This window comes from Neobacillus soli NBRC 102451 (assembly GCF_001591665.1).
GTDB lineage: Bacteria > Bacillota > Bacilli > Bacillales > Cytobacillaceae > Neobacillus > Neobacillus soli.
Genome location: NZ_BCVI01000042.1, coordinates 115,344 through 156,147 on the forward strand (window position 1 = coordinate 115,344; position 40,804 = coordinate 156,147).

35 protein-coding genes and 1 riboswitch (1 of these 36 running past the window's edge) are annotated in these 40,804 nt (G+C 40.8%); of the genes, 26 read left to right on the forward strand and 9 right to left on the reverse strand.

Annotation, left to right across the window (positions count from 1 at the left end; translation table 11 throughout):
• From BSO02S_RS15710 to ebgA, 18 genes are all read left to right on the forward strand, one after another.
• A protein-coding gene (locus BSO02S_RS15710) for a M20/M25/M40 family metallo-hydrolase (RefSeq protein WP_066069212.1) crosses the window boundary here: on the forward strand, positions 1-492 show its 3' end. It extends 1,212 nt beyond the left edge of the window; the window shows 492 of its 1,704 coding nt (coding positions 1,213-1,704); its start codon lies beyond the left edge, outside the window; it ends in the stop codon at positions 490-492.
• Between the two features lie 44 nt (positions 493-536).
• Positions 537-1,289, forward strand: a complete 753-nt coding sequence (locus BSO02S_RS15715; protein ID WP_066069215.1) for an SDR family NAD(P)-dependent oxidoreductase — start codon at positions 537-539, stop codon at positions 1,287-1,289.
• 56 nt (positions 1,290-1,345) lie between these two features.
• Entirely contained in the window at positions 1,346-2,128 is a 783-nt protein-coding gene (locus BSO02S_RS15720) for an SDR family NAD(P)-dependent oxidoreductase (RefSeq protein WP_066069216.1), read from the forward strand.
• Between the two features lie 24 nt (positions 2,129-2,152).
• Positions 2,153-3,553 (forward strand): aminomethyl-transferring glycine dehydrogenase subunit GcvPA, encoded by a 1,401-nt coding sequence (gene gcvPA, locus BSO02S_RS15725; RefSeq protein ID WP_066069219.1) that lies wholly within the window; start codon positions 2,153-2,155, stop codon positions 3,551-3,553.
• Positions 3,554-3,578: 25 nt separating this feature from the next.
• Positions 3,579-5,156, forward strand: coding sequence for an aminomethyl-transferring glycine dehydrogenase subunit GcvPB (gene gcvPB / locus BSO02S_RS15730; RefSeq protein WP_066069222.1), 1,578 nt, complete (start codon positions 3,579-3,581; stop codon positions 5,154-5,156).
• Positions 5,157-5,376: 220 nt separating this feature from the next.
• On the forward strand, positions 5,377-7,176 hold the full coding sequence (locus BSO02S_RS15735) for a sensor histidine kinase (RefSeq protein WP_142303762.1): 1,800 nt from the start codon (positions 5,377-5,379) through the stop codon (positions 7,174-7,176).
• Entirely contained in the window at positions 7,154-8,299 is a 1,146-nt protein-coding gene (locus BSO02S_RS15740; protein WP_084375044.1) for a response regulator, read from the forward strand. Before BSO02S_RS15735 ends, BSO02S_RS15740 begins: the two co-directional genes overlap by 23 nt.
• Before the next feature lie 131 nt (positions 8,300-8,430).
• Complete coding sequence (locus BSO02S_RS15745; RefSeq protein ID WP_066069241.1) at positions 8,431-9,687, forward strand: ABC transporter substrate-binding protein; 1,257 nt, start codon at positions 8,431-8,433, stop codon at positions 9,685-9,687.
• Positions 9,688-9,754: 67 nt separating this feature from the next.
• Positions 9,755-10,699 (forward strand): carbohydrate ABC transporter permease, encoded by a 945-nt coding sequence (locus BSO02S_RS15750; RefSeq protein WP_096190912.1) that lies wholly within the window; start codon positions 9,755-9,757, stop codon positions 10,697-10,699.
• A gap of 25 nt (positions 10,700-10,724) precedes the next feature.
• A complete protein-coding gene (locus tag BSO02S_RS15755; RefSeq protein WP_066069244.1) occupies positions 10,725-11,552 on the forward strand; it encodes a carbohydrate ABC transporter permease in 828 nt (275 codons plus the stop codon).
• Between the two features lie 35 nt (positions 11,553-11,587).
• Positions 11,588-13,297, forward strand: coding sequence for an amylo-alpha-1,6-glucosidase (locus tag BSO02S_RS15760; RefSeq protein ID WP_066069247.1), 1,710 nt, complete (start codon positions 11,588-11,590; stop codon positions 13,295-13,297).
• Positions 13,298-13,319: 22 nt separating this feature from the next.
• A complete protein-coding gene (locus BSO02S_RS15765; protein WP_066069250.1) occupies positions 13,320-14,099 on the forward strand; it encodes an SDR family NAD(P)-dependent oxidoreductase in 780 nt (259 codons plus the stop codon).
• Positions 14,100-14,144: 45 nt separating this feature from the next.
• The gene (gcvPA, locus tag BSO02S_RS15770) at positions 14,145-15,533 is read left to right on the forward strand and encodes an aminomethyl-transferring glycine dehydrogenase subunit GcvPA (RefSeq protein WP_066069256.1); all 1,389 of its coding nucleotides are present in this window, start codon (positions 14,145-14,147) and stop codon (positions 15,531-15,533) included.
• A 16-nt stretch (positions 15,534-15,549) separates the two neighbouring features.
• Complete coding sequence (gene gcvPB / locus BSO02S_RS15775; RefSeq protein WP_066069261.1) at positions 15,550-17,124, forward strand: aminomethyl-transferring glycine dehydrogenase subunit GcvPB; 1,575 nt, start codon at positions 15,550-15,552, stop codon at positions 17,122-17,124.
• A 273-nt stretch (positions 17,125-17,397) separates the two neighbouring features.
• Positions 17,398-18,690 carry an ABC transporter substrate-binding protein gene (locus BSO02S_RS15780; RefSeq protein ID WP_066069264.1) on the forward strand — a complete coding sequence of 431 codons (1,293 nt, stop codon included), beginning with the start codon at positions 17,398-17,400 and terminating at the stop codon, positions 18,688-18,690.
• A gap of 149 nt (positions 18,691-18,839) precedes the next feature.
• Positions 18,840-19,700, forward strand: a complete 861-nt coding sequence (locus BSO02S_RS15785; protein ID WP_066069334.1) for a carbohydrate ABC transporter permease — start codon at positions 18,840-18,842, stop codon at positions 19,698-19,700.
• Entirely contained in the window at positions 19,697-20,527 is an 831-nt protein-coding gene (locus BSO02S_RS15790; protein ID WP_066069269.1) for a carbohydrate ABC transporter permease, read from the forward strand. Before BSO02S_RS15785 ends, BSO02S_RS15790 begins: the two co-directional genes overlap by 4 nt.
• A gap of 194 nt (positions 20,528-20,721) precedes the next feature.
• Entirely contained in the window at positions 20,722-23,781 is a 3,060-nt protein-coding gene (gene ebgA, locus BSO02S_RS15795; protein ID WP_096190911.1) for a beta-galactosidase subunit alpha, read from the forward strand.
• Between the two features lie 170 nt (positions 23,782-23,951).
• On the opposite strand, the gene BSO02S_RS28490 is transcribed toward ebgA, so the two are convergent.
• Complete coding sequence (locus BSO02S_RS28490) at positions 23,952-24,098, reverse strand: anti-repressor SinI family protein (RefSeq protein WP_142303789.1); 147 nt, start codon at positions 24,096-24,098, stop codon at positions 23,952-23,954.
• 346 nt (positions 24,099-24,444) lie between these two features.
• Here BSO02S_RS28490 and BSO02S_RS15800 point away from each other — a divergent pair, with 346 nt between their 5' ends.
• From BSO02S_RS15800 to BSO02S_RS15815, 4 genes are all read left to right on the forward strand, one after another.
• On the forward strand, positions 24,445-25,776 hold the full coding sequence (locus tag BSO02S_RS15800; protein WP_066069272.1) for a S8 family peptidase: 1,332 nt from the start codon (positions 24,445-24,447) through the stop codon (positions 25,774-25,776).
• Positions 25,777-26,110: 334 nt separating this feature from the next.
• The gene (locus BSO02S_RS15805; RefSeq protein WP_066069277.1) at positions 26,111-27,001 is read left to right on the forward strand and encodes an acyl-ACP desaturase; all 891 of its coding nucleotides are present in this window, start codon (positions 26,111-26,113) and stop codon (positions 26,999-27,001) included.
• A 180-nt stretch (positions 27,002-27,181) separates the two neighbouring features.
• A riboswitch (PreQ1 riboswitch) is annotated at positions 27,182-27,228 on the forward strand.
• 124 nt (positions 27,229-27,352) lie between these two features.
• Entirely contained in the window at positions 27,353-27,853 is a 501-nt protein-coding gene (gene queF / locus BSO02S_RS15810; protein WP_066069280.1) for a preQ(1) synthase, read from the forward strand.
• A gap of 16 nt (positions 27,854-27,869) precedes the next feature.
• Positions 27,870-28,511 (forward strand): queuosine precursor transporter, encoded by a 642-nt coding sequence (locus tag BSO02S_RS15815; protein WP_066069284.1) that lies wholly within the window; start codon positions 27,870-27,872, stop codon positions 28,509-28,511.
• 211 nt (positions 28,512-28,722) lie between these two features.
• Here the strand turns inward: BSO02S_RS15815 and BSO02S_RS15820 are convergent, their stop codons facing one another.
• From BSO02S_RS15820 to BSO02S_RS15840, 5 genes are all read right to left on the reverse strand, one after another.
• On the reverse strand, positions 28,723-29,427 hold the full coding sequence (locus tag BSO02S_RS15820; protein WP_066069340.1) for a polysaccharide deacetylase family protein: 705 nt from the start codon (positions 29,425-29,427) through the stop codon (positions 28,723-28,725).
• Positions 29,428-29,544: 117 nt separating this feature from the next.
• On the reverse strand, positions 29,545-31,488 hold the full coding sequence (locus tag BSO02S_RS15825; protein ID WP_066069287.1) for an FtsX-like permease family protein: 1,944 nt from the start codon (positions 31,486-31,488) through the stop codon (positions 29,545-29,547).
• On the reverse strand, positions 31,478-32,239 hold the full coding sequence (locus tag BSO02S_RS15830; RefSeq protein WP_066069292.1) for an ABC transporter ATP-binding protein: 762 nt from the start codon (positions 32,237-32,239) through the stop codon (positions 31,478-31,480). The genes BSO02S_RS15825 and BSO02S_RS15830 overlap by 11 nt, the downstream gene beginning before the upstream one ends.
• A 101-nt stretch (positions 32,240-32,340) precedes the next feature.
• Positions 32,341-33,345: a sensor histidine kinase gene (locus BSO02S_RS15835; RefSeq protein WP_066069295.1), complete on the reverse strand. Its 1,005-nt coding sequence runs from the start codon at positions 33,343-33,345 to the stop codon at positions 32,341-32,343.
• Positions 33,338-34,033: a response regulator transcription factor gene (locus BSO02S_RS15840; RefSeq protein ID WP_066069298.1), complete on the reverse strand. Its 696-nt coding sequence runs from the start codon at positions 34,031-34,033 to the stop codon at positions 33,338-33,340. Before BSO02S_RS15840 ends, BSO02S_RS15835 begins: the two co-directional genes overlap by 8 nt.
• A gap of 192 nt (positions 34,034-34,225) precedes the next feature.
• Here BSO02S_RS15840 and BSO02S_RS15845 point away from each other — a divergent pair, with 192 nt between their 5' ends.
• Together BSO02S_RS15845 and BSO02S_RS15850 are read left to right on the forward strand one after the other, a co-directional pair.
• Complete coding sequence (locus BSO02S_RS15845; RefSeq protein ID WP_066069301.1) at positions 34,226-35,146, forward strand: SDR family oxidoreductase; 921 nt, start codon at positions 34,226-34,228, stop codon at positions 35,144-35,146.
• Between the two features lie 74 nt (positions 35,147-35,220).
• Complete coding sequence (locus tag BSO02S_RS15850) at positions 35,221-35,814, forward strand: TetR/AcrR family transcriptional regulator (RefSeq protein WP_066069302.1); 594 nt, start codon at positions 35,221-35,223, stop codon at positions 35,812-35,814.
• A 155-nt stretch (positions 35,815-35,969) separates the two neighbouring features.
• Here the strand turns inward: BSO02S_RS15850 and BSO02S_RS15855 are convergent, their stop codons facing one another.
• Together BSO02S_RS15855 and BSO02S_RS15860 are read right to left on the reverse strand one after the other, a co-directional pair.
• The gene (locus BSO02S_RS15855; protein ID WP_066069305.1) at positions 35,970-37,427 is read right to left on the reverse strand and encodes an IS1182 family transposase; all 1,458 of its coding nucleotides are present in this window, start codon (positions 37,425-37,427) and stop codon (positions 35,970-35,972) included.
• A 262-nt stretch (positions 37,428-37,689) separates the two neighbouring features.
• Entirely contained in the window at positions 37,690-38,460 is a 771-nt protein-coding gene (locus tag BSO02S_RS15860; protein WP_066069308.1) for a CPBP family intramembrane glutamic endopeptidase, read from the reverse strand.
• 195 nt (positions 38,461-38,655) lie between these two features.
• On the opposite strand from BSO02S_RS15860, the gene BSO02S_RS15865 reads away from it, so the two are divergent.
• Both BSO02S_RS15865 and BSO02S_RS15870 read left to right on the forward strand, forming a co-directional pair.
• On the forward strand, positions 38,656-39,864 hold the full coding sequence (locus tag BSO02S_RS15865; RefSeq protein ID WP_066069311.1) for a sensor histidine kinase: 1,209 nt from the start codon (positions 38,656-38,658) through the stop codon (positions 39,862-39,864).
• Positions 39,839-40,498, forward strand: a complete 660-nt coding sequence (locus BSO02S_RS15870; protein ID WP_235846927.1) for a response regulator transcription factor — start codon at positions 39,839-39,841, stop codon at positions 40,496-40,498. Before BSO02S_RS15865 ends, BSO02S_RS15870 begins: the two co-directional genes overlap by 26 nt.
• 93 nt (positions 40,499-40,591) lie before the next feature.
• On the opposite strand, the gene BSO02S_RS27755 is transcribed toward BSO02S_RS15870, so the two are convergent.
• Positions 40,592-40,804, reverse strand: a 213-nt coding sequence (locus BSO02S_RS27755; RefSeq protein ID WP_218010607.1) for a hypothetical protein, incomplete at its 5' end; no start/stop codon positions are given.

The window sequence follows — 40,804 nt, forward strand, 5'->3', positions numbered from 1 at the left end:
TGGAACTGGATGAAAGACAAGAGCCCGGCAATCATCCTGTTTTATTCATCCCTTTATTCACCCCGGATTGAAATGACTGGAAAAAATGAACGGGAACAAAATTTGCTGATGGCATTGGATGGTGCTGTTGAGGCGGTGCAGCCACACTACCCATATCCGATTGTAACAAGAAATTTCTTCCCATATGTTTGTGATATGAGTTGTATTGCATTAAGTGATAACGAAGAAGGGATTCGGGCAGTGACTGAAAACAATCCAGGCTGGGGTACAAAGCATTACGTGAATTATGAAGCAATCCGGGATATTAATGTGCCTGTTGTCAATATCGGCCCATATGGCTACGATGCCCATAATCGATATGAGCGAATGGAAATACAGTACTCTGCTGAGATGGTCCCAAATCTCACAAATGAAGTCATCCTTAGATTATTGGGGATAGGCGGAAGGCAAACGACCCAGCATGCAGCTGACGAAACCATTACAAAAAGTTAAGGTTGGATGGCCAACGTACTTAATGAAGGATAGGTGATGATAATTTGAACGCAGGAAAATATTCTGACAGTCTACAAGATAAGCGTGTAGTTATCACGGGAGGAGCAAGTGGAATCGGTCTCGCCACGGCTATCCGATTTGCGGAAGAAGGGTCTGTTGTCACTATATTGGATATTAATGAAGATCGACTCCACAGTACTCTCAAGGAGTATCCGAAAATTAATTATGGAATAGCAGCCGATGTCAGTAATGCGGATCAAGTTAAGGCTGCTTTCGAAACAATTGATTCTTTGATGAACGGAGTAGATATCCTGGTTGCAAACGCCGGGATAAGTGTAAGAGCTAAATTTATCGATATCACTCCGGAACAGTGGAGAAAAGTACTCGGAATTAATCTGGATGGAATTTTTTATACTGCCCAAGAAGCAGCTAAACGGATGCTGTCTCAAGGGGAGGGGGTTATTTTAATGACAGCTTCAACGAATGGACTGGTTGGACATCCGCATTATGCAGATTATAATGCATCGAAAGCGGGTGTCAATCTCTTAGCCAGAACTATGGCATTAGAGCTTGCACCGACGATACGGGTTAATACAGTTTGCCCAGGATATGTTTTAACACCAATGCAGATAGCAGAATATACCCCGGAGATGCTGGAACAGGTTAACGAAAAAATTCCTTTGAAAAGGCATGCTCTTCCTGAAGAAGTAGCCGGTCTATATGCCTTTTTAGCATCCCGGGAGGCTGCTTATATCACTGGTCAGCATATCCCGATTGATGGCGGAGAACTGGCGTAGGATTCATCAACTGGTAGCTGAATATCAACTGAAGAGATAAGGAGTGTTTCGGTCAAATGATGAACTACGAAGAATTAATGCAGTTAGCCGGAAAAGTAGCATTCATTACCGGTGGAGCATCTGGAATAGGATTGGCAACAGCTAAACTTTTGGGAGAGGCGAAGGTCCGTGTTGTTCTGCTTGATATAAATGAGGAGCAAGGGTTAAAAGCGGTAAAGGAAATTACTGAAAGTGGGTCAGAAGCAACTTTCTTTTGGTGTGATGTCACCTCAAATGACGATTGTAAAAATGCTGTTAAAAGGGCAGAGGATATGTTTGGTAGATTAGATATTCTGTTTAATAATGCAGGTGTCATTCGAAGAAAAAATGTAGTTGACCACCTTGAGGAAGAATGGGATTTAGTCTTGAATGTTTCCTTAAAGGGTGTGTTTTTATTATCAAAATATGCCATCCCATTGATGGCCAAAAATGGCGGGGGAAGTATTATTAATACCGGCTCTGGATGGGGCTTAAAGGGTGGAGATGGGGCGGCTTCCTACTGTGCAGCAAAAGCCGGAGTAGTCAATTTAACAAAAGCAATGGCTATTGATCACGGGACAGACAATATTCGTGTGAATTGTATTTGTCCTGGCGATACTGATACCCCCCTTCTAAGGGACGAAGCGAGACAATTACACTTGGAAGAGACCTCCTTTCTCCACTCATCTGGCGTCAATCGTCCGCTTGGGCGAATTGGCACGCCAAATGATATCGCAAAGGGAGTTATGTTTCTCGCAAGTGAAATGTCATCATGGGTAACAGGAACCGTTTTAACAGTTGATGGCGGCGGCTTAGCATAAGACACTAAAATGGAGGCGAATAAAATGCAAAAGCAAAAAACTATGGTACACCCCTATATCCCAAATATGGTGCCAGAAATTCAAGAAGAAATGTTACAAGAGATTGGTGTAAAAAGTATAGATGTCCTCTTTGATGGGATTCCACAAGAACTACATTACAGAGGAGAAATGAATATTCCAGATGGGCTTTCTGAATATGAATTGCGAAGACATATGGAAAATATTATGAATAAAAATATTAGCGCAGGTGACAATTTAAATTTTTTAGGTGCAGGCTGCTGGCAGCATTTTATTCCTGCAGTGTGTGATGAAATCAACCAGCGCGCTGAATTTTTAACTGCCTATGCTGGAGAACCTTATGAGGATCATGGGCGATTCCAAGCATTATATGAATATCAAAGTTTGGTTGCTGAGCTTGTTGATATGGATGTAGTTAATGTTCCAACATTTGACTGGGCCCAAGCAGCAGCTACCTCCATCCGCATGGCTACAAGAATAACAGGTCGTAATGAGGTGCTTTTACCTAAATTAATTTCACTAGATAAATTGAAAGTCATAAAAAATTATTGCTCGCCTCATATTACCTGTACATTAGTGGATTATGAGGATCAATCAGGGCAATTGAATCTTAAAGATTTGAAAGAGAAGATGTCTGAAAATATTGCCGCTGTCTATTTTGAAAATCCCTCCTTCTTAGGGTTTTTGGAAGAACATGGCGAGGAAATTTCGCAAATCGCGAAGGGACAGGGCGCAATTACGATTGTGGGTGTTGATCCGAGCTCATTAGGGGTAATAGAACCGCCGAGTCATTATGGAGCTGATATTGTATGTGGTGAATTACAGCCATTGGGACTACACATGAGTTTTGGCGGCGGTCTGGCCGGTTTTATTGCCACGCATGATGATATTAAATATGTGCAAGAATATCCATCTCGGCTATTTGGCATAGCTCCGACCGAGGTTGAGGGGGAGTATGGATTCGGAGATGTATATTATGATAGAACATCCTTTGCGGTTAGGGAAAAAGGGAAAGAATCTGTAGGAACACAAACGGCCTTATGGGGAATTACTGCCGGCGTATATCTTTCCTTATTAGGTCCAAAAGGCATGTATGAACTAGGTCAAACCGTCATTCAAAACGGTTTATATGCCAGAAAACAACTAGGGGAAATTAGTAACTTAAAGGCTTCACGATTTACTTCGAGTAGTTTCAAAGAGTTTGTTGTAGATTTCAACAAGACTGGAAGAACAGTAAGTGAAATTAACGAATACTTACTTCAAAATGGTATTTTTGGAGGGAAGGATCTTTCGACAGATTTTCCAGAGCTCGGACAATGTGCATTATTCTGTATAACAGAGATTCACTTAAAAGAAGATATCGACAAACTGGTTTCTACTATTCAAGCATGCATAGAAAATAAATGAATTGTTATTGAAGGGATGCGAAAAGATGAAAAAAATAAAAAGAGATAGAAGCGTTCGTGATTTTCATCAAGCAAAGTGGGATGAGCCTATTATCTTTGAACTTCATCAACCGGGAGAAAGAGGCGTGTCAATAACTGCCGCTAATCCTGTGATTGTAAAAGCTGTAGGAAACGGTGTATCCAATCTTCCTTCACATTTAATAAGAAAACAAGCTCCAAAGCTTCCTGAAATAGCTCAAAATCGGGTGTTGCGCCATTATTTAAGGCTATCTCAAGAAACACTTGGTGCAGATTTTAATGTAGAAATTGGTCAAGGTACATGTACAATGAAATACTCACCGAAAGTAAATGAGGAATTTGCGAAGTCTTCCAAAATGGCTTCTTTACATCCACTGCAAGACGATAGAACTGTTCAGGGGATGCTGGAGGTTATTTATCAATTAGATCTTTATATGAGAGAAATTTCAGGAATGGACTATTTTTCCTTCCAGCCGGGCAGTGGAACGCAGTCATTATTTGCGATGGCATCCATTGTAAGGGCCTATCATGAAGCAAATGGTGAAGCAGACCAGCGGGATGAGATGATTACGACGATTTTTTCTCATCCTTCTCAGGCAGCAACTGCGGCAGTAAAAGGGTATAAAATCATTACGCTTGATCCAGATGAAGATGGATTCCCGGACATAAACAAATTAAAAGCGGTTGTATCTGAAAGAACAGCAGGATTTGTTGTAGCGAACCCAGAAGATACGGGGATTTATAATCCGAAAATAAAAGAGTTTACAAAAATTGTCCGTGATGCAGGGGGGATTTGCTATTATGATCAAGCAAATGCTAATGGTCTTTTGGGGATAACGCGGGCAAAAGAAGCGGGTTTTGATATGTGCTTCTTTAACCTTCATAAAACATTTTCAACCCCGCACGCCTGTGGTGGTCCTGCGACAGGTGCCCTTGGCGTCGTAGAAAGGCTTAAACAATTCCTGCCAGGTCCTATCGTTCGGCATGATGCTGGATATTATTCATTAAATAATAATTTAACAAACAGTATTGGCAAGGTTCGATCCTTTCATGGTGTTCCCCAAACTGTAATACGTGCCTATGCATGGATCCGCACGTTGGGTGCAGAGGGCTTGAAAGCAGTTGCTGAGGTTGCTGTCTTAAACAACAACTACTTGTATCACAAAATATTAAAAATTAGAGGTGCGAGTGCTCCTTATATTAAAGGGAGTAGATTGGAACAAGTACGCTATAGTTGGGAACAACTAGCACGTGAAACCGGCGTGACGACAGAGGATGTACAGCGGAGGATGGCTGACTTTGCTCATCATTACTGGACGAGCCACCATCCATATGTTGTGCCAGAGCCATTTACACTTGAACCAACAGAATCATATTCTAAAGCTGATTTAGATGAATACATTGCTTCACTAACACAAATTTCAAATGAAGCATATAACAACCCAGAAAAAGTAAAAAGCGCTCCGCATAATAGCTCCATTCACAGAGTAGATGAACAAGATTACTTTGATCATCCCGAAAAGTGGGCAATAACGTGGAGGTCTTATCTGAAAAAGGCACAAAAGGAAGTAGAAGTGAAAAACTAGATCATAAAACGTAAAGAGCGTGTCCCAGGGCACCTCATTTTACGTAAAAAAGGGTGTCAAGTAACATGGTGGATAATTGTCCACGAGCCGTGACTGACACCTTTTTTCTATGCTATTTTTTTTTGTCATTTTTTTCGCCGAGTATTTGAATTTCTGGTGGTATCCGTGCACTTAATTGGTGCCTGACACCAGTTTTATTTTCTCACTAAGAGGTGGGCAAGTGCCTGTTGTAATAGAACCTCCCCTTATTCCACAAATTTCAGGTGGTGACAGGCATTGCCTTCATCGAGTATTGTTAGTATATATTGACGAGCTGACTTGGGGGAACACGATGTTTATGCTTAATCTTAGTACGCAAAAAAGACTGTTTATTATGTTTTTAGTGGTCGCGTTGATTCCGCTGTTAACATTGGGAGTTATCGCATATGATCAATCGTCTAAAGTGGTGAATGGAAAGCTGTCGAACTATAATCATTTCGCCGGAGAAAAGATTAAAACCCAGCTCGAGCAGATATTGGAGGATATGTATTATAGTGCTGCTGAAATAGAGCAGTATTTAGCAGATAATACATCGGTTAATTTGCAGCATCAACAGCCGCAAACATATGAGGACTTCAAAGTGGTAAACAATTTGGAGAGGCTCTTGCAGGCCCATAAAAAGGCGAACATTCGTGGGATTTATGTCATAACTTCTTCAGATTTTTACTACGGAGACTATGATTTTAATGTGGAACAATTGAAAAAACAGGATATTTGGAAGCGGACCATTTGGAGTGGCGATTCGGAGATCGGGATTTACCAACCGTCCTATTATAAAAACCATACATCCCATCATGTCCTTGGATTAATTGTTCCCTTGAAGTTCTCCTACGGCGTTTTAAACAATAGCTATCTATTAATTGAAACGGATATAGACGATTTATTTGACTTAATGACAGTATTGGAGAAGGACCTCCATTCTAGAATTACGATACGAAATGAACTAGGCCAACTGCTCTATCATTCGAAAAGTGCCGAGGAAAATCAGAAGGACGACATCATTTGGAAGGAACACACTAGAATCAATAATTGGGAATTTGAAATTCGCATACCACGGGATAAGTTTTATCAATCTTCTCAAGTGATTTTTAAAATAGTTTCAATCGGGATATTGATTGCATTAATACTTGCCCTCATCCTTTCTTATGTCTTTTCCAGTCGGTTTACAAAAAGAATTTTGAAGCTGAAATTTGCCATTGATGAAGTAAGTAAGGGAATCATTGATACAAAGCTGTCCGTCGATACAAAGGATGAAATTGGGAAACTTGGCTTACACTTTAATCGGATGGTTGAAAAAATAAGACAATTAATGGAGGAAGTACGGGAGAAAGAAGCAACCAAGCGCGAGGCGGAAATGAAGGCGATTCATTACCAAATTAACCCGCATCTTCTGTTTAACACGTTAAATACCATTCAGTGGAAAGCTCGAATAGATGGGAATGAAGAGATTGGGAAAATGCTTCTGCATTTAACGAAGGTTCTAGAAGGCAATTTAAATTTCAATATGGAACTGATTTCTATAAAAGAAGAGTTACTGGCGATTCGGCATTTCTTTGCCATTCAAGAGTTAAGGTACGGACCGAACTTTACTGTTTCTGTGAATATGAACGAGAATCTTAAACAAGGGTTGATTCCAAGGATGACTTTACAGCCCATGCTCGAAAATATTTTTTTCCATGCTTTTGAGGATGGTACAGGAAATATTAATCTGGAATTTACAGAGAACAATGGATATTTTCAACTTGTCGTCATGGATAATGGAAAAGGAATATCAGAGGAAAAGCTAAAAACATTATTTACAAAGCCAAATGAGAAAGTACGGGGTGGAATTGGGCTTTACAATGTATATCAGAAGTTTTATATCCATTATGGGAAGGACTTTTTAATCAATACTGATTCAGTGGTAGGTAAAGGGACAGCTATTACAATAACTTGGCCAATAAGGTGGGTGGAGGAATATGATGAACATGGCAGCCATTAAAGTCTTAATCGTCGATGATGATACGATTGTTCGCCGGGGGTTGAGGGCAACAATTGATTGGGATAAGTTCGGTATGACCGTTGTGGCGGATGCCCCGAATGGAAAACGTGGCTGGGAGGAATTTTTGAACCATCACCCTGATATTGTCATTACCGATATCGTCATGCCGGAGGAGAATGGACTAGAATTTTCTCGGAAAATAAAAGCCCATGCACCTGGTACGAAAATTCTCTTACTCAGTTGTCATCGGGATTTTGAGTATGCGCAGGAAGGGTTAAAGCTAGGCGCTTCCGGATATTTATTAAAAACGATATTTGATGATCAAGAACTAGAGCATTTTTTAACTGCTTTTCAAAAAGAAATTTTGGGAACACCGAAAAAAATGAATTCAGATTTTCCTGGATTCCAAGAACCCTTCCTATTATGGCTGAGCGGGTATAAAAATGACTTTGAACAAAGGTTGGACGAGCTGTTCAGGGATAAATGGAGCTGGATGAATGATTCCTATTTTGCCTATTTCGTTCAGAATATGCCTCCAACCGGTCAGGAGATGTTTACTCAATCACCGAAATTCGTCCCTTTGACCTTTGGAACAAATTTGAGCTATTTCTTTATTGATGAGTCTTTTCACCAGGAATTTTTAGCCTATTTAACAGAAACAAAGGTGGTGCGACCGGATTTGAATTGGATTCATGCAGGCCCGTTATCCGGGAAGGAAGAATGGATGAAATCCGTGAGGGGGTTCCATCATGCCGAGCGTGAGGACGGGCACTTGCATCGTTATCCAATGGTGATTTTACATGCGGTGGAGTATATCGTAAGAAATTTGTCAAACCCTATGACAGTATCAGACATTGCTGAGGAAGTGGGCATGAGCAGGAGTCACTTAAGCACCTTATTTAAGAAAAAAATGGGCGGGAGTATCCATTCCTTCATTGAAAAGAAACGACTCCAGCTTTCTAAACAGTTATTAAAAGAATCCACTGTGAACATTCAGGAGATTGGTGAGCAGATTGGAATTCAAGATGCTAAGTATTTTAGTAAGTGGTTTAAACGGTGTACTGGTTTTCCCCCATCTTATTATCGAATCCAACAAAAAGACGATGAGAAGCTAACAAAATGACGATAAAGAGAAAGAATAGTCCAAAAATACACGAATTTCAAAACAAATAGATGTGTTTAACCGCTTTCAGACAAGATAAAATGAAAGCGGTTATATTTTTAATAATTAGAAAAAATGAAAAGAGGGGTCCTATGAAGAAAAAGAATATGTGGTTTTCGCTGATTTTAGCAGTAGTTGTCCTTGTCATGAGTGCATGCAGTTCAAACAATGCATCTGTTGATGGGAAAAAGGATGGAAAAACTGTTCTACGCTTTGCGACTTGGGATACAGGGGACACATTGAAAATTCAACAGGATATTGCTAAAGCCTTTGAAAAAGAAAATAAAGATGTAAAAGTGCAGGTAGAGGCTTACGGAGATGGGTTTGATCAAAAAATCGCCGCTTCGTTTGGAGCAAAAAATCCCCCGGATGTTATGTATATGTGGGATTTCACTACTTATCATCAATCACTTGAACCACTTGACTCATTTGCACAGAAAGATCCCGATATTAAAATGGACGATTTTTACGAAGGATTGTTTAACTATTCTAAAGTAGACGACAAGCTGTATGGAATGCCTGCCGGTTTCTCGACAATGGTTGTCTATTACAATAAAAAACTATTTGATGAGTACCAGATTTCTTATCCAAAAGAAGGCTGGACATGGGATGAATTTAGAGAGATTGCGAAAAAGTTAACAGATAAAAGCAAAAAACAATATGGGTTTGCCGTATCATCTGAGCCAGATACGTATGATCTGCAAGGATTGGTTTGGAGTAATGGCGGCAGCTTTATTAGCGAAGACGGAAAGAAAATTGATGGGGCAATGAATAGCCCGGAAACAGTTGAAGCACTGCAACTGTATGGTGATATGGTGAAAGACGGCATCGCTGTTTCAACCGGTGGGAAAAACCAACAAAGCGCAAGTGATATTTTCAAAGCAGGCAAGCTTGGGATGTTAATAAACGGAATTTGGCCGATTCAAGGATACAAAGATGCAAAAATTGATTTCGGAACAGCAATGACTCCATCATTCGGTTCTAAGCCGGTAAAAGGGTTAATCGCCTCCTCTTCGATTTCCATTGCGAAGGATTCAAAGCAAAAGGACTTAGCATGGAAGTTTGTGAAATTCTTTTCTTCTGAACAAGCAATTAAGATGAGAACAGCTGATTTACCTGTTCGTAAAAGTGTTGTTGAGGTAACAAAAGTTAACGAAGATCCATTATATAAGCCGTTTTATACGATGTTAGAACAAGCAACAAACACACCTGCATTTTTACTAAATAAAAATTGGAATGAAGTAAACCGTAACCTGTCTGCTGCCATTAATGCGGCTATGCTTGGACAAGATGCGAAGCCATTGCTTGATAAAGCAGTGAAAGAATCGGAGAAATATATCGCGAAATAAAAAGTATGGGGGCTCTACATTCTAAAGCGGTGTAGAGCTTTTTAGAAAAAAGGAGAGGGAGGTATTTATGAAATCAGACTTAAGTGTTAACATCACACCTTCGTCAATCCAACTAAAGAGGAGAAATAAATGGACAAAACTCATTCCGTATCTTTTTATTGCCCCCTGGATCATTGGTTTTGTCGTTTTCACGCTAGGGCCATTATTGTTTTCGTTTGTGATTAGTTTTTTTGATTGGCCGATTGTCGGCGAAAGGAAATTTATCGGATTCTCAAACTATATCACTATGTTTACGGATGATCCGCTGTTTTGGCACTCTTTATGGGTCACAGTGAAGTTTGCGCTGTTTTTTGTTCCAATAAATATTATTCTGGCATTATTACTTGCAATTTTATTAAACCAAAAGGTAAAGGGAAGCTCCTTGTTTCGCACGTTTTTCTATGTCCCCTCTGTTATTTCCGGTGTTGCGCTTGCTATGATCTGGGGGACGGTTTTCGATGGAGAATACGGAATATTGAATTATTTACTCTCCTTAATTGGGATTGAAGGGCCCAATTGGTTAAATAGCACAAGCTGGGCGCTCGTTGCAATGGTCATTGCAAGTTTATGGGGGCAAGGGACGATGATGCTGATCTTTTTAGCAGGATTGAAAAACATCCCCCAAGATTTATACGAAGCTGCAGAAATTGATGGCGCGGGAAAAATCTTTCAGTTTTTCAAAATTACCGTGCCCTTATTATCGCCTACGATTCTGTTTAATTTGATTATGACGATTATCGGTGCGTTTCAACAGCTGACGCTCGCACTGGTATTAACGGGCGGGGGACCGCTTCAGTCCACGTATTTCTATGCGATGTATGTTTACGAAAATGCGTTTAAGTATTTCAAAATGGGTTATTCATCGGCAAATGCATGGATCATGTTCCTCATTGTGTTAGCCCTCACCTTACTCGTATTTAAATCGTCAAGCATGTGGGTCTATTACGAAAATGAAGTGAAGAACGAAAAATAATGAGCGAAATGGAGGTGCCTGCCGTATGAAAAGGAAAAAGAGTGTACGAAAAAGTTTCGTATATGGCCTATTAATTGCTCTTTCGCTGTTATTTCTCTTGCCGTTTTTTTGGATGGTGATGACATCACTGAAGGGGCCGGAAGAGCTTAGTCAGTTTCCGCCAAAACTATTTCCTTCCGAATGGCATTTCGAAAACTTTGCAAAGGCTTGGAACAGCCAGCCATTTAATCTTTTCTTAATTAATAGTTTGATTGTAACGGCACTTACGACGATTGGACAAATTGTTTCATCTACTCTTGTTGCTTACGGGTTTGCCCGGTTTAAATTTAAAGGGCGAGACAGTCTCTTTATTATTCTGCTGGCGACAATGATGATCCCGTGGGAAGTAACGATGATTCCCCAATATATGGAGTTTAATTTATTTGGCTGGATTAATACGTTGAAGGCATTAATTATTCCTTCATGGTTCGGTTCTGCCTTCTATATCTTCTTGCTGCGCCAATTCATCATGTCGATTCCGAAAGAATTGGATGAAGCGGCGAGAATAGACGGGGCAAATGTGTTCCAAATTTATTACAAAATCTATCTGCCGTTGGTATGGCCGGTCATTGTGTTAATTGCGGTATTCAATATTTTGGGAAGCTGGAATGATTATTTGGGTCCGCTGATTTTCTTAAATGATCAAAGTAAATATACGTTGACCCTTGGGCTGGCGCAATTTAAAGGTGTTCATGATGTGAATACGAGCGGGATCATGGCCGTAACCTTCTTAATTAGTATTGTCCCTCTTGTTATATTCTTCCTGGCACAAAAGAAAATTGTCGAGGGTGCACAAACAACTGGTTTGAAATAATTATATCGGGTGAGTTTTGTAGGAGGAAAAAAGCAATGAAGGTTGAAAATATGAAGCTTCCATTTAGCCGTTATGGTTCCTATCTAGTCATTTCTCCACTGTATGGCCGGAATAGAGACCCGAAATCATTATATATCCGTCATATCCGCGGTGGAGATGAGAAAGATGGAGCGATTTTTAAAATAGAACTTGTTCGAGGAAATCAAGAGATTGATTATGAAGTGGAATGGGCCCCCCATGTTTTAAAGCTTATTGCAACGGATGGAAGTCTTGATATCGTTGAATGCTGCTTTAGTTCGGATCGGACGATTCGAATAAAAGGAGCGGATGTGGGGGTTAAACTCACGGCGATAACAGGCTCCTATGATTATGCATTGGCTTTTCCGGATCAAACTTGGGAGATTAATAGCTTTTTACAGGAACGGCGCTTTCGCATTATTCCATTAGAAGGCGATCTGAATGTGGATGCCCCCTTTGAAGTAGATAAAAGCAAGCATATAACGGTGCACTGTGACCCCAATCCCATAAGCAAGACATTTGATATGGCTATTTCAGAATATCAGCTTATGTTTCAACACGATCATGCACTTGAAATGCCCTTTCGTGACAATGCGGAACAGGCAGCTAATGACTATCAACAGTGGCAGGAGAACACGCTGCAGGTTCCTTCCAGCTTTCAAAAGGGGCATGATTTGGCATCGTATATTACTTGGTCATGTGTGGTGAAACCAGATGGATTATTAACTAGACCAGCAATGTATATGTCGAAAAACTGGATGACGAATATTTGGAGCTGGGACCATTGTTTTAATGCAATGGCATTAAGCGAGCACCAGCCCGAGCTCGCCTGGGATCAATTTTGTATTTTCTTTGATCAACAGGATGATTCCGGAGCATTACCAGACTTTTTAAATGATCAATGGGCATTATGGAACTGCTGCAAGCCACCGATTCACGGATGGACCTTAAAGCACCTGATGAAGAATACTGCGTTTGTTACGCTTGAAAAATTGGCAGAAGTGTATGAACCGCTTGTCAAGTGGACAAAGTGGTGGCTTCGCTACAGGGATGATGATCTCGATGGAATCCCGCAATATAATCACGGCAATGACAGCGGCTGGGATAACAGCACGATTTTTCACAAAGGAACCCCTGTGGAAAGCCCGGATCTATCTTCGTTCTTAGTGCTGCAAATCGAGGTTCTGGCAGAAATAGCCGGTAAGCTTGGAAAACTGGATGAAGCCAATGAATGGATGCTTAAATCACAAGAACTGTTATCTAAAATGATCGATCATTTCTGGGATGGAAAACAGTTTACGGCAAAGCGCTCAGGCAGCCATGAAGTCATTGAATCGGACAGTCTCGTTTTATCTATTCCACTCATTCTTGGAAAACGGCTGCCGGCGGAAATTCTAACTAGATTAGTAGATGATATTAAACATAAGGGCTTTTTAACTGAGCATGGATTGGCAACGGAGCTTCCGGAAAGCCAATTTTACAAGCATGATGGCTATTGGCGCGGCCCGATTTGGGCGCCGACGACATTGCTGGTAGTGGACGGATTGATTGCATCCGGGGAAAAGGAGCTAGCCCTCGAAATAGCGAAGCGCTTTTGTAAGATGGCAGCTACATCCGGCATGGCCGAAAACTTTAATGCCCTAACGGGAGAAGGCCTGCGCGACCCTGCCTTTACCTGGACATCAAGTGTATTCCTAATTTTGGGTCACTTATTGCTGGAAAAGTAAACAAATAGATGGAGGAATGAGAATGGTAAATCAAGATTATTTCGGATTAAAAGATAAAGTTTGTGTGGTAACAGGCGCTGCATCTGGAATCGGTTTGGCGACGGCAACGCTTTTAGGGGAAGTTGGTTCTAAAGTGATTTTGTTAGATATTAATGAAGCCAATGGGCAAAAAGCGGTTGCCGACTTAAAAGAGAAGGATTTTAAGGTTGAATTTGTTCGCTGTGATGTAACAAATGCCGATGATTGCATGTCAGTAAGAGATTTTGTTGAAGCGAATTACGGTGCAGTTGATGTCCTATTTAACAACGCGGGTGTCATCAGAAGAAAAACGGTTGTCGATTTAGAAGAGTCAGAATGGGATTTAGTCATCGATGTATCGTTAAAAGGGGTTTATCTTCTATCAAAATATTTAATTCCGCTTATGGCAAACGGCGGCGGAGGCAGTATTATCAACACCGGCTCCGGCTGGGGATTAAAAGGCGGAGATCAAGCAGCCGCTTACTGTGCAGCGAAGGCTGGAGTGGTGAATTTAACAAAAGCGATGGCAATTGACCATGGACCGCAAAATATTCGTGTGAACTGCATTTGTCCTGGGGATACGGATACACCGCTGTTAAGAAGTGAAGCGAAGCAATTAAACCAGCAAGAAGACGCCTTCTTAGTATCATCTGCAAAAGGCCGGCCGTTAGAAAGACTTGGAACGCCAAGAGACATTGCGAAGGGTGTATTATTCCTGGCAAGTGACTTGTCTTCATGGATTACCGGTACAGATTTAATCGTTGATGGCGGCGGATTGGCGTAAATTTTTCAGAAAAAACAAGGTAATGACTAATAGGAGGTTATTTTCATGTCACAAAAGGTACATCCTTATATACCAAATATGGTCCCTGAAGTACAGGCTGAGATGTTAAAGGTAATAGGCGCGGAATCAATTATGGAGTTATATTCTTGTATACCAGAAGAATTGCAGTTCAAGGAAGAGATGAAGCTTCCTCCTTCTTTAACGGAGTATGAACTGAGACGCCATATTGAAGGGCTATTGAATAAAAACACCAGTACAAAGGAAAATTTGAATTTTCTAGGGGCGGGCTGCTGGCAGCATTTTATTCCCGCTGTTTGTGACGAAATCAATCAACGCTCTGAATTTCTAACGGCGTATGCTGGGGAACCGTATGAGGATCATGGCCGTTTTCAGGCACTATTTGAGTATCAGAGTTTAGTAGCTGAATTAGTCGATATGGATGTTGTCAATGTACCGACATTCGATTGGGGACAAGCGGCAGCTACCGCTGTTCGAATGGCAGCCCGGATAACCGGAAGGAATAGAGTTTTGCTTGCTAAATCGGTTGCACCGGAACGCAGCAAAATCATGATTAATTACGGAACACCGGATTTACAATTCGAGTTTGTTCAATTTGATACACAATCAGGCGCCATGGACTTAGCGGATTTAAAAGCAAAATTAACAGATGACGTTGCTGCTGTTTATTTTGAAAACCCATCCTATCTTGGGTTTATCGAGGCACAAGGACCGGAGATTTCGAAGCTGTTAAAGGGAAATGATTCTCTAATGGTAGTCGGGGTCGATCCCATTTCACTTGGAGTCTTGGCACCGCCAAGCCATTATGGTGCTGATATTGTCTGCGGGGACTTACAGCCGCTTGGCATGCACATGAATTTCAGCGGCGGTCAAGCTGGATTTATTGCCACTCGTGATGAGGTGAAATTTGTTCAGGAGTACCCATCAAGATTGTTTGGGATTGTTCCTACCGTAAAAGAAGGGGAATACGGTTTTGGCGATGTCGCTTATGAACGGACGTCCTTTGCCTTAAGAGAAAAAGGAAAAGAATCGGTGGGTACCCAGACTGCCTTATGGGGAATCACAGCCGGTGTATATTTAGCACTGCTTGGACCAGAAGGAATGCAGGAAGTCGGCCAAACGATTATGCAAAATAGTCAATATGCGGTGCAGCAATTAAATCAACTTACCGGTGTAACAGGTTCTCGTTTGGAATCACCATTCTTTAAAGAGTTTATCGTTGATTTTAATCAAACCAGACTTTCGGTCGAACAGATTAATCAAAGACTGATCGAGAAGAAGATTTTTGGCGGAAAAGATCTTTCACAAGAGTTCCCTGAGTTTGGTCAGTCGGCACTATTTTGTGTAACCGAGGTTCATACGAAAGAGGATATTGACCATCTTGTTCAATCGATTAAAGAGATTTTAACGAAATAGAGAGGAGTTTTTTGATATGCAAAGGATAAAGCGTACGAGCAAAACCCGTGATTTTCACCAAGCAAAATGGAATGAGCCAATCATTTTCGAACTCCATCAGCCTGGGGAAAAGGGTGTGGAGCTGCCGCCGGTAAATAACGATGTTGCCTTAGCTGTAGGTGATGGGACATCGGTTATTCCTGAAGCGATGCAGAGAAGGAATAAGCCGAATCTTCCTGAAATTGGCCAGGCACGTGTGTTGCGCCATTATTTAAGACTGTCACAGGAAACGCTTGGTTCTGATTTTAACGTAGAAATCGGCCAAGGAACATGTACGATGAAATACATCCCCAAAATTAATGAACTGTTAGTTCGTGATCCGAAAATGATGGAGCTTCATCCATTGCAAGACGAAGGAACCGTTCAAGGAATGCTAGAGATTTTCCACAACCTCGATTTATGTATGCGAGAAATTTCAGGAATGGATTATTTCTCCTTCCAACCGAGCAGCGGCACGCAAGCACTGTTTGCCATGGCATCGATTGTAAGGAAGTATCACGAATCGAGAGGAGAAGGGGAAAAGCGGGATGAAATTATTACTACTATTTTCTCACATCCTTCACAGGCAGCAACAGCAGCTGTAAAAGGCTATAAAATTATCACCCTGCATCCGGATGAAAATGGTTTTCCTGATATTGAAAAGTTAAAAGCAGCCGTGTCGGAAAGAACTGCGGGCTTTGTCGTGGCAAACCCGGAAGATACAGGAATCTTCAATCCAAGGATTAAAGAGTTTACCGATATTATTCACCAAGCTGGCGGTCTTTGCTTCTATGATCAGGCGAATGCTAACGGTCTTTTAGGAATGACAAGAGCAAAAGAAGCAGGCTTTGATATGTGTTTCTTCAATCTTCACAAAACATTTGCGGCTCCGCATATGTGCGGCGGGCCAGCAACAGGAGCACTTGGGGTCATCGCGGGATTGAAGGAATTCTTGCCGGCGCCAATTGTGGAACATCATGACGGCAGATATTCGCTTCAATATGATCTAGAGCATTCCATAGGCAAGGTTCGTTCCTTCCACGGTGTTGCGCAAACGGTATTACGTGCGTATGCCTGGATTCGCGCCCTTGGAGCAGATGGTCTGAAGGAAGTCGCGAAAATTGCCGTGTTAAACAATAATTACATGTACCATAAAGTTTTAGCAATTCGTGGTGCAAGTGCACCTTATGTCTTGGGCCACCGTCTTGAACAGGTCCGTTATAGCTGGGAGCAGATGACTTTGGAAACGGGAGTGACGACAGAGGATGTTACGTTACGAATGACAGATTTCGGTCTTCATTACTGGACAAGCCATCATCCATATATCGTAAAACAGCCGTTCACTCTTGAGCCGACGGAGTCCTACTCAAAAGAGGACCTAGATGAATACATTCATGCACTAGAGCAAATTTCACAAGAAGCTTATGAAAATCCAGAAATCGTTAAAACGGCTCCGCATACTAGTACGATTCATAAAATGGACGAGCAGGATTTCCTTGAAAACCCTGAGAAGTGGTGTATCAGCTGGCGTTCCTATTTAAAAAAGACACAAGCATGCGAAACTGTTAAGTAAAATATAGAAAAGCGCAAGCGCCCTGTTCAGCGGCGTATGGCCTCCTCGAAAAAGCTAACGCTTTTTCTTCGAGCGATGATTATGCTGTCGAAGCCTTCCTTGTGGATCGCTCCAACTGAGATAAAGGAAACACGAAGAGCCGGAGGCGCATTCGTGCTTGACTTATCGTAGGGAGGAGAGCGAAGGACACTAGCCGCTAGGGCGCTGGAGCTGTACAATTCTCAAAGTCAAAAATTTATACTTTATTATTTTTATAAAAATCGGGGGACCAACATGAAAAAGTACTTATCTATTTTGCTTGCCATGCTTCTTTTAGTGGTATCCGCCTGCTCCAATCAATCATCTGGGGATAAAGTGAAAACAGGGGATTCCAAACATCCAGCAGGGACGATAACCGTTTGGGGCTGGGATGTTGCTGCGTCAACGATGAAGGCAGCTGTTGAAAGTTTTCAGAAGAAATATCCTGATGTTTTAGTAAAAGTGGAGGATTTCAATAGCGGCGATCTTTATGAAAAACTAACCGTTGGCCTCGCCGCAAGAGGTTCCGGGCTGCCGGATGTTGTGTTAATGGAGGATGAGCGAATTCCCGGCTATATCCACCAGTTTCCGCAAGGATTTTTAAACTTGAACAAGCTTGGATATGACCAGTACAGAGAAGCGTTTAACCCTGCAAAGGTAGCATCTGTTCAGGATAAAGACGGTAACTTCATCGCAGCCCCATGGGATATTGGTCCTGCGGGAGTATTCTACCGCGTTGATTATTTTAAAAAAGCGGGTGTGGACCCGAATTCTATCCAAACGTGGGATGACTATATAGCAGCAGGGAAAAAGGTTAAGGAAGCAACTGGTAAAAAGATGCTGCCAATTGATATCCCGAACTATGATGGCGTCTTTCAAATGATGATGCAGCAGCAAGGACTTTCTTATTTTGATAAGGACGGGAAAATTGCACTCCAAACAAAAGAAGCGGTTCGTGCCATGACTGTCATCAAAAAGCTCCATGATGAGGATTTAATCTTAAATAACAAGGGCTGGGATGGCATTGTTACGGCTACAGTTAACGGAGAGGTGGCAACGGTTCCTTATGGTGTCTGGTATACGGGTTCCATTATGGACCAAGCACCGGACTTAAAGGGAAAATGGGATGTATTTTTCTTGCCAAGCTTTAAAGAGGGCGGCACTAGATATGCAAATGTAGGGGGCTCATCCTTGTTAATCCCTGCTACTAGCAAAAATCAATCGGCTGCCTATGCCTTTGTTGAATTCTTTACCACAAATCAAGATTCACAAATGTTAGGCTTTGAAAAATACGGACTTTTCCCGTCTTTAAAGGAAACCTATAGTGCACCTGAGTTTACGGCAAATAGCGAGTACTTTAATAATAGTCCGATTTTCAAGAAGGTTGCTGATATTGTCGACGAGGTCCCAAAGATTCACCTAAACGAAAATTATGCAAAAGCCAGCAGTCTTATGGCTAATGCCCAAGCAGCGATATTATTGGAAAATAAATCTGTAGAATCTGCCTTAAAAGATGCTCAAAAACAACTTGAAAATGAAATTAAATAAAAGGCTTTTTAGAATGAGAGAGGGCGGTTTTGCTCCTCTCATTTCTATCAATGGAAGTATTCCATCAGCTCAGGGAGGTGCCATTAGTGGAAGAAACAGAAAAGGTAGTAAGCACCGCGGCAAATTATCGCACCAAAACTAGAAGAAATTTGTTGACTCCCAAAACTGCTCCATATGTATTTATCGCTCCGGCGTTTTTATTAATTTTAATTTTTACTGTTTATCCGGTCATTTCTTCTTTTATCCTAAGCTTTCAAGAGGTGCGGGGTATCGAGAAATCGTTTGTTGGATTAGCTAATTATACGCGCTTAATTCATGACCCGGTTTTTTATAAAGCGCTGTTAAATACGTTTCAAATCTTAATCATCCAAGTACCGATTATGATTTTTGTGGCATTGTTAATTGCTGTCGGACTTCATTCATCCCTGATTAAAGCAAAGGCACTGTTCCGAATTGCCTATTTCATGCCGGCGATTACAGCACTTGTTGCGGCATCGATTGTCTTTATGATCCTATTAGACGAGCATTTTGGATTAGTAAACTATTTCCTTTCATTCATCGGAGTAGACAAGATTCCGTGGCTGACCTCCCCATTTTGGGCAAAGGTCTCTGTGATTCTTGTTATGACATGGAGATGGACCGGCTATAATATGGTGATTCTTTTAGCAGGATTGCAAAATATCCCGGCCGATTTATATGAAGCCGCAAGTATTGACGGAGCAGGCAAGGTAAAACAATTTTTCATGATTACCCTTCCACAATTAAAGCCGGTGTTCATCTTTACAGTCGTCATGTCAACGATTGGCACACTTCAGCTGTTTGACGAGCCATTTATTTTGACACATGGCGGTCCGAATAGTGCGACCATGACCATTACGCTTTATTTATACGAAACAGGCTTTAAGTTTTTTGACTTTGGTTATGCTTCAGCCATTGCCTATGTACTCGTGCTCATCACGGCAATCGTTTCATGGGTTCAGATGAAATTGGTAGGTGACACAGAGGAATGATTACGTCAAAGAAGCTTTCAACAAAAATCTGGATGTATAGTTTATTGATCGTCGGTGTGATCCTATCTATTGCTCCATTCTATTGGATGATTGTTGGGTCCACTCATCCTTCAGGTGAGATTTTTCGCGTTCCGCCAAAGCTTCTCCCTGGTGGTTTCTTAGCGAAAAACTTTCAAACACTTAGCGAGTCATTAGGTATCGCGAAAATCTTTTGGAATTCCTTGTTCATTGCCATTGTGTATACCTTTGTCAGCACGCTTATTAGTGCGATGGCAGGATATGCCTTTGCTAAATACCGCTTTAAAGGAAAGAATATCTTCTTTTTTGTTATTTTATGCTCGTTGATGATTCCATTCCAGGTAACATTGATTCCACTATTTGAAATGATGGTGGCATTTGACTGGTTAAACACGTATCAAGCCATTATTTTACCAAGTCTTGCCGCGCCTTTTGCGATTTATTTAATGAGGCAAAATATGCAGGCGGTTCCCACTTCTATAATTGAAGCATCCCGAGTTGACGGTGCAGGGGAATTAAAAATTTTCTTTTCCGTCATTCTACCAGTGACAAGACCGGCACTGGCTGCTGTGGCGATCTTTCAATTTATGGCGCAATGGAATAGCTTACTCTGGCCGCTCATTACGCTAAACTCCAAGGAAATGTTTACCCTGCCTGTCGCACTATCAAGCTTAATTGGGATGGCGCGAATTGATTATGGCCAACTAATGTTAGGAACCACTTTGTCTACGATTCCGATAATGATATTCTTCCTGCTATTGCAAAAGCATTTTATTTCAGGGATTTTGGGTGGATCAGTTAAAGAATAAAGCTGTATTATTGTTTTTCGAAAAATTAAACCATTAAAAAGTCATCTTTGGGTGTAAAATTACACTTCCCCTGCGAATTATTTGGTATTTTAAGCGAGCTAAAATCATTTATCAGCGAATTTTATAGGTTTATCAGCGAATCTAAGCTATTTATCAGCGAATCAAAAAAGTAACAATCTTAAAGAGGTGTAGGTATGAAAAAGTTGAAAAGATGGGAAGACATCCATACAGATGGAATGAACCGGATGGAGGCCCGTGCCCATTATGTCAGCTTTCCTTCCCGTGAAGCTGCGGAAACGGGTGGTGCAGGAAAAAGCCACTATTATCAATGTCTTAATGGGACATGGAAATTTACGTTTCTGGAAGCACCTGAATATTGGCCTGATGGCTTTTATCAAGATGATTTGAATACAACCGAATGGGATGATATTACGGTTCCTGGCAATTGGCAGCTGCAAGGCTACGGAAAAATGCATTATTCGGACCTGTGGTATAACTTTCCGATTATTCCGCCGCGGGTGCCTACAGATAATCCGACTGGGATTTATCGCCGTGAATTTGAGCTCGACCGCAGTCTTGAGGGAGAACAATTAATCCTTCGTTTTAATGGAGTGGATTCTGCCTACGAATTGTATGTAAACGGTGAGTTTGCCGGCTATAGTAAGGGCGCGAGGATTCAAGCTGAGTTTGATATTACTAATCTTTGCCGTCAGGGCAGTAATACACTTACTGTCCGAGTATTCCAGTGGTCGGACGGTACGTATTTGGAAGACCAGGATATGTGGTGGCTGAGTGGGATCTTCCGGGATGTTGAACTGTATACAAAACCAACAGTCGGGCTTTATGACTATACCGTCAAAACGGAGTTTGATAGCGACTATCGTGACGCGACTCTATCGGTTTCGGTCAAGGTGACAGAACAACGTGGCCAAACGATTGTTTATGAATTAATAGGTCCGGATGGTATGAAACTGTTTAGTGAGGAAAAACAGGCGGATGAACCTTTTAGTAAATATGTTGCCGCACCTTTGAAATGGAGTGCAGAAGAGCCTAATTTATATCATCTTTATATGACAGTCAAGGATGCTGGCGGAAAAATCATTGAGGTAATTCACCAGCATGTCGGCTTCCGCACGATTGTTGTTTCAGGGGATACATTCTTAGTTAATGGTGTGGCGATTAAATTAAAAGGTGTGAACCGCCATGACTACAATCCTAAAACAGGGCGAGTGGTAACGAAAGAGGAAATCGAGCGCGATATTAAGACGATGAAGCAAAACAATATTAATGCACTTCGGACTGCTCATTATCCAAACGCTTATTACTTATATGACCTTTGTGATCAATACGGGATGTATGTGATTGATGAAACAGATTTAGAATGTCACGGCTTTGAACTAACCGGAAAATATGACTGGATCAGCAACGATCCTGATTGGGAAACGGCCCATGTTTCTCGACTTGAACGGATGATTGAGCGTGACAAAAACCATCCATGTATTATCATGTGGTCGCTTGGGAATGAATCAGCCTTCGGTCACAATTTCCAGGCGATGGCAAAAAGGGCTAAGGAGGTGGATCCGACGCGACTTGTTCATTATGAGGGTGATCGTGAAGCAGAGGTAACCGATGTGTACAGCACGATGTATACATGGCTTGAGCGTCATGACGACCGGCTAACGATGGAGAAAGTCATTGAAAAAACAAAAAAGCCACATATCCTTTGTGAATATGCGCATGCCATGGGGAATGGGCCTGGCAATCTGAAAGAATATCAAGACTTATTTTACAAGCATGATAAGCTGCAAGGCGGATTCATATGGGAATGGTTTGATCACGGTATCGAAACCGTTGCGGAGGATGGCACGGTTTACTATCGCTACGGCGGAGATTTTGGCGACGATCCGACAAATGGCAACTTCTGTATCGATGGGTTAATCATGCCTGATGGTACACCGTCACCAAGTTTATTTGAATACAAGAAAGTCATTGAGCCAGTTCAAACTGAATGTATTGATCTTGAAGAGGGGATTTTTCGACTCATTAATCGCTATGATTTCTTATCACTAAACCATTTAGATTTGACTTGTGCACTATATGAGGATGATAAATTGCTAGAATCATTTACTGTAGACCTTCCAAAGCTAGTTGGGCGAGAGACAGCGGAGATTCAGCTGCCGGTGGGGCGTGAAATCGAGAAAGTCAGCGGAGCCAATTATTATTTCGTATTCTCTTATACACTAAACCAAGATACACCATGGGCAGCGAAGGGTCACGAATTAGCGAATGCTTCTTTTGTACTTCCAGGCAAGGAAAAAATGCCTAAGGTCCATGCTGCAGGTGAGCTTCAAGTTAGAAATGAAGCTGCACTGGTAACTGTTAGTGGTCATGATTTCACCGTCACCTTTGATTGTGTCAAAGGAGTGTTAAAAGAGGTAACACGTAATGGTAAAGTACAGATTAAGAAGGGACCACAGTTCAATTTCTGGCGTGCTCCTATTGATAATGATATGTACTATGTGACGGATTATCGGACAAAATATTTCATGCACCTTGGCCATGAAATAGTCGAAGATGCTCGTTATGAGTTGAAAGACGGTGTGTTTGAATGGCATACAGATGCCTTGTATGGTACAACAAACAGCTCATGGTATTATCAACTTCAGTATCATTACAGCATCTATCCGGATGGAGATATTGTTTGCAGCATCGACGGGGTTGCATCCGGTATGAAGGAGAATGCACCGGTTATGATTCCTCGTCTTGGTGTTAACTTGCGCTTAAATAATGATTTCAGCGATACCGAGTGGCGCGGCAGAGGTCCTGGAGAAAGCTATGTCGATTCCAAGCAAGCGAATCATTTAGGAGTATACAAAAAGACGGTTGACGATTTGTTTACGAACTATGTTAAGCCGCAGGAAAACGGCAATCGTTCCGATTGTGACTGGGTCAGCCTTACTAATCATGATAAGAATGGCCTCATGTTTATCGCCGATAAGATGTTTGATTTTAGTGCTTCACACTATGAAGTTAGTGATCTAGAACGAGCGAAGCATACAGTTGAGTTAATGCCGCGAGACTATGTGGTCTTAAATCTGGACTACAAACAAAATGGACTTGGCAGTAACTCCTGTGGACAAGACCAATTAGAGAAATACCGTTGTAAATTTGAAGATTTCACACTTTCCTTCCGTATCTCTCCATTTAACAGCGAAGAAACAACAGCTGTAGAACTTGGACGTGAACGGTGCTAGATTGCCGCTGGTGTCAGGCACCAATATTAAGGCACTAATAGTAAGTGGAAAAGGTTGGCGGGAAACTAACTTCCGCCAACCTTTTTGCTGTGATATTTTGCTGTTGTTTTATCTCCTAGTGTTTAAACTAGTGGTGGTGTCAGTGCACTGAATTGGTGCCTGACACCCAATCATTTTGGTTGAAGCAGGAAACTTTTGACTTCCTCTGGGGTTACTCCTATTTGTTTTGCCAGTAGCATAAGGTCAATCCATTCCTCATCGTAATTTGAGCTGCTAACGTTTTCTTGCCATCTTCTGCCACTTGGGCAATATAGAATCCGATCCGTGCTAAATCTAGCTCCGCAACAAAGAAATGTAAAATGGCTACTAGTCCATTAGTAATTCGATTGGCAAGGGAGGATGAATCAATTCCTGATTCAAGTCGACTTCTTTTAATTACTTAAGAGTATTATATTTTGGAAAACTCTTCTAGTTAATTAAAATATTCTGAATTTCCTGTACCACTAACCTATCTTAAGTAGTGGTGCCTGACACCACTAAAAGATTGTAAGATTTCGTTCCATAAAGGGTTACGCTATTTTTTAATAGGGCATGGACAAGTACCGTTACCATTTCCCTCCTCCCTCATAGCTTATAAAAAAGTATGAAAGGAGGTTATGTGCGTTGTTTGGGTACTCAATGGTACAAATGGTACGAGCCCATGCCGAAAAGTTGGAAAGACCATTACGTGTTAAATTATTGGACCTGTATCAACCATTCTTATGGACGCCGTGTTTTCTTCATAATCTGTTTGATGGGTTTATTAAATATGGGAAAAAGCTACCTGTGATTATTGAATTTGAAAAGGGCTGTTATGAGGCTGGGTGCAGTGAGGTAAAGAAAGTGATGAACAATCACTTCTTCAATGGGATAAAACGAGATTTCTCAAGGATTGCCTGCTGCAGTGCTGAAGTGACCCCAAAAGGATTGGAGGAGATGCTCGCAAGCTGCAATCATATCCTTAGGGTCTATTTAAATCGCGAAGTTCGCGCCTTGCTAGATGTGGCCGTCCCATCCACAAACGCAAAAGAGATTGTCAGAAATAATACGGTTTTAACAGGTAGAGGAGTAACGATTGCCGTGGTTGATACAGGAATCTATCCGCATCAGGATCTATTTGGAAGAATTATCGGCTTTATCGATTTTATAAAAAACAGAACAGACCCTTATGATGATAATGGTCATGGAACCCACTGCGCGGGAGATGCGGCTGGCAATGGGGCCGCTTCTTCCTTTAGATACAGCGGGCCGGCTCCAGAAGCCAATCTTATAGGTGTCAAAGTTTTAAATAAAATGGGTGCAGGTTCTTGGGAAACGATTATGGATGGGATTGAGTGGTGTATTCAATACAATGAGAATAATCCCGCAAATAAAATAGAGATTATCAGTTTGTCAGTAGGCAGTACTGCACAATCCTATGAAAGTGAAAATGATGATCCGATGGTGAAAATAGTAGAGGAAGCATGGGCTTCTGGGATTACCGTATTTGTAGCGGCGGGAAATGAAGGACCAGAGGCAGGAACAATTGCCAGCCCGGGTATTAGCAATCAAGTGATTACCGTTGGGGCATTGGATGACCGAGATACGGCAGAAACAAGAAGTGATGATGATGTCGCCGGCTTTTCAAGCAGGGGACCAACCATTTATGGCAAACAGAAACCAGATATCCTTGCACCAGGAGTAAGCATTATCTCTTTACGTTCGCCTAAATCCTATTTGGATAAGCGGCAAAAATCCTATCGGGTAGGGAAAGATTACTTTGTTTTATCGGGTACCTCAATGGCTACACCCATTTGTGCTGGAGTAGGAGCCTTAATGAAACAGCACCGTCCTGATTTATCGCCGGAGGAAGTAAAAGGCTTACTTATGAATGGCGCAGATTTATGGACGGACAGGGATCACAACATTTATGGTGCTGGCTATATTAATGCGAATAATTTTATTTCTCCTGATTAAGCTACTATAAAAAAACTAATCAAACGTTTGATTGAAAAGGGCTGACTCCCGGGTGTATAAGGGTTATTGGTAATTCCATTTCTCGGGAAAAAAAACTAATCAAACGTTTGATTGAATTTGAGTGGACGGGTGCCTGACACCTTGTTAAATCTTTCCGTTGGTTAAATTCAGAATAGTTGTGCTATAATTTTGGTAGTAGGTACTAATATCAGATATAAATAAAATTGAATATGTGGATAGTCTAGTGGATGAATGGCCGACCCGATCTTTTTCATTGTAAGGGAATTGTTGATCAGGGGACCTAAATAAATTTTACCAACAACGGGGGATTATGATGTTAACGAATGATTTGGATTTTAGGCTGGAACCTAAACTTAAAGATTTATATGAAGAACATAAAAAGCGTTCTGAAAAGATAGATTGGGGGTATCACGATTTCCTGCCATGGGATAAGGGAATGGATTTTCGCCGCGTTCCGTGGGATGAAAGCCAAGTGACACTTCCAGCGTCTGTTATTACTGCGGTTGAGACGGCCCTTTTGACTGAAGTGAACCTGCCTTGGTTCACCTCACATCTGGATCAAACCTTTAAAGGATCGTTAACTGTTATTAAAGATTTTGTCCATACTTGGACGGCGGAGGAGGACCAGCATTCAAACCTGCTTGAAACGTATCTATTAATTACACGTAATGTAGATCCGAAACGCCTCCATCAATTACATAAACAGACGGTTGAGAATGGCTGGAATCCCGATTACCATACGCCTTTTGAAACCATGGTATATACCTCTTTGCAAGAATTGGCAACGATGGTGTTTTATAATAATGTCGCAAAAGTCGCAGGTCAGCATGATAAGGATTTAGCTAGTCTGCTCCGCCGTCTGGCTAAGGATGAAACATTGCATTATGCCTTTTACCGGGATGTGATTAAATTCCACCTGCAATTGGAACCCAATTATTGTTATCATTTAGGACATGTCATTAAGAACTTTCAAATGCCTGGAACCGTGATGCCTGATTTCGAAGATCGTATGTCCATTATTGCCAAAGAGGCGAACTACGGTCCATTGGAATATTTTGATCAAGTTTTAGATGTGATTGTTGAATATTGGGAGTTGGAAAAGTTAAGACCAATTGCCCCAGAAGCAGAAAAAGCGAGGCTGGATATTCTGAGGTATCATGCCCGCTTGAAAAGAGTCAGAGACCGCTTTTATAAGAATAAGTAAGTTTAGGATTGGATGGGGTGCCTGACACCACCCGAGGAGTGTCTGCCTTTTGATTCGACAAAATCGGGTGGTGTCAAAAGAAAGGTGGCAGGCACCTCACGTGTACATTTGGAATAATTTATATTGACGTATTATTTACAGTTCTTTATGATAGATAGGAAGCAAGTACCCGTGACTTGAACGGGAGAGGTTCATAGCTGATACCCTCTATAAAAAACTATGGATACATGACTAGTTGCCATGTCCATATTGGACGTGGCTTTTTTGGTTTATATTCCTAATGTTTGCATAGAATGTTCAGAAGAAACTCTCTTGGTTTAGTGTGGGGACACATTACTAGGGGGTTTTTTTATGTCTGGCCGCAAGCCTACAGAAGGATTAAAGGATTTAACACTTTTAGGGAATCAAGGCACCACCTATTCATTTGATTATGCACCAGAGGTTTTGGAGGCAGTCGATAATCTGCACCCGGAACGTGATTATTTTGTTAAATTCAACTGTCCGGAGTTTACTAGTCTTTGCCCGCTGACCCATCAGCCGGATTTTGCAACGATGTATATTTCGTATGTTCCGAATAAAAAAATTGTCGAGAGCAAGTCATTGAAGCTATATCTTTTCAGCTTTCGGAATCATGGCGATTTCCATGAGGACTGTGTCAATATCATCATGAACGACTTAATTCAGTTACTTGATCCGCGCTATATTGAGGTTTGGGGGAAGTTCACACCTCGTGGCGGCATTTCCATTGACCCATGGTGCAACTACGGAAAACCAGGCACCAAGTATGAGGAGATGGCCAATTTCCGTTTGATGAACCATGACCTCTATCCAGAAAAGGTCGATAATCGATAAGGGAAGGAATCAAGACATGATACTTTACTTGAATGGAATTTTTGTAGGCCTGTTAATTTTAGCCAACATTGTTGCCGTTAAGCTTTTTAGCATTGGAAATTTTGCCATATTGCCAGCCGCTGTCATTATTTATATCTTTACGTATCCACTTATTGATGTAATCGTTGAGGTCTATGGGAAAAAAGAAGCGCGGAGAACGGTTCAGGCCGGGCTGATTATGCAAATCCTTGCGCTTATCTTTATTACGATAGCGATTCATCTGCCAGCTGCACCTGTATTTCAAGAACAATCATCATTCGAAACGATTTTAAATGGAAGTTTTCGGGTGATTATTGCCAGTTTAATTTCCTATGCAGTGAGTCAAAACTTGGATGTGTTTGTGTTCAATAAATTAAAAAGCGCCCATGGGCAAAAAAAGCTTTGGTTACGCAATAATGCGTCGACCATGCTGAGCCAATTGATTGATACGTCCATATTTATAACCATTGCCTTCTATGGAACAATGCCAATAGCTGTCCTAGGAAGCCTAATCTTGACTCAATACATTTTTAAATTCTTTGCAGCGATCCTCACAACACCGCTAGTTTACTTACTTGTCCATCTAATACGTAGGAAGGAATCACTGGAGCGGGTACATCCATTTCAAAAAGAAGTATAAGTGGGTGGTAAATATTTGATATTGGTGTCAGTGTGACCCTCCAAATGAATTTTCGTTGATTTTGAGCCAGAAAGTCTAAGTAGACCACCTCTACTTGGACTTTCCGGTGAATTTTAAAGCATAAAGGATAAAGTTTAGGTAACTCCCTTCTACTTTAAACGTTTTCATGATTTTCGAGCCCTAAAGTTGAAGTAGAACCCTCTCCGTTGCATTATCTTCCTAATTTCTGAAGTTCATTTACTGTTACGAAGGTATACCCCTTCTCAGATAGTGCTTGTAAAATCCCTTCAATTGTCTTTAGTTCTTCCCCGGATTTGTCATACATCGGATGCAGCAAGATAATCGAACCAGGTTTTATTCGTTCCTTCACATATTCCACTTTGTCAGCTGCAGTAGTGTAAAAGGTATCTGGCTCTAAATTCCATGTGATGGTATCTCTATCATGTTTACTAAGGTAATAAGGCAACCCAATCAGTTTTTTTCCGTTTGGTGGACGCACATCAATTTCATCTTTAAATCCAGCATCACGAATCAATTGATCTGTTTTCTCAATCTCTTCTTTATAATAGGATGGCATTTTAAAAACCATCCGTTTATGGGAATAGGTGTGATTACCAACTTGATGGCCTGCATCAACAATTTTCTTAGCCTCTGAAGGAAATTGCTCAATCTCATTCCCGATAAGAAAAAAGGTCGCTTTTGCATGATATCGATCCAAGAGCGGCAGAATTTGATCGACATTATTAGTCGGACCGTCGTCAAATGTTAAGGCAACGACCTTTTGATTCGTCTCCACTTGATTGGTTAATCCGCTGAATAACTGAAAGGTTCTCGAATTCATTAATTTATAAGTTCCGAGAAGAAGTAGAAAAATTACTAGAATTCCAATTCTGGTAAAAGTTAATCTCTTTTTCATATTTACTGCCTTTCTTTTCACAATGATATAGCCACAAGCTATTATCATTATAGCAAAAGACAAGAAAAGGTGCCCGACCTCCGGTGAATTTACGCCTGGGGTCAAACACCTAAGTGATTAAAGGGCTTCCTTAATCACTTTCTTATAATATAGAACAGAGAGGATACCAAATACTGAGTACAATCCCGTATAGATGACCATAACGATGATCATCGGGGTCCACACCTCGGTCCCGAATAAAAACCAGCCTGATTGAACTGCGAAATAGCTATGCAAGAGCCCGACGACTAACGGAATGCCGAAATTAAATATTTGCTTGGCTTGAATGCCTTTTAGCAAATCCCCCTGGGTGAAACCGAGCTTTCTCAGAATTGTATAACTAGGTTTTTCCTCTTCACCCTCACCCATTTGTTTAAAATAAAGAATACATCCGGATGTGATCAGAAAGGTTAAACCTAGAAAGCCTACGATAAACATAATCAGCCCCATGATTTGTTTCTGCCCGTTGCTGATTTCCAACCGGGAAGAATTGAAACGGTCTTCACTGCCGAACATCTCTTTAAACAGATCATTTGCCTTTTCAATGTTCACTTCATCTTTTAATGTAATCCCGATAAAGATGGAGGATTCCTTTTGAATGGCTGGATTAACATCCTTCTTAAGAAGCTCGAACACGGTTTCATCGACTATGGCAGTTGGCTGGCCGCCATTGGTGAAATAACCGGAAACGACGGAATCCTTTTTTAAGCCTAAGTAGTGGAGAGGAATGGTTTCGTTTTGCCCCTTCAATCCGATAGGACCAGAATCCTTTAGACTCATAAATTTCTGCAGTAAATCATTATAACCTGTAAAAATAGTTTCTCCCTCAGCCACATCGATATTTTTAACCGCTTTATCACTAATAACCGGCATGGTCATAGCTTTTGGATCGACCATTAATCCATTTAGGTTACCCAAAATCTCTTTAAGATTCGCATCGACCTGAATAACATCAATCTGTTTTTCATTAAACGAAATGTTATTCGCTTCTAAGACCTGATTAAATTTCGCAGCTTCTTCAGGTTTTACAAACGAAAAATCCCCGGCAACCTGATTCTCAGCCATTTTTTCAGCTGAATAGTAGGAAATATAACTTAACGACAATAACCCAATCGCAAGCGCTGATACGGTCGTAATAATCGTTAATAACAAGGCATTTGATTTCATCCGAAACATAATTGAGGACAGTGACAGAACTTGATTAATGGTTAAATAACCGTCCTTCTTTTTCCGAATGAGATTAAAGATAAAGCTGACCGATCCTTTATAAAAAAGATAGGTGCCGATAATAACCGATCCAAGAATAAATATCATCGCTCCAAATAGTCCAGTTACCGTGGTAAAATTGCCGCTTAACAATTTCGTCGAAACATAGTAGCCTGAAATAATCAAAACTACACCAATTATCCCGATGATGATTTCGAAGATCGACATCTTTTTTACTTTTCCCTCTGTCGATGAAACCACTCTAAATAAAGAGAGGATACTCTGTCTCTTAATAAACACATAATTCATCAGCATGATCAACAGGTAGATAACACAAAACACCACAACAGTTTGAATGAGCGCTTGTGAAGAAAAATGGAGGGAAGCAATGGCATCCACACCGCTGATTTTAAACAGAATCATAAGAATTAATCTTGATATAGAAAATCCAATAAAACTCCCGATGACTAACGAACCAAAATAAAGGATAAAATTCTCAGCAGTAAGGATGCTGAAGATCCTGCTTTTTGTCATCCCGATTAATTGAAATAGCCCAATTTCCTTGCTGCGGCGTTTAATAAAGATGTTATTGGCATATAACAGAAAGATTGAAACAATCGCGACAAGTAAAACGGAAGCTGCCCGAATTGCTGCTGCACCTTTCATGGTGTCTTTTGTATCATTCATCGCCGGGTCATATTGCAGGGTGACAAAGGCGAAATAAAGGGCAACACTAAAAATCAGCGCAAACACATAGAGATAATAATTTTTTAAATTCTTTTTCAAATTACGAAAAATGAGTTGATTAACGCTCATTTGGGACACCGCCTAAAACACCTTGCGTTTTCATGATGTCTTTAAAGAACGTCTGTCTGGATTGTTCGCCCCTATTTAATTGCGTGTATATCTGTCCATCTTTAATGAAAATGACTCTGCCGCTGAAGCTAGCTGCCGTAGTGTCATGCGTCACCATCACAATTGTTGCTTTACGATTCTGATTCATTTCGCTTAATTTGTTAAGTAAATCAGAAGCTGATTTTGAATCAAGGGCACCGGTTGGCTCGTCAGCAAAGATTATGCTTGGTTCATGAATAAACGCCCTTGCAGCAGAAGTACGCTGTTTTTGACCGCCGGAAATTTCATTCGGATATTTATCCTTGATGTCTAAAATACCTAGTTCCGCTGCCACTCCATTAAACATTTCATTCGCTGCTCTTTTTGAAATTTTCGAAATCGATAACGGCAAGAGGATATTTTCTTTGACTGTTAAGGTATCGAGTAAGTTATAATCTTGAAAAATAAATCCTAAATGATGCTTGCGGAATTCAGCGAGCTGACGCTCTTTCATCGCTGTCATTTCTTTGCCTTCAATCTTGATGGTTCCGCCGCTCACTTTATCAATGGAGGAAAGAACATTGAGCAGGGTTGTCTTCCCGGATCCTGAGGCACCCATGATGCTGACAAATTCCCCTTTTTCAACGTTAATATCAATCCCTTTTAATACTTCCTGCTTATTAAATTTATTGCCGTAGCTTTTATGAATTTTATTGGCTTCTAATATCTTCATACCAACACGCTCCCTTTTAATCGATACTCTTATTATAAATAGCCTGATGAATCCAATCCTTCGATTGAGCGAACAAATCAGAAAAGCATGTGACATTGTTGTCACATGCCTGCAATATCGACGAAATCATTACGTTTGGGAAAGGTTAACGTAAATGTGGTTCCTTCTACAAGTTTTGAGTAGACATCTATATGGATTAATAGCGGCTTGGCGATTCGTTTCGTTAAATATAACCCCATCCCTGTTGCAGCATTATCGTGATGAGACGTTGTCGAGGTAAAGCCCTTCTCAAATATACGCGGCACGTCCTTAGAATCAATGCCGCGCCCATAATCTTTTACTTCAAGGACTGTACGACCATCGTGTTGATAGCTTTTAATGACGATGTCTGATGATTCACTGTATTTCACTGCATTTGTAAGCAGTTGCCTGATGATAAAGGCAAGCCACTTGGCATCAGTAAGCACGGTTGCTGCCTCTAGTTCAACCTCAAAGCCAATCCCTTTTTGCATACACCACGATTGTAATGTTTTAATTTCTTTAAAAAGTAACCCCTTTAAATCAGTTTCTTCTATATATAAATCATTTTCCATAAACGGGATGCGCCTTTGATGAAGCTGTTGGTCGAGCAGCAGGTGGATTCGCAGCCATTCATGGGTTAATTGGGCACGCGTTCGTTCGTCATCTAAGCGCTCAATCATTAAATGCATCGCTGTTAACGGTGTCTTGACTTCATGAATCCAGGCTAAGAGGTCATCCTTCTCCTGTTCGAGCATCAGCAGATTTTCCGAAGCCTCTTTTTTAAGCAACTCGGTTTGGTTGATAATGCGTTGTTCAATTATTTTTTCAAACGGGCTTTCAGGCGCCGCTATAGTGGTTAAATCAAGATTGTTCTCCCATTGCGCTATACTTTTGTAGAATTTTGTTTCCTTATGATAGCGGAAAGACAAAAAGATACAAAAAACAAGCGTTGAAAGGAAGAAAATGTAGAAGAATGGCATCAAGGGAAGCGCCGTATCTAGGTAAGCTATAAAAAGAATAAGTGCCTGAATAAATAAGAATAGAAAAATCCAGCTGCGCCTTTCGACTAAATATTTCTTAATCATAGCCATTTGCCTCTTCTATTGCGATGTAACCCTGCCCAACCTTTGTTTCAATAAAACGTCCCAAACCAAGCTCTTCCAATTTTTTTCGCAGTCGATTAACATTGACCGTTAAGGTATTATCACTAACAAAGCGTTCATCATCCCACAGGCTTTTAATTAAGGCTTCGCGGCTAACAATCTTATTTTTTTGCTCAATGAGCTTTTTTAAGATAAACGTTTCATTTTTTGTAAGTTCAACTGTTCCAGCAGCATGACTGACGGTATTTTTTTCATAATCTACTGTTGCCCCGCACCATGTTTTAAGGGTGATTTGCTCGGTATTGTAATTATAAACACGGCGGAGGGTCGCTTGTATTTTCGCAATCAGCACATCAAAATGAAACGGCTTTTGTATAAAGTCGTCAGCACCAAGCTGCATCGACATCACCATGTCTGTCGGATGGTCACGTGAGGATAGAAAGAGAATCGGAATGTTCGAATGGGAGCGGATCATCCGGCACCAGTGAAAGCCATCAAATTTCGGCAATTGAATATCAATGATCACTAAATCTGGCTTAATCGCCGTAAATTCCTCCATGACCTTGTTAAAATCAGTAATCCCATACACATCATAAGACCAACCGATTAACCGATCCTTTATTTCATTAAATAATGTTACATCATCTTCAATTAACAACAGTTTAAACAAGGGAATCACCACACTTTTTTGCGTCATATTAATTAATTGTATAATATATCCTGTTTATGTGCTATAGAGGTGGACTCTGTAAAAATTTGTCGTACTAAATTAAACACTTGTTGTCATTTTTTATCAATTGCACATATAATATAAGTGAATGAACGGTTCATTCTATAAAATTGAAGAGGGGAGTTTTAAACAATGAAAAAAATGATAACGGCCTCTAAGTGGGGTTTAAATGGAAAACATGTGATTATAACAGGAGCAACAAGTGGGATTGGGCTTGCTGCCACTAAGGAAATTGCTGCTCGTGGGGCAAACATAGGAATCGTCGCTCGTAATGAAGCAAAAGCAAATGAGATAGCGAAACAAATGAAAGAATCATCAGGTGGGGGCGGAACGGTGGATGTATTTTTAGCAGACATGGCTTCCCAGCAATCAATCCGCCGGGTGGCTGCCGAAATATTAGAAAGGTGCCCTAGAATTGATGTCCTTGTTAATAATGCCGGTGCGCTGTTTGAGAACCATCAATTAAATGACGACGGTCTTGAAATGACGTGGGCTGTCAATCATGTTGGACCATTTCTGCTTACAATGCTTCTGCTTAATCGGTTGAAGGAAAGTGCCCCGGCCCGGATCATTACTACCGCATCCCACGGTCATAAGATGGCGAAGAAGGGAATCGACTTTAACGACATGGGGGCTGAACAACTTTACAAACCGCTAAAGAAGCTAATGGGTGGTCCAACCTTAAGGTATGGGCAGTCAAAGCTGGCGAACATTTTATTTACCGCAGAACTTGGAAAAAGGCTTGAAGGGACCGGTGTTACGTCCTATTGCTTTGACCCAGGGCTGGTGGCAACAAATTTTAATCAAAATAACGGGAGATTAGCACGGGCAACGATGGCGGTAATGAAGCTGTTTTCACGCAGCCCAGAACAGGGAGCGGAAACACTGGTGTGGCTGGCCGAGACAGACGAAATCAGCGATCAAACCGGGCAATACTATACCGACAAAAAAGCAGAACTCCCGTCTGAATCAGCCCGAGATAGGAAAGCTGCAAATCTGCTCTGGAAGGTTAGTAAACAACAGACAATGCTTACAGATACGGTCGACCTGTAGGCTCATTGTCGAAGGCTGTTTAAAAATATGATATACTCCTTAATGATATCCAGATAATGGAGAGTGACAATGAAATGGCGCCATCAAATGAACAAAAGCTGGATCAAATACACCTGAAACGGATTGAACAGATTAAAAAAGCGGCCTTAAAGGTATTTGCTCATCGGGGAATTATCGGAACGAAAATGAGTATGATTGCGGCTGAGGCAGAAATCAGTCAAGGCCTATCCTATCGATACTTTAAATCAAAAGAAGAGCTATTTATTACCCTCATTCAAGAGGCAATGGAAGAGGCAAATGCCGCTTTTCAGCATGTTCAGCAACTGCCGGGCACACCGTTGGAACAAATTAGAACGCTTACCCAAAATATCCTTGATGAAAGTAATAAATATCCCTTCTTGCTGATCCAGCATGCTAGTGTTTCGGATGAGGTTCCTCCGAAGGCGAAGCAAATAATCGAACACTTTTCAACTAATGTCCCTATTGAACAACTAATCCCACTATTCATCAAAGGGCAGCAACTCGGTCAATTTTGCGAAGGGGACCCATATAAACTATTATTCTGCTACATGTCGGTTATTACCGGCCTTATGCTGCAGGAAAAACAAACTGAAGGGAAAAATTGGAGCGAAGATGTTGATATCCTGATGAAAATTATAACGAAGTGACATGTTGACAAAAAAGGAAGCAGGGAAAACTCGAGGGCACTGAAAAACCTTCGGTTTTTCAAGAATTTCTAAAGCACGACTTAAAAAGACGACTTTAAAATTCGCAAATGTGAATTTTAAGTCGTCTTTTTTAATTCATAGGGGCTATTTTGCTCCTATTTTTGATCTATTAGTTTCAATATTCTTTTTAAATTCACCGCAAATATTGCCATGGCACCTTGCAATTGCATGCCAACTAGACCCGAGGATTTTGCAACATTGTACCCGTGTCTGTGTTTTAATTCGCTATTTTTAGCTTCGATTTTATAGCGCTCTTTTGATTTTTCTTTAAAATAGTCGCTTTCTTGAAATTTTGCCTGTTCAGTATGCACTTCAGATTTGATGCTTACAGAGTAAGTTTTACTTTTAGCTCCTTCTTTATAACACCCTTCTTTAAATGGACAGTGTTTACACTTTTCTACGTCAAAATAGTAGGTATCAGCTTGATTTTTACTTACTCCTTTTTTTCCTTGTCGAGCTTTCCTTACAGCCATGTGGCCGGCTTTACAAACAAACATACCCGCATCTTTATTAAATTCAAATTCGTCTTCTTTTGTTCGAGCACCTTGGGATACTGCAGGGTGAAGTTTAGCTACTAATTTTATTTCATTTTCATTTGTGTATTCAATATTTCCTTTTTCAGAATAAGCTGCATCGCCGATAACAGTTTCAACATTCATCCCAGCATTAATACTTTTTTCAATCAAAGTTTCTAATTGCTTTCCGTCATTCTTTTCACCAGTAGTTACTGTTGCGGCAGTAATAATCCGTTCTTCGCACATGGCAATGTGTGTTTTATATCCGAAAAATGAAGAATCAGCAGTTTTATGACCTACTTTTGCATCCTTGTCTTCTGAGATCTGCAAATGTTCGATATCGTCGGCAACTGTTTCTTTTAATAGATTTAACTGTTCTTTTACTTTCGGGTATTCGGTAAGTCTTTCTTCCTTTTCGATCACGTCAATAAGGTTCTGGCAATAAGAAATTTTCTCTTCCAAAACATTGGAGGTGTTTTTGACGGGGAATTTTTCTTTCATAGATTCATCTATAGAATAAATAGCTTTTCTAAGCTTTTTAGAACGATCCATCAATATTTTTCTTGGCGACATTTGATTATAGCGCGCCTTCGTATGGGTGGCATCCACAATAATTGAATTACTTTTGATGATTTCCTTCTCGATGGCAATTTCAACGGTTTTATTGATAAGCATGTCCAAAAGTTTTACATCTTTTAAACGGAGTTTACGAAACTTAGTTAAAGAGCTGGGTTCGATTACTGGCTCCTCCGGAGCCATGTAAAGGAAATATTTAAAAGACATATCATATTTTGAACGTTCAACCACGTCCACATCAGATAGGTCAAAGATTGTCTTTAAAAATAAATATTTAAACATGCGAATAGGGTCGATAGCATTTCGACCATTATTATGACAATATTTTTCTTTAAGTTCGTCATAAACAAAAGAAAAGTTAATCAAATCGTTAACCCTGCGTAAAAAATTATCTTTTGGAACAATTAAATCATAAAGATTCATATATGGACTGAAAATCATTGATTCTTGATGTTGTATCATAGTACCCACCCGTTTGAAATTGATACTATAATTATAACGTGAAAAAGGTATAATTCCCTAAAAAAATATAAGGAATTATACCTTTTTCCATTAATTAGGGGGACTTTTTCAGTGCCCTCGGAAAACTCCTGCCGCCTTTTTTGTCCCTTTTTCATCAGCTGCTCTTGAACTTCTACTTCAGAAAACTAAATAAATAGATTTAGACGAAGGTGTCAGGCAACGTCCGTGGACAATTGTCCACGAGTGGTGCCTGACAGCCCGACTATTTTGCTTCAATAGCATTTTTTTCGATATACGCACTGTTTTTTCCCTTCATTAATCCGTAAAGTGCATAAACAAGGAAGGCAAGATTTAAAAGGACAAAAATGGTTAACCATCCAAGTGAAAATTGGGTACTGTGAACGCCGTATTCTCCAGTTGCCGCATACTCAACAGCATCTAAAATGAAATGAAATCCGATAGCAGGAAGTAAGCTCTTATTCTGTAATCGCATCGCAGTAAGGGCCATTCCGGCAATAAACGTCCAAGCAAACTGGAACAGAGCAAAGGTTACATCACCGCCAATAAAGATGTTGCCTAAGTGGGATGCTCCAAAAAGCAGGGAAGGAACGATAATGGCTACCGCTTTTCCGAATGGTAACATTGCCCGTAACAGAATACCTCTAAATAGAATTTCTTCATTAATAGACACCCCTAAAGCGGCAATCATTAATAACGGGACATGCCCCCATGTCGTGTTGAAACCTAAATGAAGCCCTAAAGTTAACGGAATAACCAGTACTGGCAGCCAAACGATCCATTCCTTAGCAGCAGGTTTGATTAAACCAATTTCCTTATCAATCCTAACCCATTTCACTGCTAAGAAGGCACAAGCTGCATATAATAGCATGACTAACCATCCTAGGTCCTTTTGAACAGAAAGTCCGGGATTGATTATTTGAATTCCTTTCACTGTCAGCATTCCGATGATTCCTCTTCCTAACATAACAACGAGAAATAAAACTAAACCATGCCGGTATAAAAACTGCTTCATGAAAATCTCTCCTTATTTAACCAATTTCTATCTTCATTATGAAACAGGAACGGTCATAACCAATAGTGTGCTTCGTCATGATATTACCAAGAACAGTCATATGACTAAAATGACTTCTGTAAAAGGAAAAAATGAGAGTCTTGTTGAATAGATTAAATGGGTCGATTTTATTCGAAGGCATGAGGGGGGGCCTGTATGCTGCCGTTTCAATATGAAACACACTGGGTGTACAAAACTGCACAAATCACGAGAGTCGGATGGTTTTTATTCCATTTATTGTTTGTGGTTGTATTCCTGAAACCTTTTCCTCTTTATTGGCTGCTGATGGCATTGTTTTTTTCTGCGTTTCTGATTCCACAATGGTCTAGGGGGCAAGTAAATAGCACGAGGGGATTAAATTATCCGATGCTGGAATTTATCTTTAGCGGACTATTTTTAGTTGTGGGCAGTTTTCTTTTGGGGAAATATTCCTCCTTTTTGGCGTACCCTTCCCTTTGCGCAGGTATTTACAGCAGACCAGGGAAGGAGAGGTGGTTTCTATGGGCGGGTTTTTCCATTGTTCCTTTTCTGACGTATCTCGCATTGGGCATGGACCAGATTGGAATGGGTGTAATTGAAGGTCTCTTTTTTTTCGGTATTGGCATCTCCATCGCAAAGGTTCTGGAAACGGAGAAAAAGACACAAATATTGCTGGACGAAAACCGCCGGCAGAATCACCTTTTAGAGGAATACGCAAAGCAAATTGAAAAAGTCACCTTATTGGAGGAACGAAACCGGCTTGCAAGGGACCTGCATGATACAGTAGGCCATACATTTACATCAGTCATTATGGGACTTGATGCGGTATCATTCCTGTTGGATGCATCACCGCAAAAAGCAAAGGAACAAGTTAATCGGTTAAGCGACGTGATGAGAAGATCTCTAGAAGAAACAAGAACCTATATCCATCAAATCTCTCCGCAGGAGGAAAAGGAGGATTTGACCTCTCGGCTGAAAAATGTCGCACAAGAATTTGCATTAAACACTAAAATAGAACTTATTTTTAAAAGTTTTGGTACACCCGAGACTATTTCGTTTCATGGAGATACCACACTCATCCGTTGTCTTCAGGAAGCATTAACGAATGCTGTCCGCCATGGGCATGCGAATGAAATCACAGTAACGCTGAATCAAGAAGCCTCACAAGTCGTTTTGACGATTAAGGATGATGGAATTGGGTTTAAAGCGGAGACATATGGATTTGGCCTGACCGGTATGAAGGAACGGCTGGAAGCCCTTCAAGGTGGATTGAAGATTGAGTCGAAGGGACAGGAAGGAACCGTTATCACTTGCTTTTTACCTGTAAGAGTTGAGCGGATTTGGGAGGAAAATGAAGAAAATGATAAAAGTATTGATTGTGGATGACCAGGAACTAATTCGTGAAAGCCTTTCGATTGTCTTAGGCGGGGAAGAAGATATTGAAATTGTCGGGGTAGCAGAGCATGGAAAAATGGCGGTGGATCTTACGAATAAGCATTCACCTAATCTCGTGCTGATGGATATTCATATGCCGATTATGGACGGGGTAGAGGCTACAAAGCAAATTAAAAGCCGGTTTCCAAAAGTAAAGGTGATCATCTTAACCACCTTTCAGGAGCTGGAGTACGTCAGGGAAGCTTTGGCAGCAGGAGCGGAAGGCTATTTACTCAAAGCAATCCATCCAAAAGATCTTGCAGCGGGAATCAGACTTGTTCATCACGGTGGAACGCTGATTACGCAGGAGATTGCCAGGCAGCTGATTGCAGATTGGATTACCCCTTTGGAACAAGCGAAGGCCGAAAAGCGCAAAAAGACAAGCTTTGGCCTCACAGAAAGGGAAATAGAGGTGCTGGAATCCCTATCAAAAGGGGCTACCAACCGTGAAATTGCCCGGATGTTATTCTTAACAGAAGGAACAGTTAAAAACTATGTCTCCAATATTTATTCGAAATTAGAGGTCACAGGAAGACATAAGGCGGTCTTTAAGGCGAGGGAAGAAGGAATTATTCATCCTGATTAATCTTGAAAAGAGGCTGACCCCCGCTACATTTCAGAAAATGCAGGCACCTGTTAATAGTATTATTATCTTCTTGTATAATTTTTGTTGACATCATTAAAATATAATAGTAATATAGTAAATCTGGACGAGAGACATATTAAATATGGTTGTTTTTCTTTCAGTTAACAATTTTAATGGTTGACAAATCTTATTCAATAAGGTAATATTAATACCTGTTGCTGATTCAAATAAAGATATTTTGAAAAAGTAATTGACGGATTGAAAATGAGGTGGTATACTTAATACCTTGTCTCGAAAACATTGTTC

Coding starts and splice junctions, on each gene's coding strand:
- gcvPA (WP_066069219.1), top strand. CDS start 2,153: ATGCAAAAGCAAAAAACTATGGTACACCCCTATATCCCAAATATGGTG.
- BSO02S_RS15780 (WP_066069264.1), top strand. CDS start 17,398: ATGAAAAAGTACTTATCTATTTTGCTTGCCATGCTTCTTTTAGTGGTA.
- BSO02S_RS15820 (WP_066069340.1), bottom strand. CDS start 29,427: ATGAAAAAGAGATTAACTTTTACCAGAATTGGAATTCTAGTAATTTTT.
- BSO02S_RS15765 (WP_066069250.1), top strand. CDS start 13,320: ATGGTAAATCAAGATTATTTCGGATTAAAAGATAAAGTTTGTGTGGTA.
- BSO02S_RS15740 (WP_084375044.1), top strand. CDS start 7,154: ATGATGAACATGGCAGCCATTAAAGTCTTAATCGTCGATGATGATACG.
- BSO02S_RS15845 (WP_066069301.1), top strand. CDS start 34,226: ATGAAAAAAATGATAACGGCCTCTAAGTGGGGTTTAAATGGAAAACAT.
- BSO02S_RS15760 (WP_066069247.1), top strand. CDS start 11,588: ATGAAGGTTGAAAATATGAAGCTTCCATTTAGCCGTTATGGTTCCTAT.
- BSO02S_RS15835 (WP_066069295.1), bottom strand. CDS start 33,345: ATGATTAAGAAATATTTAGTCGAAAGGCGCAGCTGGATTTTTCTATTC.
- gcvPB (WP_066069222.1), top strand. CDS start 3,579: ATGAAAAAAATAAAAAGAGATAGAAGCGTTCGTGATTTTCATCAAGCA.
- BSO02S_RS15745 (WP_066069241.1), top strand. CDS start 8,431: ATGAAGAAAAAGAATATGTGGTTTTCGCTGATTTTAGCAGTAGTTGTC.
- BSO02S_RS15755 (WP_066069244.1), top strand. CDS start 10,725: ATGAAAAGGAAAAAGAGTGTACGAAAAAGTTTCGTATATGGCCTATTA.
- BSO02S_RS15720 (WP_066069216.1), top strand. CDS start 1,346: ATGATGAACTACGAAGAATTAATGCAGTTAGCCGGAAAAGTAGCATTC.
- queF (WP_066069280.1), top strand. CDS start 27,353: ATGTCTGGCCGCAAGCCTACAGAAGGATTAAAGGATTTAACACTTTTA.
- BSO02S_RS15830 (WP_066069292.1), bottom strand. CDS start 32,239: ATGAAGATATTAGAAGCCAATAAAATTCATAAAAGCTACGGCAATAAA.
- BSO02S_RS15855 (WP_066069305.1), bottom strand. CDS start 37,427: ATGATACAACATCAAGAATCAATGATTTTCAGTCCATATATGAATCTT.
- gcvPA (WP_066069256.1), top strand. CDS start 14,145: ATGTCACAAAAGGTACATCCTTATATACCAAATATGGTCCCTGAAGTA.
- BSO02S_RS15790 (WP_066069269.1), top strand. CDS start 19,697: ATGATTACGTCAAAGAAGCTTTCAACAAAAATCTGGATGTATAGTTTA.
- BSO02S_RS15815 (WP_066069284.1), top strand. CDS start 27,870: ATGATACTTTACTTGAATGGAATTTTTGTAGGCCTGTTAATTTTAGCC.
- BSO02S_RS15850 (WP_066069302.1), top strand. CDS start 35,221: ATGGCGCCATCAAATGAACAAAAGCTGGATCAAATACACCTGAAACGG.
- gcvPB (WP_066069261.1), top strand. CDS start 15,550: ATGCAAAGGATAAAGCGTACGAGCAAAACCCGTGATTTTCACCAAGCA.
- BSO02S_RS15870 (WP_235846927.1), top strand. CDS start 39,839: ATGATAAAAGTATTGATTGTGGATGACCAGGAACTAATTCGTGAAAGC.
- BSO02S_RS15805 (WP_066069277.1), top strand. CDS start 26,111: ATGTTAACGAATGATTTGGATTTTAGGCTGGAACCTAAACTTAAAGAT.
- ebgA (WP_096190911.1), top strand. CDS start 20,722: ATGAAAAAGTTGAAAAGATGGGAAGACATCCATACAGATGGAATGAAC.
- BSO02S_RS15865 (WP_066069311.1), top strand. CDS start 38,656: ATGCTGCCGTTTCAATATGAAACACACTGGGTGTACAAAACTGCACAA.
- BSO02S_RS15750 (WP_096190912.1), top strand. CDS start 9,755: ATGAAATCAGACTTAAGTGTTAACATCACACCTTCGTCAATCCAACTA.
- BSO02S_RS15825 (WP_066069287.1), bottom strand. CDS start 31,488: ATGAGCGTTAATCAACTCATTTTTCGTAATTTGAAAAAGAATTTAAAA.
- BSO02S_RS15860 (WP_066069308.1), bottom strand. CDS start 38,460: ATGAAGCAGTTTTTATACCGGCATGGTTTAGTTTTATTTCTCGTTGTT.